Consider the following 50739-nt stretch of genomic DNA (forward strand, 5'->3'; position numbering starts at 1 on the left):
GACCGGAAAAGATGCGCCCGGTGAGCACCGACATCTCCTGCTCTTGTTCGGAGAGGAAACGCTGCGCGGCATTCACGATCGAGGCGGTGTCGTTGGCGACCTTGAAGGCGATAACCGCCCGCACCTGCAACTGAATGGCCTGTTTGGTGACGCAGCGTTCGGAGATCTCGGCCTCGAACATGGCCAGCGACAGATACCGGACCTTGCGGAAGAACGGTATGACCCAGGAACCGCGGCCGATGATCACCCGGAACGGTGCCGCATCGCTGCTCTTGGCGCCACTGACCAGCATCGCCTCGTCGGGGTCCGGGACGTGATAACCCAGCACGGAATGACTCCTCGCGTTCGTCTACTCGGATGCCGGGTCCGGGCCGAGGGGTATCCAGGGCACCACCTCGGCGATACGGCCGGAATCGACCGCGATGACCAGCACGGTGCTCCCGGCCGCAATGGCTTCGGTCGCCCGCGCGATGTAGCCTTCGGTTCCCCCTCGGACGGCGACCAGGACCTCACCCAGCATCCCGGGGCCGCGGATCGGCGAGATCAGCTTACCCGTCGACCCGATGACTTCGTCCTGCAATTTCCCCGAACCTCCAAGCTGTGCGGTGGTTTCCGCCTCCGTGAGGTTACTGGTAGAGCGTGCGGTAGGCGCCGAGCATCGCGACCAGATGGTCGACGATCTCCTCGCGCGTCGCCCGCAGCGAACCGTTCAGCCAGGCCGAGAACATCCCGGCGTTCCCGCTGGCCATGGTGACGGCCGCGAGCCGGCGCCGCACGGGATCGTCGATCCGGGCGAAGAGATGGTCCTGGATGAGCCGGGTAAAGGCGGGCATCACCGAGATGGTGGTCTGGCCGAGACCCGTGCTGGAATAGGGTTCGACCAGGAACAGGCGGGATTTGCGAGGGTCGGCGAGCACCTTGTCCACCAGTGCCTCCGACAGTGCCCGATCGCGGGAGGAATCGTCGGCCACGGCGAACGCGGTCATCGGTTCCAGGAAATCCTCGGCTGTCTGCCGGTAGAGCACATCGAGCAATTCGTCGCGGCTGGCGAAACTTTCGTAGAAGTACCGGTCGGTGAGGTTGGCCCGGCGGCACACCGCCCGCATGGTGACACCGCCCGCACCGGCCTCACCGATCAGATCGAGCGCCGCCTCGAGCAGCGCACTGCGGCGTGCCTGCCGGCGCTCCGAAAGCGTGGTGCCGCCCCAGATCCGGGGCCCGCTGTCGTCCGATCGCTGGTCTGCATGCACCCGTCCACACTAATCTGCCGCCGCATGCCTTCAGTCGGGTGGTGGCGACGCCCCAGGCCTGCGATCACCTGCGGAGCCGAGAACGGTACGCGCCCGGGGCCTTGCCCTGGATCGACTCGACCGGCTCGTCGGTATCGCGGAGCCGCCCGGCCGCCAGGTCCATGCCATTTTGCTCCACGTACGCCCCGACTCCGATCAGGAAGGGCGACTCCGGCGGACCGTGTCCGGTTTGTGGCAAATGCCCAGCAGCTATCGTGAAATGCATGGTCTTGTTCGCTGTGCTGCTGCTCGCCGCGTTCGCCGCGCTGACCGGGTCGGTGCTCTCCGGGGCCGTGACCGGGTTCGATACGGCGATACACGAGTGGATCCTGGGCTTACGGGACGAAACGCTGACCACCGTCGCGGTGGTGATCACGCACGCCGGTGGGTCGGCAGTCATGTGGATGCTGGCGCTGGTGGCCGGTGGTGGGTTGCTGTGGCGTGGCCGGCGCCGTGATGCTGCGCTCGTCGCGGGTGTGGGCGCGGCGGCCGCCGTCCTGGTTCCGGTGTCCAAGGAGCTGATCGGCCGGGCTCGCCCACCTCTCGACGACCGGCTGGTCGCCGTCGACAGCCCGGCCTTCCCGTCCGGGCACAGCGCCGGCTCGACCGCAGTGATCGGAGTGCTGGCGGTGCTGTGCTACCTGAGGTTCCGGCATCGGATCGCGGCCCGGATCACGGTGGTGCTCGCCGCGGTCTTCGCGGGCCTGGTCGGCTTGTCCCGGGTCTATCTGGGTGCGCACTGGGCGACCGATGTCCTGGCCGGCTGGTCGCTCGGTGTGCTGCTGGTGCTGCTGGGTGTGCTGATACATCGCCGGGTGGGCCGATCCGCGCGCCCCGGCGACACTGTCGCCGAGGATTCCGCCGCGTCCCGTCCGCGTGCGGAGGCGGCATCCACAGCCGGTACTGCGGCCTGAACCTCGCTACCCGCGTTCCAGTTCGAGGCCGGCCGCCCGCCATCCCGCGATCCCGCCGTCGAGGCTGTAGGCGAGATGCCCCGTCTGCTGCGCGGTGGCAGCGAACTGCCGGGAGATATCGCCGGTGGGGCAGGTGAACACCACCGGATGTGCCCGGGAGAACGGCGTGCCGTGGGTGAACAGATCGTTCAGCCGGTCGTCGGGGATATTGATCGCACCCGGTACATGCGCGATGCGGTAGGCCATTGCGCCACGGGTATCGACCACCACGGTGTGTCGTGCCCGGATCATCTCTGCGAGCTCGGCCGGGCCGAGCACCGCGGCCTCGGCGATATCGGCGGGGGCGGGCGCCCGGTGCCCGGTATCGCGGCCGAACAGCTCGGGGCGCCGCTGCCGGATATAGGACAGATACGGTTCGAGCCGATCGCATACGATGACCACGGCGACCACCGGCGACCCGCTACGAGTGGATCGTGCGAGAACATCGCGGGCGGCGGTGTAGGCCGCTCCGCTGGTGGGCCCGGCGAGCACCCCGTAGCCCGTGGCGAGTTCCAGGGTGCCCTCGATGGCGCGCCCGGATTCGACGGTGACGATCTCGTCGTAGAAGTCGGGCTGGAACAACCCGACCTCCCACATTTCCCGTTCCGAACGGATACCGGGAATGAAATCGCCGCGGTCGGACACCACGGCCACCGTCCGCAGCTCCGGATGGAACTTGCGCAGGTGGCTTCCCGCGCCCCGGCTCGAGCCGGTGGTGCCCAGACCGCCGATGAGATAGTCGACGCGGTCCATACCGGCGGCGGCGAGGTCTTCGTGGATCTCCCGGCCGGTACCGTCCTGATGTGCGGCAATGTTCTTCTCGCTCGTGTACTGCGACAGGTGGCGGAATCGCTCCGGTTCCGCCGCCATCGCATTCTCGATCGCGGAGTAGACGTCGTTGGGCGTGGTGGGGTCCGGGCATTCGGAAAGCCCGGGTAGTTCGACGATATCGGTGCCGAGTAAGCGCAGCAGATCGCGTACCTCACCGACCTTGATCCGGTTGGTCATGGCCCGCAAACCGATACCGTGCATTGCCCCGAGGACGCGTAGTGCCTTGGCGGTGTTTCCGCTGGAGGCCTCGATCAGGGTGCGGTCCTCGGCGCGTACGGTACCGAGTTCGTCGCGCAGCATGGCCCAGGCGACCCGGTCCTTCACCGACCCGAACGGATTGTGCGATTCCAGTTTCGCGTACAGGTCGACGCCGTCGAGCCCGTGGACGGCCGGGTCGAGGCGGAGCAGGGGAGTGTCACCGATCAGTTCGGTGATGTGCTGATAGATCGTCACTGGTCCTCGGGAGATAGTGATTCGCCGCCCGGTGGAAGCGGGCGGAACTCGGCGTCCGGCGTGACCCGGAAAGTATCGTCCCGCCGGTCGATCGCGACCTTGTGCGCCGGTGCGTGCATGGCGGCCGCCGCGGACGACAGATCGGAGTGGTAGGCGGCCGTATTGGGGAATACGACGAGATCGCCCGGCCGGGGATACCACGGCAGCCATATCTTGTGTGCCGTGACGAGGTCGCGCTCCAGGCAGAGTCGTCCCGCGAGATACACCCCCACCGGGTCACCGGGCGGTGCGGGCGTATGCCCTGGTAGCAACAGCGGGTCGGCCATTACTTCCTGATCTGCCGGGGTCACCGAATCCCGGCTCAGATCCAGATGGACGAGCACACTGCCGTCGGCGGCCTCCTTCACGAATTCGACCCGGGCCAGCGTGATTCCGGCGTGATCGGCGAGGGATTTCCCCGGTTCGAGCCAGATCTCCAGCAGGTTGTCGGCGGCAACCCGGCCGATTCCGTGCCCACCGTGCCGTTCGAGCGGCGCGGTCAACAGGTCGGCGAGCATAGTGTCGGCCGCGACGGTATTGGCGTATTTGTGGAACACCGGCGTACCGCGCACCGAGGTCCCGTCCACCTGATATCCGAACGTGTTGGCGTCCCAGCTCATCCGGGGACCGCGTCCGCTCAGCCCGTCGCGCAGGCGGTGCACATAGTCGTCGAACTGCTGCGCGTCGGCCGTGAAAACCTGACGTAGCCCGCCGCCGATATTCAGCACCGAAGGCGTCAGCTCCCGGGAATACGCCTGTTCGAGCAGTGCGAAACAGGTCTCCGCGGCCCGCAGCCGTTCTGCGATATCGCCGGTGTCGAGATGGAAGGCGAGCCCGCGGAAGTCGAGCCGATCACGACGGTGCGCGAGCACCTCGAAGGCCCGGCCCACCGAACCCACCGGAATACCGAACCGGCTGGGCCGGGAGCCGGGAAATCCGCTGACCCGCAGCAGCACCGGGACGGCTGCCTCCGGCCGGGCGAGGCCGGCCAGCGTTTCCAGCTCCCACTGGTTGTCGATATTGATCGTGACCCCGCTGTGCACCAGAGCCCGCAGGAACCTCTCGCCCTTCGGTCCGGTGACCTCGATCCGATCTGGAGTGAACCCGGCCTGCCGGGCAGATTCCAGCTCCCCGGCCGAGGCCACATCCACCGCCGCGCCCAGGGCCGCCGCGGTGCGCACCAGCGCGGCCGAACGATTCACCTTGTGCGCATAGCAGATCCGGTACCCGGCCCGCTCCGCGTCGAGTACCGCTGTCAAACGGGCGAGATTGCGGGCGAACACCTGCGGGAAGACCAGGTGCAGCGGAGTCCCGAACCGGCCGGTCGCACGGTCGAGTGCCGGCCGGTCTGCCAGGAAATCCCGCACCAGCGGATCCCAGCGTGCCGGTAACGCCGGTGGCGGGGCGGTATCCGCCGCGGTCCGGGTATCGGGATCCGGCGTGACCTGTCGCGCGGTCATCGCCCGGGTACCGCCGCCGCGGTATCCGGGCGCCGGTCCACGGGGTTGTATCCGCCGTCACGCAGCGCCTCGAAGGCCCGGGATCGGTTGCGCGGACTACGGAACTCGGCGATCACCCGTTTACTGTCGAGGTCGATATCCACTACCCGGATATCCATGGATTCCAATACACCGCCGATGGTTCGCACACAGTGTTTACAGGTCATATCGGGCACGTAGAAGATCCGGTCCTCGGTGGCCACGGGCATATCCTCGGGGGCGTCGGCGGCCGTCTGCGCCGCCACCGGTTCGCACCGGACGACGAGGTCGCCGAACACTTCTACGAAACGCCGGGCGACCAGCGGAAGCAGGCTGTAGTTCTCCCCGCCGGCTCGGTGGGTGACCGCCGCCAGGCATACCGGATGTTCGTCCGCCGGTAGCAGCGCGTACTGGCGTGAGATGAGGTCGAGATCGTCGTGATAGCGAGCGATTGCTTCGGCCACGGACAATCCCTCTTCTGTGGTCGCCCGGCGCATCACGCGGTGAGCGTCGGCGATGGTCGCGTCCTTCATCGCCCGCAGCGTCGCGACCGTCTGCTCCGGATAGCGGACTGTGCCGTCGGCGGTGACCCGCAGATCCACCGGAATCATCCCGCGCCGGTAGGTCGAGGCCTGGAGTTCCCAGAACCAGCGGGTCGCGACTGCGGTGAAGATCCCGGAATCGAGGAGTCCGCGCGCGAAGTCGGCCGCGGACCGGTACGGGGTCCGGCCCGCGAGCAGTGCATGCTGGGCGAGCGCCCGCCCGGCGGATTCGACGCCGACCCGGAAGATATCGATCGGCTCGTGATCGGTGGTGGTGCCCGCCAGGATATCTCGCGCCGCGGCCCCGAGCGCGGCGATACGCTCGGCCAGCGCACCCTCGGCGTCGATCTGTTCCCAGAGCACGAGCACTGCCTCCCGGGTCGCGATGGGGACCTGCGGCCCGAACCCGTCGTCGCGATAGAAGCCGGTGTTGGGTATGCCGGCGCTGTCGGTCCAGGTCATCCGGTGGGTCGCGGAGGTGACTTCGCCGGCAGTGCACGGCTGCATGAATCGCTCCAGATACAACCGCTGCGAGAAGGTGAGGTGGCTGCCCGCTTCGGGCTGCAGTTCGGTCGCGGTGTACTCGAACCTGCGTGTGGGACGCGGTGCGCCGGGACCGAAGAGCCCGGGCCGCGCGAGTCCGGACAGGATCTGCGCAGCGGTACGCCGGTGGTAGCGGGCCGTCGTTTCGGTGCTCCCGGTGGATATGCCGGTCTCGATGGTCATGAAATCTCCTCGGCCAGGGCGCGGACACGGTCGGTGAAGCGGTCGATATCGTCGGGCCCGGTGTAGATCTGGGTGCTGACCCGGACGGCGTCACCGGCGGCGCCACCCGGGACGCAGTGCGCGCCGGTGCGGACCAGGAAGCCGTACTCGGCGAGTACGAAACCCAGATCGGCCGCCGAGATGCCGTCGAGGGTGAAGGAGACGATGCCGTGGCCCGTATCGTGCCCGCCGTATGCGGGACCGGGCAGGAAATCCAGCCCGCGGACGGTACGCAGGCCGGTCAGCAATCGGTGCGTCAACGCGGTGTTGTGTGCCGCTATCGCGGGCATCCCGTACGACTCGAGGACCTCGAGGGCGGTACCGAGGGCGAGAATGCCCGGAATATTCGGGGTGCCACCCTCGAGCAGCCCGGGCATCCGCCCGGATTCGAATCCGGTGGCGGTGAGCCGTACATCCGTGGTCCCGCCGGGCAGGAACGGGCGCAGTTCCGGGTGGACCCGGCGGTGGCAGTACAGGATGCCGGCGCCGGGCGCGGCGAACATCTTGTGCGCCGCGAATACCGCGAAATCGGCGGCCAGGGCGGTCACATCGACCGGTAGATGACCGCCGCTCTGACTGCAGTCGTAGCACAGCAACACACGCTCGGGCAGTAGCGCGCGGATATCGTTCAGGGCGGTTGTACTGCCGAAGACATGGTGCAGATGGGTGACGGTGAGCAGCCGGGTCCGCGGCCCGGCCTTTGCGGCGATATCGGCCAGGTCGGCGGCCCCCGTTGCGGTCACCCGGTAGGGCACGAGTTCGATCCGCCGCCCGAATCGGGCGAGGGTGTCGCGCAGGAGATACCAGGGGTGGATGTTGGCGGCATGGTCGCGGGGGCTGTAGAGGATCTCGTCTCCGTCGCGGAGTGCAGTGAGCCCCCAGGAGAGCGCGACTGCGTTCAGGGCCGCGGTCGCGCCGCCGGTGAAAACGATCTCGTCGGGATGGGCGGCGCCGACGAACCCGGCGGTATGGGCCCGGATTGCGGCGATCTGCTGGGTGAGCGCGGTTGCCCACGGGTAGGTTCCGCGGGCGGCGTTGGCCGTCGCGGACGCGTGATACTTCCGTATGGTCTCGATGACGGCATGCGGTTTCTGTGTTGTGGCCGCACTGTCGAGATACACCTCCCGGGCCTCGGCCACAGCAGGAAAAGACTCCCGTACTTGCGGCGCGAGCAGTGCTTCGGCCGGGGAGGGGCGGACCCGAGCCGGGTGATCCCGGCCGGGCAGGGAGGATCGCATCGTCTTCGCTCCCTCCGCCGATTCGCCGGACGGCAACAACGATACCGATCACCGGCGGCCACGCCCAGTAGCTTTGAACGGCAATCATTTTGGGTGAGTGGTACCGGTGCGGCCGTCGCCTCCCCGGTTTTGTCGGGGGTGCGCGTTAGGGTGCGCGTATGCCCCTGACTCCCGAGGAACGACAGTCCTTCCTGGCCGAACCACATATCGGTGCCTTGTCGGTATCCGCCGGCCCGGACCGGGGGCCGCTGACGCTCCCGATCTGGTACCAGTACACGCCGGGCGAAGATCTGTGGGTGATCACCGGTCCGGAATCGGTGAAGATGCGCCGGATCCGCGATGCGGGCAGGTTCAGCCTGATGGTGCAACGGGTGCAGCCGACGGTCCGCTACGTGAGCGTGGAAGGGCCGGTCACCGCGGTCGAACCGATGCCGGATGCCCGGCACCGCGAAATGGTCGCGCGTTATCTTCCGCCGGATCAGGTGGAGGGCTACCTGGCCTTTGCCGAGGCCGAGCTGGGGGAGCACGTCATCGTCCGGATGCGGCCGGAGCGCTGGCTTTCCGGGGATCTCGGCTGAGGAAACTCAGTACCCGCCCTGCAGGTATCCGACGAGCTGTTCCCGTTCGGTCGTGAGTTCGGACAGTGCGCTCTTGACGACATCGCCGATACTGACGATGCCGGTGAGGCGGCCCTGGTCGACCACGGGGAGATGGCGTACCCGGTGATCGGTCATGATTCCCCGGAGCCCGTCGACCCGGTCGTCGGGGCTGCAGGTCCGGACTTCGGTGGTCATGATCCGCGTGACAGGGAATTCCAATAGCGATGCGCCGTACCGGTGCAGGCCGCGGACGACATCACGCTCGGAGACGATCCCGGCGATACGATTGCCGTCCGGGGAGACGACGGCGGCGCCGATGTTCTGTTCGGCCAGCAGTGCCAGCAACGCCCGGATATCGGTTTCGGGCCGGACGGTCGCTACGGCGCTGCCCTTGGTGTTGAGGATCTCGGCGATACGCATGGTCACCATCCACATGAGCGCGGGATTTCTACAATCCCGCGGCCGGGGGAGGAATACCAGCACGAATCGGCATCGACCGGACGCCGTCGTATCGGCTGGGAAAGAAACGGCAGTTCGACGGGGCTATTCGTCGTCCAGGCCCGCGGACAGGTAGGCCGCGGCGGCGAGCCATTGCCGGCACTGGGGCCCGTGGACATCGTGGATGCGCAGGATGGCGCGGGCCTGCCGGTAGGTGAGTACCGGCGGTTCGGCGCTACAGTCGGCTCCCGCCTCGGGGGCGAAGTGGCGCAGGGGTTCCGGATTGTGCCCCAGGGTGTGCGTACCGGGAACGCTTCCGACCGCGTTCCGGTGGGGACTTCGGAATGGCTGGATCATTCGGTTGCCCCTCACGTGCGATGGTGCGGGGGCGACACTCCGGTCCGGTGAAGCGACCGGAAGATGCTGCGTATCGCCCCTCTTGGTGGTGCGAGTCTATGTCGCCGTCGCTTACAAATGCAAGTACATCTGCAAACAACATACGAAAAAACATTCGGCCCGAGCGCCCGTCCTCGGTGTGTCATCGGCCCAGTGGCACTGCACTTCTCGCCGACTGCGGGCCGGGCCGGTTGCGGGCCGGGCTACGGTTTGCGCGCCACACCCCCGTACGCCGGAATCGGCCGGTCGTCGCCGGCAACAACCTGCCCGGGATACCACCGGGCCACCGTGGTGAATCCGGGCTCGACCAGGTCGAGCCCGTCGAAAAGCGCGCGGATCTCCGACTGTGTCCGCGGCACATACGGCTCACCGCCTATATCGGCATACTCGGCGCACAGTCGCACATAGTCGTCATCGTCATCGGTGCCGTCCCAGAGCGCGAGGTAGCTGCCGCCGGCGGTCGATTCGAGCACGGTGTGCACGATGCGGCGCATTTCCGCGGCGCTGTGGGCGTGGCCCAGAACGCCCATGAACATCACCGCCACCGGCCGGGTGAGGTTCAGGATGTGGCGGGCGTCGGCCACGACGATCTCGGGGTGGTGGTAATCGGTGTCGATATAGGTGGTGACGCCCTCGTCGCTGGTGCTGGTCAGCAGGGTGCGGGCATGGGCCAGCACAACCGGGTCGTTGTCCACGTACACGATCCGGGATTCCGGTGCCACGCTTTGCGCGACCTCGTGGGTGTTCTGCATGGTGGGCAGTCCGGTGCCGATATCGAGGAACTGGCGAATTCCCTTCTCGGCGGCCAGGTATCGCACTGTGCGCACGAGGAACTCCCGGGACTCTGTCGCCAGCGTCGTGATCCCGGGATAGACGGCGCTGCCCGCGTCCGCGGCGATCCGGTCGACCTCGTAGTAGTCGCTGCCGCCCATCCAGTAGTTCCAGATCCGGGCGGGGTGCGGGATATCGGTTCTGATGGCGCGCTGGTGCTCGTCGGACATGGCGGACTCCTCGGCGATACGGGCCGGAAGCGTGCCGGAGGATGCGCCGCGGCCGGCTCTCGGGGCTGGTGGAACCGGTGTCGGTTTGCGACAGTACAAGGCCCGCCGGTGGGCTCCGGGCAGGCGCGCGGCCCTACGGAATCGTGCGGTGCTCCCCTGCGGTGGGGCCGGATCCGGCGCCGGCGGCTGCGTCCGGCGGGGCGATGGAGCCTGCCCTGGAGGCTTGTGGGGGCGCATCGGCGAACTTCGTGCTATCGTCCTGATGTCGGTGCAGATGCAAGAACACTTGCGAGTGCATCTGTAAGGACCGGCGGTATGCGACGAGTGGTGTCAGCAACCATGAGCAAGGAGTAGGTCCTATGTCGGAAGTAACCAATCGGGTGGTCGGAGCTTGGCGCAAGAGCACCTTCAGCAATCCGAGCGGGAACTGTGTCGAGTTCGCCGAAGCGGCCGGCGACCAGGTGGCCGTGCGTAATTCGCGTTTCCCCGACGGCGGTGTGCTCTTCTATACCCGCCCGGAGATCGAGGCGTTCCTGCAGGGCGCGAAAGCTGGAGAGTTCGACGATCTGGCTGTATGAGAGGTAGCATGGGCCGTCGGCGTGGTGCGCCGCGGATTGCACTGTGGCGCACCGTGGGTTAACCCGAAAGCGGAGACGACTCCATGATCGCAGAGCCCGGGAATCGTGGCGGCAGGCAACCCGTCGAGGCGGAGCGTGGCCCCACGGTCCTACGCATCGCTCTGGGCGGCCAGCTACGGAAACTGCGTGAGAGCAAGAAAATCACCCGCGAGGCCGCGGGCGATGCCATCCGCGGCTCTCATGCCAAGATCAGCCGGCTCGAACTGGGCCGGTCGAGTTTCAAAGAACGTGATATCCGGGACCTGCTGACGCTGTACGGCATCACCGATCCCGAAGAGCGCGAGAGGTTTCTCGATCTCGCGCGTAAAGCCAACGAACCGGGATGGTGGCATCGCTACGGCGATCTGCTGCCGTCCTGGTTCGGGCAGTATCTGGGTCTGGAGCAGGCCGCGAGCAAGATCCGCACCTATGAATCGCATCTGGTCCCGGGGCTTTTGCAGACCCCGGATTATGCGCGTGCGGTGGTAACCCTCGGTTACGAGGATGCCGATACCGATCGGCGGGTGGCTTTCCGGCAGCGCCGGCAGGAGATTCTGCACCGCAACGATCCGCCGGTCGTCTGGGCGGTGATCGACGAGGCGGCTCTACATCGCCCCGTCGGCGGTCGTGACGTGCACCGGGCGCAGATGGAACATCTGCTCGACCTGACCCGCCTGCCGAATGTGACCATTCAGGTCGTTCCGTTCTCCGCCGGTGAACATCCCGCGGCCGGAAGCTCTTTCACCATTCTGCGTTTCGCCGAGCCGGATCTGCCCGATATCGTGTATCTGGAGCAGTTGACGAGCGCGCTGTATCTGGACCGGCGCGAGGATTTGGCACTGTACCTCTCGGTGATGGACCGGTTGAGTGTGCAGGCCGCGACGCCCGAGGAATCCCGGGCGATTATCGTCGAATATACGAAAGGCCTGTAATACCAGGCGAATAGCCGCCAACGGCGGGAGAGTATCCGGACCGTGCCGGTACCGGACCGCCCCGGCGCCGAGCCGCCGAGACGGTGGATTACGCGCGTCCGTCAGGCCCGGATGAATGTGGACGCCACGCGCCAGAAGGTATCCGGCTGCAGCGACCGGAAATCCCAGTCGTCGGACAGCGCATGAACCGTGGTGACGATCTGGTCGATATCGAAATCGTCACGTGTCGCTGCGCCGGTGGATTCGATTGCGTCGATGACGAACTCGACGGCGGTCTCCCGGGACGAACCGGCACGGAGACTTCCGTCGCGGACGCCGAATGTACTCATATCAATACCGTTCGCCGGATTTCCTATCGGGACAGGATCCATTCGGGTTGTGCTGCTACCGAAATGATTCGGACCCCCTGGGCTGTCCCGCAGCTGTGGCAGTAAACCACTGGCGAATGTTGTCGTCGGCTCACTCACGCGGCCTCCCCATGTTTTCCCCTGTGTAGCGGTGTGGGATGAGTCTAGGTCGGTAGTGCTTTCAAATGCAAGTACATCTGCACGATCGATTCATTGTGTCGGAACGGTTTTCGGATGATCTTGTCAGTCGGCCAGGGCGGCGACCGCAGCCTCGATCGGGGTGTCACCGGAGACCAGTTCCAAGGTACGACCGGCCGTATGCCGGGCATCGAGGAGTGCGAAGACGGTATCGGCGACATCGGCACGGGGAATATCGCCCCGGCCGATTCGCGGTGGTGCCAGGGTGACCGAACCCGTGCCGGGTTCGTCGGTGAGGCGGCCCGGACGCACAATGGTCCAATCCAGGTCGCGGCTGTGCAGATCGTCCTCGGCCTGCGTTTTCGCCTCGATATAGGCGGCCCATACGTCATCGGTGCCCGGTGCCGGCGCAAGACCGGTTCCCATGGCCGAGATCTGCACGAACCGCCGGGTGCCCACTCGTTCGGCAGCTTCGGCGAGTAGAACCGAGCCGTCCCGGTCCACAGTGTATTTGCGGGCGGCGCCACTACCCGGCCCGGCGCCGGCGGCGAACACCGCCGCGTCGGCGCCCTGCAGGGTCGCGGCGAGATCGGTCACGACCGCCTTTTCGAGATCCAGGACCACCGGTTCGGCGCCCGTGGCGTAGATCTCGGAGGCGTGCGCCGGGTTGCGGATCAGCGCGATCGCGCTGTGTCCGCGGCCGGTGAGTCGTTCGGCGAGCAGTAGAGCGATCTTGCCGTGTCCGCCGGCGATGACGATGCGCATACCGGACTCCTCTCGTATCTCAGCGTTCGGGCCCGCCGGGGTTGCAGGCGGCGCCGACAGTTTCGTCGTAGCCCACCGGCGGCCGCCAGGGTTCCAGATTCCAGGTGGGCTTATCGGGCGCGATGAGCCGCGCCCATTCCCAATGGCAGCGGAACTGATCCCACATTCCGGGGGTGTCCGCGGCCGGGTCGAGCGTGCCGATTTCCTGCCAGGCGCGTTGTGCGGCGCCGGGGAAGGTGGTGTCGCGGCCTGCTCGGGTCGGGTGGACCATGAGACGTGGACCGTCGATATTCGAGGTCCATTCCAGCCGGTCGATCAACGACATCCCGGCGTAGGGATCGACGACCGGGGTGGAAGTGCGTACGACGGTTGCCGCCGGGGATCCGGTCGGACGCACGGTCGCCGGGGCTGCGGTCGTGGTTTCGGCCGCGGCAACACCTCCCGGCTCCGGTGGATCCGGAGAGCCGCAGCCGGTGAGCATTGCTGCGCACAGGAGAGCGAACGAACCGGCCACACGGGAGGTGGGGTCGGTCGGCATGGACGCTCCTGCGGTCGGTTCCCGGCGGTGGGTCGCGCCGGTGCTTCCGAGCTTAGAGGCCGGGGCCGTAGTTGTGGGGGGAGGCCGCCGAGTGCGCCGCGGGTTTTCCGGGCCGTACGGGGGCGTGCGGGTCGAGCCGGATCAGCGCCACAGGGTGTGGCACGGTAGCCGGCGCAGTCCGGGCCTGATCTTGCTGTCCACGGTGACCGTGAGCCCCGCATGGACGGCCGCGGAGGTGAACTCCCAGGCCTCGGCATTGGTTGCCGCGTATTCCAGGACGAGGGCATTGTCGGGTGCCGGGCCGTCGAAGTAGACCGTCACCCGGCGTGTGAGGTTATCGCGACTGTTGTTGTCGCGTTCGGCCGTGGTCGGTGCTGTAGCGTCCACGATTCACGCCTCCTTCCGGGCAGCGTCCCCGTCGACGCCGTTGTGTGTAACCCTAAGTCCCGACCATGGGTGGGAACATGTTCCGGAACAGGGTCTGGGTGATTCACAGCATGTGCCGGGTCCTCTCGGGCGGGGTCACGAAGCATCTGCGACCCGGCCGGGGCCGTGACAACAGCCGATGGTGCCCGAGCTCGGGCCGGTGCCCGATATGAGTGGTATCGCAGGGGTCCACGCCGCTGCGGTGCCGCTGAACTGCCCGGCGCCCGAATGTCGTTTACTCCACGGGAGTTTCGTTTGGTCTCCCGTACCGATCCCATGCGAAACTCGAATAATGGGTGCTTCTGGGATGCGATCGGCGTTGGAGACGGCTGCCTCGACCGGGTCGGGGGTCACGGCGCGGGCCGCGGTGGACGGCGGACCCACTGTGCTGCGCATGGTGCTCGGGGGGCGGTTGCGGCGGTTGCGTGAAGCCAGTGGGCTGTCCCGGGAACAGGCCGGCGATCATATCCGCGGTTCGGATTCCAAGATCAGCCGGCTCGAGCTGGGCCGGACCAGTATCCGCGAGCGTGATCTGGTGGATCTGCTCGAGCTCTACGGGATCACCGACGCCGAGGAGCTGGCGGCGTTCCAGGAACTGGCCCGGCAGGCGAATACCTCCGGCTGGTGGCACCGCGACAACGACTGGCTGCCGAAATGGTTCGATATGTATCTGGGCCTGGAGCAGGCGGCGCAGGTGATCCGGTGTTACGAACCGCGTGCGGTGCCCGAACTGTTACAGACCCCGGAGTATGCGCGGGCCTTGCTCACGCTCGCACATCCGGGGGAGACGACCGAAGCCATCGAACGGCGGGTGGCACTGCGGATGCGCCGGCAGCACATTCTGAACCGGCCCCACCCGCCGCACCTCTGGCTGATCGTCGAGGAGGCGGCGCTGATCCGTCGGATCGGCGGGTCCCGGACCTGGTCGGCCCAGATCGATCGATTGCTGGCCGCCGCCAAACAGCCGCATGTCACCGTGCAGGTACTGGCCGATCATGTCGGCGGTCCGGCCATGACCGACGGCGCATTCACCTATCTGCGGTTCGCGGAGGCCGATCTGCCCGATATCGTGTACTTACAGCAGCTCACCGGCGCGTTGTACCTGGACAAACAGGCCGATCTGGACGCTTACCGGTCGGTCGCGAACCAGTTGTCGGTGCATGCCGCACCTCCCGAGCACACCTCCGGGCTGCTGGCGGCCCTGCGGCGCCGGCAGCCGCGGACCCTGGACCAGCCGCTGCGCCGGGAAGCCGGCCGCGGTCATTGAACCCGGCGGCGGCTCTCCCTGCCTCCGGGGGCGGGGAGGCATCGCAACGCACCGTTCTCTACGTCGTTACCCGTTTGTGACCGAACCCAATTCGCGGTCGCTCCCCTGATGAACTCTCCGGACTGATACCGGATGGGGCGCCCGCGCCCGAGTCCGTGGTTACTGTCCAGTAGTTATGGTGGGCAGTAAGGTAGCCGGTTCCGGAAGCACAGACCTGGAAGCCGAACTCGTAGCGCATTTCCGGTCTCCCGAACCGGAAATGGACGCGGCCGATATGGCCACCACCATCCGGCACTGTCTGGCCGCCGCGGCGCACGACCTCGGTGCCCGCCCCGCCGCGGCGGCGACGATCACCGCGGCGGCCGCACGCTGGGCCCGTGAAGGGGTGACCCTGGAATCGGTGCTCACGACCTGCCACGACTGCGCCCGCAGTGGTTTCGAATTCCTCGCGGCGCGAATGGCAGAAGCCGCCGCGAGCGGGCAGCCCATGGCCGACGCCGCCCGCCTTCTGGTGCGTGTCGTCGAGGTGGTGACCACCGCCGCCGCCACCGCATACCTGGACGAACACCGGATCGTGGCCCGCGAGCACCAGACTTCGGCGCAGACGATGGTGGCGGCCCTGCTCGCCGGCCACGGAGTGAGCGCGCTGGCGCGCAGGTCGGGTCTCCGCGTCGCCCCCGCCTATCAGGTGGTGGCTCTGGCGATCCCGCCGAACGCCGAGGAACGCGCAGGCGGCCCCGGCACGGTATCGGCGTCCCGCCGCAAGCTCCGCCGGGTCCAGGCGGCCCTGGGGCCACCGCTGGGTTCGCGATGCCTGCCGCTGCTGCACGCCGACGGCGGCACCGTACTGATTCCCTTGGAAGCGGCGCACGACACCGGTGCCGGCCCGATGACGGCGGGAGTGATGAGCGCCGAGGTGCTGCAGCTGGTCGCGGAAGCCGCGGAGGCCCCGCCGACCGCGACCGTGGCCGTCGGCGCCACCGAACAGATACCGGAACTGGCCGGACGCACCCATGAACTCCTGGACCGGTTGTGTGCCGGCGGCCGGCCACCGGGCCTGTACCGGATCACGGAAGGTAAGGCCGCGGAGCCGGATTCGGTGGTGGACGCGAGGCGGTTGCGCCGCCTGCCGCGCGTCACGCCCGGTATGTCCGCTCGTCCGGGCAAACCAGGGGCGGCGTGACAGGGGGGCCGGATGACAAGTGGTACCGCGAGGTGTGAGATGAGATCCCGGTTGACGGTTCTGGCCGCACTGGCAGTGATGAGTATCGCTGCCACCGCTACCCCCGCGACCGGTGTCCCGCCGGTGCAGTCGCCCGGCGCGCCACCCGGCCCCGCCGCCGCGACCGATCAGCCGGGTCCGCGGCTGTTGCGGGTCGAGGTGTTGAGCGACCGTCGGATCCGCTTGCACATCCGTTCTGTGGCCATGCGCCGGGAGGTCGCGATCGACACCTTGGTCGGTACCGGCCCGGCGCCGCGCCCGACGCTGTACCTGCTGGACGGGGTGGACGGCGGCCCCACTTCGGGCTGGTTGACCGAAGGCGGCGCCGCGGAATTCTTCGCCGACAAACCCGTCGATGTCGTGCTCACCACCGGGGGAACGGCGAGTCTGTACGCGGACTGGATTCGGGTGGACGCCGCCCTGGGCCTGAATCGGTGGGAAACCTTCCTCACCGAGGAGCTACCGCCGATCGTCGAGAAGTATCTGGGGTCCGACGGTGTCCGCGCCATCGCCGGGGTGTCCATGGGTGCGCAGGCGGCGATGATGCTGACGCAGCGGCATCCGGGTTTCTACCGGGGTGTAGCCGGGTTGAGCGGCTGCTATTCCACCGCCGATCAGCTCGGTCGCGCGGTCACGGTGATGACAGTGGCCTCCCGGGGTGGTAATCCGGAGAACTTGTTCGGGCCGCCGGCCTCGCCGGAATGGCGGGCCCACGACAGTCTGCTCGGTGCGGAGAAGTTGCGCGGTACCGAGATCTATCTGTCGGTGGCCAATGGAACGCCGAGCGGTGCGGCCTTGATGTCGATCGGGGACAGCCCGGAGATCCTGGCGGTATTGCTGGGGGGCGGTTCATTACTGGAACAGGGTGCGCGCCTGTGCACCGAACGCTTGGCCGCCCGTCTGGACGAACTCGATATTCCCGCCGTCGTCGATTTCCTGCCCGAAGGTATGCATTCCTGGCCGGATTTCGAGATCCAATTGCATCGGAGCTGGCCCACTCTCTCCCGTGCCCTGGAGATCACCGGAAGGCCATGATGAGTGGCCGGTATTTCCGGCTTGTCGAGATAATGGGAATTCGGCCCGGAATGTTCACCGCACCGGCTCTTTCACGGGCCCCATACCGCCACGAATTCCGGAATCTGACGGGGCGTGAGAGTGGCGGCGACAGGTACGCCCGCCGCCGTGAAACTGTCCGCCGCCCGGCCGATATGGTTCTCCGATGTCACCACCACCGCATCGTGTGCCCCGAGCGTGTGGATGAGTTGTGCGCTGCGCCGCGCGTTCTGCACGGTGGTGGTGGCCGCGGGCTCCTGGTGGACGCGATGCGCCGGTAATCCGTGGCGGATGAGCCAGTCGGCCATGGCGGCGGCCTCGGTGATCCCGTTGCGTGGGTTTCCGCCCGTGACGATCACCGGCGACTGCGGCGCGAGCAGGGCTTGGATGTACCCGGCCCGCAAGCGATCCACCAGTTCGGGTCGCATGGTGCCGTCGGGTAGCAGGCCGTAGCCGAGTATCACGATCGCGGTCCCGGGCCCGTGTAGACGGGTCAGTGGGCCGGTCAGCAGATCGCCGATTCCGGCCGGTAACCCGCCCGGGGGAGTAGGGGCGGCGCCGGCCGGTCCGCACAGGCCCGCCGTGATCGCGGCGGCGGTGAGGGCGGTGGTCAGACCCACCCGGAGTGAGTGGCTGCGGCGGCGCCGGTGGCGGCCACGGCGGGTATCGGGCATCGGGAACTCCGAAATGACGGGGCCGGAATCGGCCGTGTATCGGAATGGGGTGACTGTATTCTCGGCCATTCGGACGTGATCGATTCGTGATCCGGTGTGTTATTGGACAATCCACGGAACGAGGGCGCGTTTATTAGTGCGCGCAACGGCGCCCACCGGTGAGTCCCTCGGCGGTTTCCGTTGATTCGCGGCCGAATCTTCTGTGACCGGCACCAAGCCGGTTCGAACGCTTTGGTGAGCTGTCCAATTCTGCAACCGGAAACATTGGAGAACCGATCCGCCGGCCGTACTGTCGGCGCAGCTTCTCTACTGCGAAATATTTGTGCGGCAAGGGAATCGAACGACGATGTTCTCGGCAGAAAGGGTCCTGATGATTCGACCTACCTCCGGCCGGCTGCGCGCCGCGGTGCTGTGTGCCGCCACCGCACTCGTTTTCGGGTTCACCGGTGCGGGCGCGAACGCGGACCCGCCGGCGGCTTCCACGGAACAGGACCTGGCCGCCTACATCGCGGCCGGCCGGACCGCCGGGCCGGTGGCCGATTCCGGTAGCGCCAGCGGTTCGGCCTGTAACTCGGGTAGCGGAGCGGGGTCGGGTAACGGCTCCGGAGATTGTTACGGCGGTTCGGGTAGCAGTTCGGGTCTGTCGGGCGGGTACGCCTCCGATACCGTGGGCCACGGTCCCGCGCAGACGGCGTTCCTGTCGGCATTCGCGCACGGCCTGTTCAATGCCGATGTCGCGCCGCCGGGAGCCAACGACTGGAACTGCAAACCCACCGCCGAACATCCGCGGCCCGTGCTGTTGATCCACGGCACCTGGATGAACGCCTACAACGGTTTCGCGTTCATGGGGCAGCCGATCAAGGACGCGGGTTTCTGCACCTTCACCTTCAACTACGGCCGCGCAAATCTCGTCCAGGGCGGCGGGCTCGGTTCGGTGCTACCGGGCACGATGGGCACCGGCTACATTCAGGATTCGGCGAAGCAACTGGCTGTTTTCGTCGACCGGGTGCTCGACGCCACCGGCGCCGCCGAGGTGGATATCGTCGCGCATTCCCAGGGCGGCTCGATGTCGAACTGGTACACGAAGTTCGAGGGCGGTGCCGGCAAGGTCGCCAAACTGATCACCTACGGGGCGACCCACCACGGCACCACCCTGGACGGGATCGGGGCGCTGGGCCGGGCCATCAACAACTTCGGTATCGATATCCTCGGATTCATCGAGATCTTCGTGGGGCATTCCGGGATCCAGCAGACCGTGGGCTCGGATTTCGTCAATGAGCTGAACGCGGGCGGCGATACGGTGCCCGGTGTGGACTACACCGTCGTCGGTACCCGCTACGACGAGGTCACCACTCCGTTCGATCTGACCTTCCTGAAACCCGGGCCGGACGCACCCGTCCGCAATATCACCCTGCAGGACGGCTGCGAACAGGATCTGTCGGACCACCTCACCATGATGTATTCGCCGCGCGCGCTGTCCATTGCCCTGCAGGCGCTGGACCCGGTGCAGTTCCCGGCGCTGCAGTGCACCTTCAATCCGTGGCTGATCGGCGGCGGCGGCAAACTGTGATCCGCCGGTAAGACGGTGCGCACCGGCGGGCTGCCCGACTCCACAGTTCCGCTCGGTGCGCACACGACCGCCGTTTCCCGTTCGGACGGGTCCGGGTGCCTCCGGTCCTGCTACCGAACCGGTGCGGCGGCCGCGAACCCACCGATGGTGTCACCGCATATTCGCCATCGGTGGGTTCGCCGGGAGCGTGCAGTATTGCCCCCGCGGATCTGCCGGCCCCGCACCGCGTCCGGGCCGGCAGATCCGCACCTCAGGAGCGGGTCAGGAACGCGGCGGCCTGGGCGCCGATGAATACGCTCGGCGCGTGGGTGTGGCCGCGTACCAGGACCGGCATGATCGAGGCATCCGCCACCCGCAGCCCCTGTACTCCCCGCACCCGCAGTTGCGGGTCCACCACGCTCGTATCGTCCGATCCCATCCGGCAGGTACCGGCCGGATGGTAGAGCGTATGCGCGTACTGCTCGAGCGATTCCGTCCGGGTTTCCTCCGCCATCCCGTCGGTGGCGTCCGGCGGGTAGCACAGGTCGCCGAGTACCCCCTTCATGGCGTCGGTCCCGGCGATTTCGGCGCAGTGCCGCAATCCGGCCATCAGCGCGGCCCGGTCGGCGCCGTCGGGGTCGGACAGGTACTTCGGATCGATCACCGCCTTGGCGAGCGGGTCGTTCGAGGCCAGCGTGATGGCGCCGCGGCTGCGCGGCCGCAACAGCACGGTGGCCAGGATGACGCCGTGCGCGGTCGGGTCGATCAAGCCTTCGTGGTAGAACGGCGCGGGCGCGTACACGAGTTCCAGATCGGGATACTCGAGACCCGGGTCGCTGCGCACGAAACCGTAGGCCTCGCCGACGTTCGAGGTGAGCATGCCGCGGTGCCGCACCAGGTAATTGACCAGCTGCGCGGGTTTTTCGGCGCCGAACAGCGAATCGGCGGTCACCGAGTATCCGAGCCCCGCGACGAGATGGTCCTGCAGATTGGCGCCTACCTCGGGAGCATGCCGGCGGACGTCGATTCCGTGGCGCTCGAGCTCGGCCCGATCACCGATCCCGGACAGCATGAGCAACTGCGGACTGTTGATCGCCCCGCCGCACAGGATCACCTCCCGGCCGGCCCGGACCTGCTCGAGGCGCCCGGCGCGGGAGAACTCGACCCCCACGGCGCGGTCCCCGTCGAACAGCACCCGGGTCGCGGTGGCTTCCGGGAGCACGGTGAGATTGCGCCGTTTCATCGCCGGCCGCAGGTAGGCGTCCGCGGTACTCCAGCGCCGGCCCCGGTGCTGAGTGACCATGGTCTGGGTGAACCCTTGGGGTTCGGGCAGATTCGCGGTTTCGACGGGAAATCCACGTTCGGCGACGGCCCGCAGATAGGCGGCCGTGGACGGCCGCGGACTGCGCTGGTGGGAGATGTGCAGGGGGCCGCCGGTGCCGTGATCGTCCCCGGCGGGCCCTTCGACATCCTCGATGGTGCGGAACTGTTCGACCGCCTTGTCGAATCCCCAGTCCGAGCCGGCGGCCGCGGCCCATTCGTCGTAGTCGGCCCGGAAACCGCGGACCCACATCTGGGCGTTGAGCGAGGACGATCCGCCGAAAGTTTTACCGCGCGGCCAGTAGATCTGCCGGTTGCCGAGCTGCGGTTGCGGTTCGGTGAGATAGTCCCAGTCGTAGGGGCTGCGGAAGAGTTTCGAGAAGCCGGCCGGGATCCGGATGAACTTGTCCTTGTCGGCCGGTCCGGCTTCGAGCACGATCACCGACCGTCCCGGATCAGCGCTGAGCCGGTCGGCGAGCACCGCGCCCGCCGAACCCGACCCGACGATCACATAGTCCGCACTGACTTCTGTCACCTTCGCACCTTTCGACATCGTGTAGGGCAAACATACGAGAGTCGGCCCGGGTATGGGGCCGGATCGTGCCGGTGTCCCGGACACCGGCGGATGCGGTACCGGGTACCTCGGATTCGTGCTGCCGGACGTTCCCGCACGGGGTATAACCGGCCCATGAGTTACCCGGTGGACCTCGGGGTGCTACAGGCCGGTGCGATCGTCGTGATCATCGCCGGTGTGGCCCTCGTGATTTCGGCGCTGACAGCGCTGCGCGGGAAGGGGCCCCGCATACTGCTCCTCCGTGGTGGGGGCGGGCTGCTGCTCCTGGCGGCTGCGGCGCTGGTGCTGTGGACGGCGACCCTCGTGCAGACGTATCTGGGCTTGACGGGAGAGGTTCGCGCCGCCCACGTGGTGGTGACCCCGGTTGCCGATACGGAGCACCACCTCGAGGTCGAATTGACCCTGTACGACGAGGAGGGCGCGACAACCGAACGCAGCACACATCGTGTTGAAGGCGACCTGTGGGTGTTGCAGGCACAGATCGTCGAACTGGAGCCGTGGGTGAATACGCTCGGCTTCCATTCCGGCTACAAGGTGTCCCGCCTGTACGGGCAGCGCCTCGACGGTGAGGCGACCGTTCAGGACCATATCCTCCTGAACGGCGGTGATCGCGATTTCTTCCGCGAGATGACCGAGGACCGCTGGTTCACCGGACCGTTCGTACGTTCCGCCTACGGCAATGCGGTGATCGCGATGCCGGGGGAGTACGACGTCTACATTTCGCGGGATGCGATCAAAACCCGTCCTGTCGAATGACCGGTGACCCGGCACCCGCGCCGACCGCCGACCGGCACAGCCCGTTCAACTCCTCGACCACGGTATCGAGCGCGGCGGGGTCGCGTTCGGTGCGCGCAATGATCAGCGCACCTTCCAAGGCGCTGACCACCAGCACGGCGACCGACCGGGCGCGCTGCTCCGTCGCGCCGTCGCGAACGAGTTTCCCGGCGATCAGATCACGCCAGGTATCGAAGGTGGCCCCTGCGGCGGCCACCGCATCCGGTTCGTTGCCCAGGGCGGCCGCGGCGATCGGGCAGCCGACGGCGTAATCGCCGCGGTCGAGCCCGCGCGCGAGAGTTTCGGCGAGTTCACGCAGCGCGGCCGCGGTTTCCGGCGTATCCAGTACCCGGGTGAGTTCGCCGGTGACCCGCGCCCCGGCAACCCTGGTCGCCTCGGTGACCAATTGCGCCTTCCCGCCGGGGAAGTGGTGGTAGACCGATCCGCGGGGCGCGCCGCTGGCGTTCAGGACATCGGCGAACGATACCGCCGCGACTCCGCGCCGGCGGATGAGCGAGATCGCACTGTGGATCATCGCCGCCCGGGGTCCGTCCGGATCCTTACGTCGTGGCATCACACCGCTCCCTGTTGCCTCCCATTCCTATGTATGTTGTCATACTTATATTCGTCCCACCACCCGAATACCGCCACAATCCCCAGGAGGACCCCGTGACCGGGATCGATGCGCCGCCCCATCCCTTCGATACCGCGGTCGCCACCGAATACCTCGGCGGGCACCGTATCGCCGGCCGGACCTGCGCGGACTACGCGAACATGGTCGGCCCGTTCGGCGGTGTCACCGCGGCGGCACTACTACGTGCGATCGAAGGACACCCGGACCGGATGGGTGACCCCCTGGCGCTGACGGTGAACTACGCGGGCCCGATAGCCGACGGCGAATTCGAGATCAACGCCCGCCCGGTCCGCACCAACCGCACGAATCAGCACTGGCAGCTCGAGCTCTCCCAGGAGGGCGCGATCACCACTACCGCGACCGCGGTGTTCGGTATCCGCCGCGATACCTGGTCGGATCTGGAACTGGCCATGCCGTCGGTACCGGGCCCCGACCAGGCCGAACCCCAGGAGTTTCCGGAATTCATCGCCTGGGGCCGCAACTATGATCTACGTTTCGTCACCGGCGCCGTTCCCGAACCCGCCCCGTCCGAAGCGCAGCCGGGAAACCCGGATTCGGTGAGCACCCTCTGGTTGCGCGATCGACCGGCCCGCCCGCTCGATTTCGCCTCACTGACGGCGATGTCGGATGCGTTCTACCCGAGGGTCTTCCTGCGCCGCGGCCAGTATCTCCCCGCCGGAACGATCTCCCTCACCGTCTACTACCACGCAACCGCCGCCGAACTGGCCGCCCAGGGCACCGAACACCTGCTGGGCAGCGCCCGGGCCCATCGTTTCGCGCACGGCCATTTCGATCAGAACGCCCACCTCTGGGGTCACGACGGCATGCTGCTGGCGACCAGCCACCAGCTGGTCTACTTCAAGGGCTGAACTCCGTGTTGCGGGCTGAACGCTCCCGTTCAGCCCGCCGCGGGATCGGTGACGGGAGTGATCGGCAACCGCAACGCGCCCGGCGCCGATTCCGGTACCACCGGTGCTTTCGGTGCCACCGGCGCAATCCGGCGATACCCGTCGCCCGGCGCCGGCCGGGTGTCCTGCTCGCCCTTGTTCGGCCAGTACGCGGCGGCCCGCTCGGCCTGTGCGGTAATGGTCAGTGACGGGTTCACCCCGAGGTTCGCCGAAACCGCCGCACCGTCGACCACACTCAGTGTCGGATACCCGAAAACCCGGTGGTAGGCATCTATCACCCCGGCCTCCCGGTCCGCGCCGATAGCGGCGCCGCCGAGGAAATGCGCGGTGAGCGGGATATTGAACACCTCGCCCCAGGTTCCGCCCGCGGTTCCGCCGATCTGTTCGGCCACCCGCCGGGTCGCCTCGTTACCGGCGGGAATCCACGTGGGGTTCGGTTGCCCGTGCCCTTGCCGGCTGGTCAGTTTCCGCCCGAACAGACCGCGCTTGGTGTAGGTGGTGATGGAGTTGTCCAGATGTTGCATCACCAGCGAGATGATGGTGCGTTCACTCCAGTTGCGGACGCTGAGGAAACTGATCAGCAGCAGCGGGTGCCGCAGCGCGGTCCCCAGGAACCGCAGCCACCGCGGGATACGGCCGCCGCCGTCGACCATCAGTGTCTGCAACAGCCCCATCGCATTCGAACCCTTCCCGTAGCGCACGGGTTCGATATGGGTGTCGGGGGTCGGATGGATCGACGAGGTGATCGCGACGCCCCGGGTGAAATCCTGGCCGGGTGCGAGCTTCTTGGTGGCGGCGCCGACGATGGATTCGGAGTTGGTGCGGGTGAGCAGGCCGAGCCGGTCGGAGATTTCGGGCAGGATCCGGCGGTCACGCATATCGTGCAGCAGCCGCTGGGTGCCCAGGGTGCCGGCGGCGACCACGACCTGCCGCGCGGTGTAAGTGGTGCGCTGTTTACGAATCCACGCGCCGGTGCGTTCCGCGGCGACGACCCAGCTCCCGTCGGCCTGCGGCCGCAATTCGGTGACCGTGGTCATCGGCACGACCTGCGCCCCCGCCTGTTCGGCGAGATACAGATAGTTCTTGACCAGAGTGTTCTTCGCGCCGTACTTGCAGCCGACCATGCAGTCGCCGCATTCGATACAGCCCGTGCGGGCCGGGCCTACGCCACCGAAGTAGGGGTCGTCGACTGTTTCGCCCGGTTCGCCGAAGAATACCCCGACCGGTGTCTGGACGAAGGTGTCACCGACGCCCATATCCTCGGCGACCTGACGGAAGACCTCGTCCGCCGGGGTCATATGCGGATTCTGCACCACGCCCAGCATGCGTTTCGCCTGCTCGTAATACGGCGTGAGCTCGGCGCGCCAGTCGGTGATATCGCGCCACTGCGCGTCCTGGAAGAACGGCTCCGGCGGAACATAGAGCGTGTTGGCGTAGTTCAGGGAGCCGCCACCGACTCCGGCGCCGCCGAGGATGAGTACATTGCGCAGCGGATGGATGCGCTGGATTCCGTAGCAGCCCAGTTTCGGTGCCCACAGGAATTTGCGCAGGTCCCAGCTGGTCTTCGGCAGCTCGTCGTCGGGATAGCGGCGGCCCGCCTCGAGTACGCCGACGGTGTAGCCCTTTTCCACCAGTCGCAGCGCGGTGACACTGCCACCGAAGCCGGACCCGACGACGAGTACATCGAAATCCGTGGTCGCCTCGGACATGGACTACTCCTTGCTTCGGAAAGGTCAGCAGTGACTGGCGGTAACATTAACACAATGGTCAGGGAGCGCTGATCACTTTTGTTGACACCGCTCTCCGAAATGATCAGGCTGGTGCAGGTGACCACCCCACGTGCCCGGGCTCGCGCCCAGACCATGTCGGATATCTTGCGCATCGCGCGCGAACATCTTGCCACCGGCGGCGCCTCGGCCCTGTCCTTGCGCGCCGTGGCCCGCGATCTCGGAGTGGTCTCCTCGGCGGTATACCGCTACGTCCGCAGCCGCGACGAACTGCTGACCCTGCTCGTGGTCGACGGCTACGACGCCCTCGGCGACGCCGTCGACGCCGCGCTCGCCGATACCGGCGACGACCCCGTCGAACGCCTGCGGATCACTGCGCGCGCCGTCCGCGCCTGGGCACTGGCCGAACCGGCGTGGTACGGGCTGCTGTTCGGCACCCCGGTTCCCGGCTACACCGCACCGGCCGACCGCACGATCATCCCCGGAACGCGGGTGATCCTCACCTTGGTGCGGATCATCGCGGACGCCCACGCCCGGCAGCTGCTGACCCGCCCGGCCGTGGACCCGCCCGTCTCGACCGCCCTGGCCCGCGATTTCACCCGGATCCGTGACGAGTTCGGCATGGAACTACCCGACTGGGCACTAGCCCGCGCGCTCACTGTCTGGTGCACTCTGTTCGGGGCGGTGAGTTTCGACGTGTTCGATATGTACGGCGGCGATACCTTCACCGACCGGGGACAGGTGTTCGACCTCCATATCGCGGCTCTGGAATCACTGCTCGGCGCCTGAACCGCCTACCCCTCCTGAAGTGTCTAGGTCTTCTCGGCGGCGCCGGCATCCTCGGCCGGCACCGGCTCTTCGGATACTTCGGTCCCCTCACCGGACCGGGCCACCTTCACATCGACCTGTTCGCTGATATAGCGGATGACCACCGCCACCACGGCAACCACCGGAACCGCCAGGAATGCCCCGGTAATCCCGTACAGGGTGCCGCCCCCGGTAACGGCCAGCAGAACGACGACCGCATGCAATTTCATGGTCCGGCTCTGCAGTACCGGTTGCAGCACATTGCCCTCGAGCTGCTGCACCGCGATGATGATCACCAGCACGATCAACGCCGTGGTGAATCCGTTGCCCACCAGCGCCACCAGCACCGCGAGCGCGCCCGCGACGAACGCACCCACCATCGGGATGAATCCGCCGAGGAAGGTCAGCGCGGTCAGCACACCCCACAGCGGCACCCCGAGGATCACCAGGCCGAGGCCGATGAAGAAGGCGTCGATAAAGCTGACCACTGCCTGTGTACGGATGAACCCACCGAGTACCTGCCATACCCGCACCAGCACTTCCTCGAAATGCTGCCCGCTGCGACCGCCGAGGAACTTGTGCAGCCACGGCAGGAGTTTGGGCCCGTCCTTGATGAAGAAGAACGAGAGAATCAGTACGAGGAAGATGGTGACCAGCACCGAGGTCGCGGTGCTGACCCCGGTGAACACTCCGGAGGCGATCTGTTCGGCACTGGACTGCACCCGCTCGACGACCGCGTCGACCGCCGAATCCAGCTGTTCGTCGCGGATGTTCAGCGGCGGCCCCTGCAGCCAATCCCGGACGGTGTTGATACCGCCGGTGGCCTTGTCGGAGAGTTCGGGCATCTGATCGACCACCGACGGCACGATCAGTGCGATCCCGCCCGCGAGCACCCCGATGAACCCCACCAGAGTCACCGATGCCGCGGCCGCCGGCGGTAGACCGACCCGCATCAGCAGTCCGGTCGGCGGCCACAGCACGGTGGCGATCACGATCGCCAGCAGCACCGGTAACAGCACCACCCACAGTTTCGACGCGAGGAACCCGAGCACCCAGGCCCCGGCCGCGATCGCCACGATGCACAACGCCCATTTCGCCAGCCACAGCACCCCGGAACCGATCACGTCCCCCCGGTCCAGCCGGGTGCCGGCGGACGTGCCGGTGCTGTCGTCGCGGATTTCTTTCTCCCCGTTCACTCGGCCAGTCTCGCACGACCGGCCGGTCCGGGCAGTACACCACCTCCGCGGCGCGGTGGACTCCGGGTCAGCGCGGCACGGTCACCTGATCGGCGCAACTGGACACCCCGTCCACGATCGAGCAGACCGCCGGAGCCCGGGTCGGCCGGTAGTCGCCGGGCACACCGCCCTGCCGGGTGACCGCGGTGTAGGCGGCGACCGCGTCGGTGGGGCGGCGGGTGAGTGCCGGATCGCCGAGGACATCGACGGTATAGAGCCCGAACCGCGGGGTATAGGAACCCCACTCGTAGTTGTCGGTGAGGCTCCAGTAGTTGTACCCCATCAAGTTCATCCCGTCGGCGGCCGCACGTTGCAGCCAGTAGACGGTGTCGCGGAGTAGGTCCGCCCGGGTGTAACCGTCGGCGCGGGGCCTGCCGTTCTCGGTCGGCATACCGTTCTCCACAATGTAGAGCGGTTTACCGGGGAACCGTCGCGCGTAATGGTCGAGCGCGTAGTAGATGCCCTCGGCCTGCAGCGACAGCGTCCACAGTTTCCCGGGATCCGGGAACTGGGTGAGCACGCTGTGCGGTGAGAACCCGTAGTAGTAGTCGATCCCGATGTAGTCGAGCCGCCCGCCGATCCGGTCCACGAACGCACCGTTGATCACGTCGTCGGCGGCCGGGATGTAGGCGACATTGCTGCTGACCATCGCCCCCGGTTGCACACGGTGGATATGGTCGTAGGCGGCGTCGTGCGCGAGGGCCATCCGTTCCTGCATCACCGGGATATCACCGACGCCGATTCCGCCGTACCGCACCTCGTTCATGAGATAGGCCGCGGGTTCGTTGAAGGTGATCCACAGTGGGTCGGTCGCCGCATACCGGTCGACGACGGTCCGGGCGTTGGCCAGCCAGTCGTCGACCATGCCCGCGCGCCGCCAGCCGCCGCGCTCGGCCTGCCAGCCCGGATACACCCAGTGATCGAGGGTGAGCATCGGCCGCATACCCGCCGCGCGAATGGCGCCGACGACCTCGTCGTAGAACGAGAACCCGGCTTCGTCCCATTGGCCCGGCCGCGGTTGTACCCGGGCCCATTCGATCCCGATCCGGTACACCCGCACACCCAATTGCGCTGCCAGCGCGATATCGGAACGGAACCGCGAGTAGAAATCGACGGAATCGTGGTAAGGGTCTTCGGTTTTCCCGGCAGCGATATAGCGTGTCCAGTTGCTGTCCGGTGCATGCCCCTCGGACTGGAACCCCGACGATGCGACGCCCCACAGGAATTCGGACCCCAGCGGGGCGACCTCCAGTGAGGGAGCGGGGCGCGCGGCCACCGGTCCCGTACCCAGTGTGAGTGCTCCGGCGGCCAGTGCCCCGGTGGTCAGAAAACGGCGACGGTTCCACGGCCCCATCGAATCGGCCTCCTCTTCTGCATCCCGCCGGTTGCCGGCCCCGACGCAACAGCCTAACGGTCGGCGCCGACCAGAATCCGGTGTTCCGTGAACAGGTCCAGTCAGTGACATAGTTGGATACGCAGATATGCGCATCCAACTATGTCACCGGTTGATCGACCGGTCCGTTCATTCGACAACACTCATATCCAACACAGACAATGAGGCAGGGGAGTGGTCCGTCCTCATGAAACTCGAACTCACGCATCGGGAAATATGGTGCGTAGCGCGGGTTGCCATCGCGCGGTGTACTCCGGAAAGCAGCGCCCCAGTAGTTCCCGCATGATCGCCGGAGCCGTGGACGCGCCCGGCGAAGCCCCGAGCAGGCCGGCGATCGTGCCGTCCGCGCCGGCGACGAGCTCCGTACCGAACGTCAGAATCCCGACCTTGCGCCGATCCGGTACGACGAGCTGGGCACGCTGCCCGGCCTGTATCGGATACCAGTCCGCGGGGTCCGCCTCGGGATAGAAGCGCCGCAGCTGCGCGAACTTCCGGCGCCGAGTGGCGACCAGCTGTCCGGCGAGGTACCGGACCAGCCCCGTGTTCTGGAGGCCCGCGGCGACCAGTACGGGAAGATTCGCCCAGCGCAGTGTCGCGAATAGCTCGGTCGGGCGGCCGTGTTTGAGCAGCCGGGTACTGAACGTGGCGTAGGGCCCGAACAGCAGCGCTTCCCGACCTTCGACGAACCGTTTGTCCAAATGCGGCACCGACATCGGGGGAGCGCCGAAGGCTGCCCGGCCGTACACCTTGGCGTCGTGACGGCCGACGACGTCGGGGCGGTCGGTGCGCAGGAACTGGGCGCCGAACGGGAAAACGGCATAGCCGCGAACTTCCGGGATACGGGCCTTTTGTAGTAGCCGGAGGGTTTGCCCGCCGGCGCCGACGAAGACGAACCGCGCTCGTATCACCCGACGCGCGCCGGTATTCCGGTCGCGCACCACGAGCCGCCAGATTCCGTCGGCGTCCCGCCGCAAACCGGTTACCTGGTGGCCGAGCAGCACCTGTGCCCCGTTGCCGGTCGTCACCTCGGTGAGTGCCGTGGTCAAGGCGCCGAAATCGATATCGGTGCCGGCTCGATGTCGCGTAGCGGCCAGAGGTTCGCCTCGTTTACGCCCGGCCGTGATCAGTGGCGCCCATTCGGCGATGGTGGTGGGGTCCTCGCTGTACTCCATGCCGGAGAACAGCGGCAGTGACCGCAGTGTTTCGTAACGTTGCCGCAGATAGGCGATATCGCGTTCACCGAAGGCGACGGTCATATGCGGGGCTGGGTTGAGGAACGAGGCCGGACGGGGCAGGGAGCCATCGTCCAGCAGTGCCTCCCAGAATTGCCGCGAGAGATGGAACAGCCGGGCGATACCCGCGGGTTTCTCCGGGTCGTCGGGATCGGGCATATAGTTCGGTTCGCACAGTCCCGAATGGCCGGTGCCGGCATTGTTCCAGGGGCCGGAACTCTCCCCGGCGAGCTCATCGAGGCGTTCGATCAGCACAGTCGACCAATCCGGTTCGAGTTTCGCCAGGATCGCGCCGAGTGTGGCGGACATGATGCCGCCACCGATCAATGCCACGTCGAGCACATCTGTCGTTGTTTGCGCCGTTTCCGGGGTGCCGCCTGATCTGCGGAGTTTCATGATTTTGCCTCCTGTAGGGCTGGTGCAGATATCGTCGCGCCACCGAAAGTGATCCGTCTACGCCCAGTAATGCGCGAATATAATCCAAATATGGATGAATCGATGTCACCGCAGGTGGAGGAGCTGGTTCCGTTGCTGGCCGCGTTCACCACCGCCGCGAACGAGGGCCATATCACCCGGGCCGCACAGCGGTTGGGTGTTCCGCAGTCCTCTTTGAGCCGGCGTCTGAAAGCGGTGGAGCGGTCGGTCGGTGTGCCGCTTTTCCAGCCGGCGGGTCGCGGTATCGCACTCACCACCGCGGGTCGCGAACTGTTCGCCCGCACCCGGGATCTGGCCGGCGTCCTGGACGATGCGGTCGCGGTGGTGCGCAGTCACGCCGACCCCGACAGCGGCCTGGTCCGCTTCGGATTCCCGCTCACCCTCGGTCCGGTGAGCATCCCGTCGCTGCTGGCTGATTTCCACAGCAGCGCGCCACGAATTCGGCTGCATCTCGTCCAAGCCCACGGTGAGGCCTTGGCAGAGATGGTCCGCGACGGCAGGCTGGACCTCGCGGTGATGATCCCCGCTCCCGCGGACCTGCCTGCGATCCCCCTGGGTCACCAGCGCATCCACCTCTATGTTGCGCGCGATCACCGGCTGGCGGGGCAGGAGACCGCCGAACTCTCCGACCTCGCCGGAGAGTCGTTCATTGCGAACCCGCCTACTTACCACTTGCGGCATCTGCTCGATTCGCACTGCGCCGCAGTAGGGTTCACCCCGAAAGTGGTCTTCGAGATCACCGAATTCGACACCCTGCGCGCGCTCGTCGCCCGGAATCTCGGTATCGCGTTACTTCCCGAAGCCGAAACGCCGCATCCAGACCTGCACCGAATCGCGTTGAGCACCCCGGTCGAGCGAAGTATCGGCCTGGTTTCCGGAAACCACCGCCCCACCCCGGCTGTGGCTCGTCTCCGCGAGTTCGTTGCCCGCCACGCGTCCGCTGGTGAACGTCGAAATCGAACTCTCTGTCGCCAACATGGACTGGGAAGACTTCAGTGAGGGGGTCGATCCCGATGGCGTGCTCCGCGCCACCGCCGCGGATTAGCCGAGCGAGAAGCCGCCGATCTTCTGCTCGAGCAGTTCGGCCAGTCGCAGTGGTGTGCGGTCCTCGAACATCGGCCCGATGAGCTGCACTCCCACCGGCAGCCCCGCGGCGGACCGTCCCGCGGGTATCGCGGTGGCGGGCAATCCGGGCATGGTGGCTACACCGGCCCAGACGAGCTGGTCGAAGTACGGGTACGCGACGCCGTCGATATCGAGGTGCCGGTCCTCCAGACCTCCGTTGTGGTTGTGCGGGAACGCGGGAGTGGGCGTGATGGGGCACACCACGGCATCGAATTCGGTGAACAGCTGCCGCCAGGCGTGGCGGTGGAGTTCGCGACGGTTGTTCGCCTCGACCCAGTCGCGGTGGCGCAACACCATGCCGCGTAGTCGCGCAGCATCGAGGCTCCGGTCGTCCGCGGCGAGGGCGGCGGCGTGGGTTTGTAGCTGTTCGTACAGGTCGGTGGGAAGGCTTGCGGCGGCGTTCGACATCATGAGCAGCATGTAGAGCGTCGCCGCTTCGGCTGGATCGGGCAGCAGCGGACTGTGCCGTTCGACGCGGGCACCCTCGTCGACGAGCGCGTCGGCGACCCGGTTCACGCCCGCCCGCACCGCCGATCCGGTGGGAATGAGCGGATGGTCCTCGACGATCAGGACCCGGAAGTCCGATAGCCGCTCGTGCCGCGCGGGTGGTAGTGCGACGTCGTAGGCGTGGCCGTGGGTCAGCGGGTCCGGTCCGGCCATCACATCGAGTAGCAGGGTGAGGTCGCGGGCGGTGCGCGCCATCGGGCCGGCGACAGCGAGGTCGAGGTCGATCGGTACGGCCGGTGCGGGCGGCGCGACCATGCCGCGGGTCGGTGCCAGACCGAGTGTGGGTTTGTGCGCGTAGATACCGCAGAAATGTGCGGGGGTGCGTAGCGACCCGGCGAGGTCGGAGCCGATGGACAGCGCGCCGAATCCGGCCGCGAGGGCCGCGGCCGAACCGCCGGACGACCCACCCGATGTGCGGCCGTGATCCCACGGGTTGTTGGTGGTGCCGTAGATCTCGTTGTAGCTCTGGATATCTCGCAGCATCAACGGCACATTGGTTTTTCCGAGCAGCACCGCGCCGGCTGCTTTCAGCCGCGATACCTGTACGGCGTCCTCGGCAGGGAGATAGTCGCGCTGCGCCGGGATGCCCCAGGTTGTGGGAAGTCCGGCGATGTCGTAGCTCTCCTTGACCGTCACCGGGATACCGAGCAGCGGCCGGTCCTCGCCGCGGGCGCGTGCCTGGTCGGCGTCGCGTGCGGCGGCCCGTGCACGTTCGAAGTCCGGTACGCAGATCGCGTTGATCGCCTTGTCATCGCGCTCGATACGCGCGATCGCTTCGTCGGTCAGTTCCACCGATGTCACTACACCGGCACGTAAGGCGGCCGCGAGTTCTTCGGCCGACTGCAAGTTCCACTCCATGAATCGGACGCTATTTGCCCGCCCCGGAGGCCATAAAATGTCGCTTCACACAACGGGAAGTCGACCGGTCGAGCTGCATTGGTGAAGTAACGCACTCGCCGTGCCGCCCGGCTCCAGGTCATAGCTCCGGTGATGGGCCAACTGCGTCAGTGCCGGGCATGAATGCGCGCTTCGCACAACAGGACAGATGTCTCAATTCTGCCCATGTTCTTCCCCGGATATGACGACGCGCTGCGGGACGCCATGATGACCGGCGGGGTAGGGGAGTGACCGGAGTACGGCAGAAAGGGGCAATGACGCCCTGTAGTGGCTGGTCACAGGCATCGGTCGCGGGGGCCGTGCAGATCGTTTAGGGTTCGGACGGCGGCGTAGACCAGAGGATTGCTCCCGGGGAGTCGTGTGGCGTCGATCGACCGGACCGCGTATCCGCGGTTCAAGCGGGTGGTGTCAGGTCGGGAGCTGGCCGATTCGTTCGCGCCCCTGCTGACCGAGGTGGAGTGGGCCAGGTCGCGTACGACATCAGAGTTGCATGCGCTGGCTCTGCTGGTGTGGCTGAAGTCTTTTCAGCGACTGGGGTACTTCCCGAAGCTGGCTGATGTACCGGAAGTTGTTGTCGCCCATGTCTGTGCAGCGGCTGACCTGGGTTCGGGTGTTGTTGCGGTGGAACATAATTCGCCGCGTACCGCGAAGTGGCATCGTCAGCTGATTCGTGAGTACCTCGGTGTGGTCTACGAGCCGGCGCGGGTGCGGGCGGTCGCGGAAGCAGCGATCCGGACGGCGGCACAGACGAAGGACAATCCGGCGGATCTGATCAACGTTGCGTTGGAGGAGCTGGTGCGCTCCTCGTGCGAACTGCCCGGCTACACGACCCTGGACGCGATGACCAAGACGATCCGCACCGAGGTCAATATCAGTTTCCACACGGCGGTGGCCCAGCGGATCAGCCCACCGGATCGGGCCCGGCTGGCGCGGTTGCTGCTGGTGGATCCGGTGACTCGGCGCAGCGAGTTCGACCGTCTGAAGGATCCGGCGAGGCAGGCGAGCCTGGGCAAGTTCCGTCAGCGTCTGGAACACCTGGCCGCTCTCGACGCGCTCGGCGCGACCGAGCAGTGGCTCGAGGGGATTCCCTCGGGCAAGATCGGGCACTTCGCCGGGGAGGCGAAGGTGACCGATGTCGCCGATTTCCGCAAGTACGGTGAGGACAAACGGCTGACGTTGCTGGTCAGCCTGATCCATACGTTGCGGACTGCGGCCCGCGACGAGGTGTGCGACATGTTCTGCAAGCGGATCTCCGCGATCCACAAGAACGGTCGCGAGCTGCTCGACAAGCTGCGTGAGCAGCATCGTGAGGAATCCGAGCGGCTGCTGGGCGTGTTCGGCGATGTCCTGGGTGCCGCTCGTGACGCTGTCGCGCCGAACGACCTTGAGGCCGAGGGCGAGCCGGTCTCGGCGCCACGTGCTGGAGCTGTTGGCGGGGTGAATGATTCAGAGGTATTCGGCCGGGCCGGGCAGTTGATGCTGAAGGTGCTCGAAGCTGGCGGTGGTCTCGAGCAGCTGGCGGCGGCGCATGAGGCGGTGTCGGCTCATCACGGCAACAACTATCTGCCGCTGCTGGAGCGGTTCTATCGTTCGCACCGTAAAGCACTGTTCACGTTGGTCGATTCGATCCAGCTGGAGGCGGTGACCACCGAGCGCAGTGTGCTGGACGCGGTGGAGTTCGTGCGCGCGATCCGTGACCGGCGCAGCGACTGGATCGGTGAGATCGCGATCGTCGAACGTGACGGCGGTGAGAAACTGACGGTCCGGGTGGATGTGGACGCTTTCGCCAGCGAGGCGTGGCGGAAAGTGGTGCGTGACAAGCACAAGCCGGGGATGTTGTCGCGGCGGCATCTGGAGGTGTGCGTGTTCTCGCACCTGGCCGCCGAGCTGCGCTCGGGCGATATCGCGGTCGCTGGGTCCGATTCGTATGCCAACCTGAACGACCAGCTGATGAGCTGGGAGGAGTGCGAGCCGCTGGCCGAGCAGTTCTGCGCCCAAGCGGGTATCCCGGTCGACGCCGCCGAGCTGGTGACGTTCTACAAACGCAAGCTGACCGGTACTGCGGCGCGGGTCGACGCCGGCTATCCGTCGAACACCGATCTGGTGCTCGACGGCGGCCGCCCGGTCCTCAAGCGCCGCAAGGGCGACGAGCGGCGCTCGGAAGCGCTGGTGCTGGAGGCGGCGATCCATGAACGTCTGCCGCATCGCAGCCTGCTCGACGTGCTCACCCGCGTCGCGTACTTGACTGACTGGTGGCGGCACTTCGGGCCGGCGTCGGGGTCGGACCCGAAGATCCGTGACGCGATGGGCCGGTATGTGATCACGGCCTTCACCTACGGCGGGAACTTGACCGCGACCGAGGTGGCCCGGCACATGAAACATGTGTCCGCGCACGAGATCTACACCGCCGGCAACAAGCACGCCGACGCCGGAAAGATCCACAAAGCCTCCGCCGAGGTGATCAACGCGTTCGCGAAACTCGATGTGGCCGGGGTGTGGGGTGACGGGCAGGTGGTGGCCACCGACGGCTCCCAGATCGACACCTGGGAGAACAACCTGCTCGCGGAGTCCCACATCCGCTACGGCGGGTTCGGTGGGTTGGCGATGCGCCACATCTCCAACACCTACGTCGCCCTGTTCACCCACTTCATCCCCTGCGGGGTGTGGGAGGCGATCTACATCATCGAGGGTCTGCTGCAGAACACCTCCGACATCCAGCCCGATGTCGTACACGCCGACACTCAAGGCCAGTCGCTGCCGGTCTTCGGCCTGGCCACGCTGATGGGATTCGAGCTGCTGCCCCGCATCCGGCACTGGCACGACCTGATCTTCTACCGGCCCGAGCCAGGTGCACGATATCAGCACATCGACTCCCTGTTCGGTGACCACGCGATCGACTGGGACCTCATCGAACGGCACTGGCCGGATCTGCTCCGGACAGGCATTTCGATCCGGGAGGGCCGATTGTCGTCGGTGACGCTGCTGCGTCGGCTGGGGAATCATTCGCGCAAGAACCGGCTGTACAAGGCGTTCCGGGAACTGGGGCGCGTCGTCAGGACGATCACGCTGCTGCGGTTTCTGTCGGAACCGGAGATGCGGGAGCAGATCACGGCGGTCACCAACCGGGTCGAGGCGTTCCACGGGTTTTCCGGGTGGCTGATGATCGGCGGCCGACTGATCGGACACAACGACCCCGAGCATCAGGAGAAGGTGGTGAAGTTCAACGAGCTGGTCGCCAACTGTGCCATCTACTCCACCGCCCTGGATATCACCGACGCCGCCAACGCCCTTGCCGCGCAAGGGCACCCGGTCGACCCCGACGATCTGGCCACCATCGCTCCCTATATCACGCGTACGATCCGTCGGTTCGGTGACTGGGTGCTCAACCTCACCCCGCCGGAATCGGTGCCCGTGACGCGGCTGGACCTCGAACCGCGAGCATTGTTCCCGCCCGGACCGACGTAGCGGCCGGTATGTGGCCGGGGTGGGACCAGAATTAGGGGTGCCGGTAAGGATCGTGTCACCAGGTACATGAGCGGTGCCGCGTTCGATGCGGTGCTGGTCAGGACTCCGTGTCCTCGCCGGCCGCGGTGTTCAGCCGGTCTCGGTAGATCCGCAGTGCCTTCCGGTCGGCGCTCGACGCGTTCTCCCTGGCCGCCGCCTGGGCGGCGGCCGGCAGCACCCGGTGCGCCGCCGGCGGCGCGGTGACGTGCAGGCTGTAGCCCTGCCCGCGCCGGACCTGTCGGCCGCGCTGGAACGCGAGGCGTTCAATGTCGCCGAGTTCGGTGACGCGGCTCGTCAGGTGGCGCGCGATGGTTCCGGGAATCTCGATCCGGATCGGTTGCTGTGGTTGCCTTTCCGCGCCGGTGGGGTCGGGGTGGTTGTCACGGCCGGGCATCAGGTCTGCGACCGCGGTGCGGATCGCGACCCAGCTCACCCGGTGCCGGCGGGCCAAGGCGGCGATGCTGACACCGTCGCGGTAGTCGTCGCGGACCTGATCGGTGGCGCCGAGCGCCGCGACCCGGGGGCGGCGCCCAGATTTCGCGCCGCCGGCCCAGGCGGCGGCCAGGCCCTCGCGGGTGAGTTCGTTCTGCAGGTCGCGCTGGAACTGGCCGACCGAGACCAGCACGTTGACCAGCATGGTGGTCGTGGCATCGGTGGCAGCCAGGTCGGTGATCCCCGACAGTGCGCCGGACAGGACCCGCAGCTTTACAGTGTGCCGACGGCACCACTCGCGCACGGCGAGGATGTCGGCGAGGTCGCGGCACAGCCGGTACAGCTCCGACACCGTCAGCCGGTCCCCGGCACGCGCGTACCTGGCCAGTTCCTGGAAGCCCTCGCGTTCGAGTGCGGGGATCTTCGACGAGGTCGCCGGATCGGAGAACATCCGCACCCCGTCGGCACCGACGACGAGACCTTCCTCGGCAAGAAGGTGGGTCTGGCGGGTGGTGGACTGCTCGTCGGTGGAGACACGGGCGTAGACGAGTTCGGCCATCGCGGAGCCTCTTCCGATCGGGCGCTGGGTTCCATTCACCCTATCTTCTGTCGTCAAACCCTGTCGTTAATCGTGATCGGATCGCATTGGATCGGGAGGGCCGTTTCCGCAGGACCCCAACGGGCTGTAGCCGTACTCCGAGGCCTGTCGCCAAAGGGTCCTTTGGCGACGTCACTGGATTGCGCCTGGGGCCGGTCTTGTTGATGACAGTCATGCTGGTGGGTGCCCATGGCGGTGAGCGGGAGCTCTTGTAATCCGTATGAAACTTGGGCATCCACGGAGCGGGCTTTACTTCCATAAGGCCGCCACGTCGTCGTTGCCCTACCGTGTCAAAGTTCGCGGTCACGTGGGTGACCTGGGTGTGTCGAGCTTGCGGGCGGGCTGTTTCGATTCGGTGGTTCAGAGCTTGTTGGCGAGCACGTCGAGGTTGCTGATTTCGGGCGGCGAAGCGAAGAGTTCGTCGGCGCGTTCGGCGAGGGCCTTGCCGACCGGCCCGTTGAGATGAGTTTCGCGGGCAGTCTGGTCCGGGAATGCGTCGATGATGCCGAACGTCGAGGGGCCGAACTGTACCGCAAACCAGGGCTTCGTGCCGGGCTCCTGCTCGACGAGTGGCAGCGCCGATCGGAGGAATTCTTCGACCGCGTTTTCCTTGCCGGGCTTGGCTTCGAGCCGGACAAGCAGTGCCTTGGTGGCCATGTCGGGTCTCCTGTTCGAGGTGGTGGACAAGGTCCAGCATCACACCATCGACCGATGGAGGGAAGGGCCCTACCCTGCCCGCAAATCAATAAACCGATCTCGACCCTAGCCATCGTGGAACCGAAAGAGGAGACTTTGACATAGAGGGAATGCGACGCCTGGAGTGCGCCCGCTGTGTTGGCCCGCCGTGAGACATATTGGTGGGCAGTTTTGGTGTGATCGGAACTTGCGTTGCGCTGCCGCGTCGTCGGCCCTCAGCAGAACTTTTCGTTCGGTCGGTCGCTCACGTACTTTCTGCGGCAACCCGGCCGGGCGTCAACCGGAAACGCCGCAGGGTCAGGGAGTGTCGAGATGAAAGCGCTTGTGTACGACGGGCCCCGCGAGGTTCATGTGAAGGATGTGCCCGATGCGAGGATCGAGCAGCCGACCGATGTGCTGGTGAAGATCACCAGCACCAACATTTGCGGGTCGGATCTACACATGTATGAGGGCCGCACCGATCTGGAGCCCGGGATGGTCCTCGGTCACGAAAATTTGGGGATCGTCGCGGATGTGGGCAATGCCGTGGTCAAGGTCTCACCAGGGGATCGGGTGTGCCTGCCGTTCAATATCGGCTGCGGGTTCTGCCGCAACTGCGAGGAAGGGTTGACCGCGTTCTGCCTGACGGTGCACCCGGATCCGAAGATGGCCGGCGCAGCATTCGGTTTCGCCGGGATGGGACCATTCTGGGGCGGACAGGCGGAGTATCTGCGGGTGCCGTTCGGCGACTTCAACTGTCTGCGGCTGCCCGAGGATGCCCAGGACAAGGAAACCGACTACGTGATGCTGTCGGACATCTTTCCCACCGGATGGCACTGCACCCGCCTGGCCGACATGCAGCCCGGCGATTCGATGGTGGTCTACGGGGCCGGGCCGGTCGGCCTGATGGCGGCATACTCGGCGATGATCCAGGGCGCCAGCAAGGTGATGATCGTGGATCGGCATCCAGACCGGCTGCGCCTGGCCGAACAGATCGGCGTCATACCCATCGACGACTCGAAGGACGACCCGGTCGAGCAGGTGCTGGAGCAGACCGATGGGAAAGGCGCCGACAAGGGTTGTGAGTGTGTCGGCTATCAGGCCCACGACCCGCAGGGAAATGAGGATTCGTCGATGACGATGAACCGGCTGGTCGATTCGGTGCGCTTCACCGGGCACATCGGCGTGGTCGGCATCTTCCTGCCGCAGGACCAAAACGGCCCCGACGAACTCGAACGCAACGGCAAGATCGCCTTCGACATGGGCAAGTTCTGGTTCAAGGGGCAGAAGGTCGGGACCGGACAGGCCAATGTCAAGCACTACAATCGGCAGCTGCGCGACCTGATCCATCAGGGCAGGGCCAAGCCGTCCTGGATCGTCTCTCACGAGCTGCCGCTGGCCGAGGCCGAGTCGAGCTACCAGCATTTCGATGCCCGCGACGACGGTTGGACCAAAGTCGTACTGCATCCGTGAGGCGGCCCGGATCGAGAGGAGCGCAACGATGGCAACCGCACTGCAGGGCAAGCGGATCGCGATACTGGCTGCTGACGGGGTCGAAAGAGTCGAACTCGAGCAACCCCGCGACGCGGTGCAACAAGCCGGTGGGCACACGGAGCTGCTGTCGCCGGAGACCGGCGAGATCCAGGCACGCAACAATGACCTCGACGCGGCCGGAACATTCACCGTAGACCGGGTCGTGTCCGATGCTGAGGTCGACGACTACGACGCCTTGCTGCTGCCGGGCGGCACGGTGAACCCGGACAAGCTGCGAATCGAGGAGGCGGCGGTGTCGTTCGTGCGTGACTTCGTCGGCTCGGGAAAGCCGGTCGGGGTAATCTGCCACGGTCCCTGGACCCTCGTCGAGGCCGGTGTGGCCAAAGGCCGAACGCTCACCTCATACCCGAGTCTGCGGACCGACCTGCGCAACGCCGGGGCCGACGTCGTCGACGAAGAGGTTGTGATCGACGGGAACCTGATCTCGAGCCGCTCGCCCGACGACCTCCCCGCGTTCTGTCAGGCCGTCGTCGAGCAGTTCGCGAAGCCCGGGGCGGGTGCGTCATGACAGTGAACAAGACCTCGGTGTCCCTCGACGATGCGCAGCGGGTGATCGCCGCCGGACAGGCCAAAGCCGCCGAGATCGAGTCGCCGTCGAACATTGCGGTGGTCGATGCCGGCGGCAACCTCGTGGCCCACGTGCGGATGGACGGCGCCTGGATCGGCAGCATCGACATCTCGATCAACAAGGCGTTCACCGCGCGGGCGCTGGACATCTCGACCGAGGACCTCGCGGCCGACGCGGGTCCGGGCGAGCAGTTCTACGGGATACACGTCTCCAACGGCGGGCGCATCATGATCTTCGCCGGTGGTGTGCCGCTGCGGCAAAACGGCCAGGTCGTCGGGGCGGTCGGCGTCAGCGGCGGCACCGGGGACCAAGACAAAACCGTCGCCGAGTCGGCCGCAACGGCGATGTGAGCCGTGAACTACGTCGACAGGGCGCTGAGTCCAGCTGGCGACGTCGCGGATAACCCTGTAAGCAGCGACGCGCCACACACGAGTACCTATCGGCATTCCTTACCTCCGTCCTGCCCCACGGCCCCCTTCCGCGGCATCAACGACACCGACCCGCAGCGACCGCACCGGCGCCCGCAACCCCTTCCCGGGAGTTGCCCTCTCGGTCTGAAGGCCGGCGCCGCCCCGGCCCACCACGTACGACGCCCTCTTGCATCGAACCAGCCAGGCCGTGACACCGACCCCGGAACCTACCGCCGACCAGACGTAGGCCCCTGCTGGAGGCTCTCAGAATCAGTCGAGACGTATCCCAAGGGCCTCCAGACCGACCTCCAAGTCGGACTTACCCATCAGCTTCTCGATCGTCTGACCGGCCAGCGTGGCGCACATAACCAAAACCTCCTCGGTGAGACGGTCCAGCTCGTCGAGCGCGGCCACATACGCTGCCAGCGCTACCTTCTCCTGCTCCGACGCGACCTCAGCGGCCCACCGGCCGGCCTGGGTTGCGGAACAGCACCTGCTGATCACGTTGGTCCTCGTACATACGTTGCGCATGGTTCACCGTGGCGTCGTCGAGCCGGTACGGCTGCTCGATCGCCGGTGCGAACAGCTCGATCTGCCCGACCGTGATCGAGATTCCTTCCCGCACAACATCGGTGAAGAACCCGATCTTCTCTGGCGAGTACCAGTTCTGCTCGCCGAGTTCGCTCACCCCGCTGAGGCTAGCCGTCCGGGTGCCCCTACCGCTGCGCGAAGTCCGTTACCAGGCAAGTCAGAGGCCCATTGCCCCCTTCTGCCGTACTCCGGTCACACCTCGGGTAGGGGAGTGGAGCCCGCAGCGCGGGCAAGTGGACAGCCTCCAGCTGACGCGCAGACATGAGACACCGTAGGACCGGCTTTCCGGAACGACGACGACCGATGGAGCCCTCGAACCGAATGCAGACGAGATTTATATAGAGCGCTACGTGGATATGCGCATCTATACATGAAAAGTCCCTCCTCTTCACTCACCAGAAACCATCAGCTCACTCCCTGACAAGGAGGGAGGGGACTTCTACCTCACTCGGAGACAGTGCCGGTAGCGGTCATCTCGGCAACTCGTTCGACGATGTTCGGGTACCGCATCGTATGCGCACCACCGTTGAGGTCGATCGCTGCGCCCGTCATCCAGCCGGCGTCGCCGGAGGTGAGGAATGTGATGGTGCGGGCGACGTCTTCCGGCGTACCGGCGCGGCCCAGCGGTGTGTTCTCGATGTATTCGTCGACAAGTCCGGGCACGAGTGTCGCACCGTAGGTGAGAGGTGTGTGGACGAACCCGGGGTTGACCGCGTTCACGCGGATGCCGCGGGGTGCGAGTTCCATGGCGGCGACCTCGGTGAGCATGAGAACTCCGGCCTTGGCCGAGCAGTATGCGCCCATCCCCACACCCGGCTGCCGGCCGTTGAGCGAGGCGACGAGCGCGATGGATCCGCCGTCTCGCACGGTGTGAGCGGCATTTTTTACGGTGAGGAAGGCGCCGGTGAGGCAGACGTCGACGGTGGCTTTCCAGTCGGCGAGGGAGAGATCGGCGATCGTTCCGGGGTGGGAGATTCCGGCGCAGTCGACGACGGTGCCGATCGGTCCGTGGTCGGCGGCAACCGTCTCGAAGAGGGCGCGCATTGCTTGTTCGTCGGTCACCTCGACCTGATGTCCGGTCGTGTTTCCGCCGAGTTCGGTGGCCCGGGTGCCGGCGGCGGCGCCGTCGAGGTCGGCGATGATGACGGTGTCGCCGCGGGCAGCGAGGAGTTGGGCGGTGGCCCAGCCGATTCCGGAGGCGCCGCCGATGATGATCGCGTTCTGTCCGGGTGTGCTCATGGCGGTTCCTCCGTGACGATAGCGGGACGGGTGTGACCGACCCGCCGGTTCGGACATATATCTATACAGCTGTCTAGCAGCTCGTCCCGGGTTTGGCTAGCATGCAGCCATGTCCACGGGTGAACTTCGCACAGTGCGCGTTGGTGACTTCGAATTCGAGGTGCGGGTCCACCCGGGTGAGCCGGTGCACGGCGCGGACGTACTGCTGCTGCACGGGTTTCCGCAGAGTGCGGCGTCCTGGGACTTCGTCTCGGAACGGCTGAGCGCCCGCGGAGTCCGTTCCTATGCGCCGGAACAGCGCGGTTATTCGCCGGGAGCCCGCCCCGCGGATATTGCGTCCTACCGTCTTTCCGAGCTCCGCACCGATATCGTCGGCCTCTGCGATGCGCTGGGCCTGCAGCGAGTTCACCTGGTCGGCCACGATTGGGGCGCGATCGTGGGCTGGGATGTGGCGGCCCGGTATCCGGAGCGGGTGGTTTCACTGACTGCGGTGTCGGTGCCGCACCCGGCGGCGTTCGCCCGGGCGATCGAGAACGATCCTGTGCAAGCCGAGAAATCCGGGTACATGGCCTTTTTCCAGCAACCGGACGCACCCGAAGAACTGCTGCTGGCGAATGATTGCGCGGGTCTGCGTGCGGGTTACGGGGATGCGGTGCCGATGGTGCAGGCGGCGCAGCATATTGCGCGGCTCCGGGAACCGGGGGCGATGACGGCGGCTGTGAACTGGTACCGCGCGGCGGGTGATTCGTGGAGTTCGGTTCCTGCGGTGAGCGTCCCGACGACTTTCGTGTGGAGTGATGCCGATCTGGCTGTGGCGCGGTCCGGTGTGGACGCGACGGTTGAGTATGTCGACGGGGAGTACCGCTTGGAGGTGCTGGAGGGAGTGGGTCACTGGATCCCCGAGGAGGCGCCCGATCCGCTCTCCGGGATAATTCTGGCCCGTATCCTCGGCTATATGCCCGGCCGGTAGCCGTCGACCGAGACACGCGGCAATTATCAAAAGCGCAATTGTGAGCTACGTCGGTTACCTGTATCGGAATCCACTGCTGATTCAGCGGGCCGAATCACGGTTGCGGGGCCCGGTGATTCCACCGGGCCCCGCGAAGGCATACAGGGCTACTGCCCTGCGGTTGCCCGGTGTGACTACGCCTGCCGTACCTGCTGGCGCATCTGGTGCATCTGCAGTTCCCACTGCATTGCGCGATCCTGGGCGCGGGTGGACTGTTCCTCGGCCTGCTGGGCGAGGTAGGCGGCCTGGTCGGCCTGGTCCTGCGCCGACTGACAGCGCTGGTTGGCCTGGTTGGCGTCGGCCTGGGCCTGTTGGGCCTGGCTCTGCGACCGGTCGGCTTCGCTCTGCGCCTGCTGCGCTTGGTTCTGTGCCTGCTGAGCCTGCTGGCGGGCCTGCTGGGCCTGCTGCGCGGCCTGGTTGGCCTGGCTCTGTGCGATCTGGGATTGGTGCTGTACCTGCCGGGCCTGCTGTTGGACCTGGCGGGCGAGGTTCTGCGCCTGCTGGGCGTACTGCCGCGCGCTCTGCGCTTCCTGCCGGATTTCGTCCAGGCCCATGCGCAGCATTTCCAGGGTCTGGACTTGCTGACCGTTGCCGTTGCTGGTGCTGGTGCGTGCGGCCGCGGTACTGGTGTCTTGCGCCATCTGAGCATCCTTCCAAAGGGGGGTTTTGAAACGGACTGACTCGTGGAGCGCTCAATATCCTCGCACAGCACCGCCCGGTGACAACCCTGCGATTTCCCGCGGAACACACTGGATATCCGCTGGTGGCGCGCCCGCTCGCGGTTATCGGACGTGACGGTGGCACCACGGCGGCGGATATGCGCACCCCCGTCGCGGGGCGATGCCCGATCGAGATGACACCGTCATGATCTGCGCGTACTTCAGCGCCGGATGAGGCCGAGGTCGGTGGCCGCGGCGACGGCGGCGGTACGGGAGTCGACGCCGAGTTTGGTGTAGATGCGGGCGAGATGGGATTTGACGGTGCCTTCGGTGAGGTGGAGGTGGTTGCCGATGGCTTGGTTGGACAGGCCGTCGGCAACGAGGGTCAGCACCTCGGTTTCGCGGCGGGTGAGGGCGGTGCCGGGCGTGCGGAGGCGGTTCATCAGCCGGTCGGCGACGGTGGGTGCCAACGTGGTCCGGCCGGCTGCCGCGGTGCGGACGGCGGCGGCGAGGTCCTCGGGTGGGGCGTCTTTGAGGAGGTACCCGGTGGCGCCGGCTTCGATAGCGGGCAGGGTGTCGGCGTCGGAGTCATAGGTGGTGACGATCAGGACGCGGGGTGCGCCGGGGCGGGCGGTGATCCGGGCGGTGGCTTCGGCGCCGCCCATACCTTTGCCGAACTGCAGGTCCATGAGGACGACGTCGATATCGCCTGCGGCCGCCCGGTCGACGGCGTCCTCCGCGGTAGCAGCTTCGGCGACGACGAGCAGGCCTGGTTCGGTGTCGAGTACGGCGCGCAGCCCGGCTCGGACTACGGGGTGGTCGTCGGCGAGAAGGAGTCGGATGGTCACGGGCGGCCCTCGGGTTCGGTCGGTGGGGTGCGGGGTATTCGGGCGGCCAGTGCGGTGCCGTGGCCGGGTGCGGATTCGAGGGTGAGGCAGCCGCCGAGGGCGTGCACGCGGGCACGCATGGCTGCCAGCCCGAATCCACCGTGTTCGGGTTCGGGTGCAGGGAGGTGGGTGGGGTCGAAACCGCGGCCGTTGTCGGTGATGTCGAGGGTTAGGTGATCGTCGTGGTAGCCGAGGGTGATTTCGGCAGTGGTGGCGTCGGCGTGGCGGACGGTGTTTGCGAGCGCGGATTGGGCGATGCGCAGTAGTGCGACCTCGTCGGAGGTGGCCAATGGGCCCGGGTCGCCGGTGCGATGGAATTGCACGTCCAGGCCATGGCGGGTGCCGGTGGTGGTGCAGAGTCGTTCCAGTGCGTCGGCCAGCGTGGTGTTTTCCAGTGCGGGCGGGGTGAGGGCAGCGACGAAGCGGCGGGCCTCGGCGAGGTTGTCCTGGGCGGCCCGGCGAGCTTGGTCGACGTGGCGGGTGGCTGTGTCGGGCCGGTCGGGTAAGGCGCGTTCGGCGGCGTGCAGCAGCAGCTGGATGCTGGACAGTCCTTGGGCGAGGGTGTCGTGGATTTCGCGGGCGAGGCGTTCGCGTTCGGCGAGCATGCCGGCGGTGCGCTGGGCTCGGTCGAGGTCGGCGCGGGTAGCGGTGAGTTCGTCGATGAGACGTCTGCGTTGTTCGCTTTCCCGGTACACGGTTTGGTAGCCGCGGACCACAGCGACGGCGACGGCGGCGCCGAGTGCGGGGCCGATCGCCATGGCGGGGGCGAAGGAATGCTGGTGGGCGGCGAATCCGGTAATGGCCGTGGCGGCGGTGGCGGCGACGGCGATATGTCCGGCGCGGCGGGGCAGCAGGTGGAGCTGGAGGAAGTACAGCGGGAACGCGACCCAGACGGCGTCCGGGGACAGGACCAGCAGTACGAGCCATACGGCGCCCACGGCAGCGAGCCACCAGGTGGCGGCGGGGCGGGAGCGGTGGATGCGGGGCAGGAGTGGTCCGGCGGCGTAGACGAGTGCGCAGATCGTTGCGGTGGAGGTGATCGCCGCGGCGTGGGCTTGGTGCTGGGTGATCGCGCGTACCGCGGCGAGCGTGAGCAGGCCGAGGACCAGCAGGTGCAGGCACCAGGCGAGGGCCCGGGTGGTGGGGGTCGGGTCGGGTGCGGTGGTGTTCACGGTGCTTACCAGGTTACGGAGGCCGGTCTTGCGGTGGCCTCTGTCGAAAGTGGGAATTCGGGTGGTGTCTTCCGGTTGGGGAAGTGCTGTCCGGCGCGGGATGTGCGGGGCAGGCGGGATGGCGAGGGTGGAGTCGTACCGTTTTCCACCGTCGGAGAGGACTGGCCGGGGTCGTGTTTGTTGCCTGGAGAGATCTGAAGTTCGCCAAGGGGCGTTTCGCTCTGATGGGGACTGTGATCGTGCTGATCACGCTGCTTGTCGGGTTGTTGTCCGGTCTCACGGCCGGTCTGGGCCGGCAGAACATTTCGGCGATTACGTCGCTACCGGCGGATCTGATTGTTTTTTCGGCCCCGGGTGCGGGTCAGGAGGTGTCGTATACCGGTTCTTCGGTCACTGCTCGGCAGTGGCAGGAGTGGGCGCAGGCCCCCGGTGTAGCGGACGCGGAACCGCTGGGCATCACCACCACTCGGGTAGCGACCGATACAGGCAGTGCTGGTGTGTCTGTGTTCGGTGTGCGTCCCGGGTCCCGCCTTGCTCCGGACAGCGGCAGTATCGATGACGGATCGGTGGTGTTGTCCACGCCGGCGGCGTCGGATCTGGGGGTGGGCTCCGGCGATTTCGTCACGGTGGCCGGTCAGCGGCTGCGAGTGGCTGCCGTGCAGGGTGATGCCTATTTCAGTCATACCCCGGTGGTGTGGGCGGGCCTGGATTTCTGGCGGGAGATCGCGCCGCCCTCAGGGTCGGGTGAGGAGCCGGCGGCTTCGGTTGTTGCCGTGCAGACTACGTCCGGGACGGATGTGGCGGCCGTCGATCAGAGGGCCGGGACGAGGACTGTCGGTGTCGGCGATTCGTTGTCGGCGATCGGTTCCTATGCCTCGGAAAACGGCTCTTTGCAGTTGATGCGCGGGTTCCTGTTCGTGATCTCGGCTCTCGTCGTCGGGGCGTTCTTCACGGTGTGGACGGTGCAGCGCAGCGGCGATATCGCGGTGCTGAAAGCACTCGGTGCCACCACGGCCGGGCTTCTGGTGGATGCGCTCGCTCAAGCTGTGCTGCTGCTGGTGGGTGGCACGGTGCTCGGTACGGCTCTTGCTGCCGCGCTGGGTGTGTTCATTGCGGGCTCCGCCGTCCCGTTCCATCTCACTGCGGCCACCGTCCTTGTTCCGGCGGTGGTGATGGTTCTGGTGGGTGCTGTAGGCGCCGCTGTTTCCGTCCGCCGTATCACTTCTGTCGACCCGTTGACTGCTTTGGGGAGCGCCCGATGAGCTTGAATCTGATCGATATCACTCTTACCTATCCGGATGGCGACCGTCGTCTGACGGCCTTGGACAGGGTCGATTTGGAAGTTCCGCGGGGAAATGTGACTGCGGTGGTCGGTCCTTCCGGTTCCGGTAAGTCGAGTCTGCTCGCTGTCGCGGCTACCTTGATCACTCCCGATGCCGGGACTGTGGTCATCGACGGTACGCCGACGACCGGTCTGCGCCGCAGCGCGCTGACCGATCTGCGGCGCAGCAGGATCGGGATCGTCTTCCAGCAGCCGAATCTCATTGCCTCGCTGACCGCTGTCGAGCAGTTGCAGGTGATGGCCCATATCGATGGCCGTACACCGGGTGCGGTGCGCGGCCGGGCGATGGAGTTGCTGGATGCAGTCGGTTTGGCGGGTGTGGCGGGGCGTCGTCCGCACCAGCTGTCGGGTGGTCAGCGGCAGCGTGTCGGTATCGCGCGGGCATTGATGAACGAGCCGAAGGTGTTGCTGGTCGATGAGCCCACCAGTGCCCTCGATCACGAACGCGGGGTCGCGGTCCTCGATCTGCTCGCCCGTCTCACTCGTCAGCGGTCCAGTGCCACAGTCCTGGTCACTCACGATCGCGCCCATCTCGCTGTCGCCGACCAGGTCGCGGAAGTGCGCGACGGCCGGCTGCATCTGTCGGCGGCCGCGCTCCGGTAGTGAGAGTTCAGGGGCTGCGTCCCTATGGCGTGTTCGTCCACGGAGATATGTCGAGAAGCGTGAGCATGGTGGGTAGCAGGTCGCTGTTCAGTGGCTCCGGGTTGCCGCTGTCGATCGCGAGAAACTTCAGACCCGCCTGGTGGCAGACGGCATCCGGCGTCGAGGTGGCTGCGGTGAGCGAGTCGTTGTGGCGGTCAGATCCGGGAGGATTTGTAGGGCGGATTCGGAGGGTGAGCTCGGTTCGGCGTTGAACACGGCCACACGTTGTCCCTCGTCGTTCGGGAGGGTCATGAACTCGGTCATGAGTAGTACGCCCGGCCGCACCAGCTCGGGCTTTACTTGGACGGGCTGAGCGCGTCATGAAAGGCTGGACAGAACCTGGAATGCCGAGGTCAGGCTGTCTCTGCGAGCAACCCAGCCCGACCCCTTCCATACCGTCGACGGGGCCGACGGACGTCGGTCTCGGTCCGGTTCTGTGTGGTCACGCCCTTCGCTCCTCGTATCTCGCCCGTGCGCATCGACGCCGGAGATAGGCACCGCGCATCCGGTGGCGGTGCCTGCGGGCTCGCCTTCGCGCACCTACAGGCACCGGTCCATCGCGTTCGAGGCTGTCGTTGTCGTGTCCGGTGATGACGGGCCGGGTGCTGTTATTCGCGGGAGAGCATGGCGACGGCTTCGCGTTCGAGGTCGACGAAGGGTTCACCGCTGACGTCGATCGCGACCCGGTCGAGGGTCCCGCCGGTGAAGGGCCAGGGGACTTCACCGGGGTAGTCGTCGGTGACAGCTTCGGCGCTGTCACGGCCGACGTTGAGACCTTCCCCGCCGAGACTGAACTTGCCGGGCTGGGTGCGGATCCGGCCTTCGCCGACCTTGCGGTCGCCGTAGTAGAGACTGAGTAGTCCGCGCGCGGTCCCGGGCGAGTCCTCGCCGTCCCTGTCGAAGGAGGCGGCCAGGATCAGGTTCTGCCCGGTCGGCAGGTCCTCGTTTGCGCTGATCTTCTGTTCCTCGCTGCCCAGGAAGTTGTAGACGTAGTGCAGCCGGTTGTCCCTGATGTAAAGCGCATGCCCACCGAACCGGCCGCCGTGGGAGAACAGCACACCGGAGGCGCCGGGGCCGGGCAGGTCGACGACCGCGCCGATCGAGTAGGAGCGGTTGCGGATATTGACCGCGACCGATTCGGGCACCTCGGCGCCGCCGGGGCGATAGATGTACCGGTTGCGCGGCGGTGCGAGCTGGGGGCGGACGGTGGTGAGGATTTCGACGCCGGATCGATCGTCGAGCGGGTATGCCTGGTTGACTCCCGCTTCGTAGAACCACAAACCGATCAGTTCGGCGAGTCTGCCCGGTTCCTCGGTAGCCAGGTCGTACATCTCGGCACGGTCCACCTCTGTGTGGTAGAGCTCCCATGTGTCGTCGGGGAAATGGCCCCAGCCGCTGAGGGTCGGGTGGGTGGTGACCGCTTTCCAGCCGTCGTGCCAGATCCCACGGCCACCGAGCATGGAGTAGAACTGCGTGTGCTTGGCGGTCGGGATATTGGGGGCGTCGAAGCTGTAGCGCATGCTCACCCCTTGCAGCGGTATCTGGGCGTGGCCCTTGACCATGTCGGGGAGCTCGACTCCGAGGCAGTCCAGCAGTGTGGGGACCAGGTCGACCGCGTGGTGGTATTGGTCGCGGGTCTCGCCGTGCGCGTTGATCCCGGCGGGCCAGGAGATGATGCACGGGTCGCAGGTGCCGCCGTTGAACGAGTACCGCTTCCACATCTTGAACGGGGCGTTGAACGCCATCGCCCACCCGTTCGGGTAGTGGTTGTAGGTTCTCGGACTGCCCAGTTCATCCAGTTTCGCCATGTTCTCGGCCAGATCGTCGGGTACGCCGTTGGCGACTTTGTTCTCGTTGACCGAACCGTCCGAACCGCCCTCACCGCTGGCCCCGTTGTCGGAGACCACCACGATGATCGTGTTGTCGAGTTCCTCGATCCGCTGCAGATAGTCGAGCAGACGCCCGATCTGATCGTCGCAGTGCGACAGGAATCCCGCATACACCTCGGCCATGCGAGAGAACAGTTTCTTCTCGTCCTCGGAAAGCGTGTCCCAGGGACGGGTGAAATCCAGCGGCGGGAATGGTTCACCCTCGGGACCGCTGCGGTTCTCGGGAGTACCGATCGGGTTGAGCGGCGGCAATTCGGTGTTCTGCGGAACCAGACCCATCTGTTTCTGCCGATCGAGGATTTCCGCGCGCATCGCCTCGTAGCCGGCGTCGAACCTTCCACGATAGTGTTCGATCCATTCCTGCGGCGCGTGATGGGGTGCGTGCGCGCAGCCCGGCGCGTAGTACAGGAAGACCGGACGATCCGGCGCAATGGCCTTGACGTCATCGAT

The 50739-nt window shown here is 66.6% G+C and carries 51 protein-coding genes; 20 read left to right on the top strand and 31 right to left on the bottom strand.

All coding sequences use genetic code 11. The annotated features are described in order from the left end of the window. From ON22_RS11955 to ON22_RS11965, 3 genes are all read right to left on the bottom strand, one after another. Nucleotides 1–328, bottom strand: a 328-nt coding sequence (locus ON22_RS11955) for an SPFH domain-containing protein (RefSeq protein ID WP_043740069.1), incomplete at its 3' end; no start/stop codon positions are given. Nucleotides 329–349: 21 nt separating this feature from the next. Beyond that, nucleotides 350–580, bottom strand: coding sequence for an NfeD C-terminal domain-containing protein (locus tag ON22_RS11960; RefSeq protein ID WP_033242852.1), 231 nt, complete (start codon nucleotides 578–580; stop codon nucleotides 350–352). Between the two features lie 46 nt (nucleotides 581–626). Continuing rightward, nucleotides 627–1250 (bottom strand): TetR/AcrR family transcriptional regulator, encoded by a 624-nt coding sequence (locus ON22_RS11965; RefSeq protein WP_051157529.1) that lies wholly within the window; start codon nucleotides 1248–1250, stop codon nucleotides 627–629. A gap of 263 nt (nucleotides 1251–1513) precedes the next feature. On the opposite strand from ON22_RS11965, the gene ON22_RS11970 reads away from it, so the two are divergent. Continuing rightward, entirely contained in the window at nucleotides 1514–2203 is a 690-nt protein-coding gene (locus ON22_RS11970) for a phosphatase PAP2 family protein (RefSeq protein ID WP_051157530.1), read from the top strand. A 6-nt stretch (nucleotides 2204–2209) separates the two neighbouring features. Here the strand turns inward: ON22_RS11970 and ON22_RS11975 are convergent, their stop codons facing one another. From ON22_RS11975 to ON22_RS11990, 4 genes are read right to left on the bottom strand one after another with little or no spacing between them, the layout of a single operon-like run. Continuing rightward, nucleotides 2210–3526 (bottom strand): pyridoxal-phosphate dependent enzyme, encoded by a 1317-nt coding sequence (locus ON22_RS11975; RefSeq protein WP_086007715.1) that lies wholly within the window; start codon nucleotides 3524–3526, stop codon nucleotides 2210–2212. Beyond that, a complete protein-coding gene (locus ON22_RS11980) occupies nucleotides 3523–5025 on the bottom strand; it encodes a type III PLP-dependent enzyme domain-containing protein (protein ID WP_051157531.1) in 1503 nt (500 codons plus the stop codon). Before ON22_RS11980 ends, ON22_RS11975 begins: the two co-directional genes overlap by 4 nt. After that, nucleotides 5022–6311: a heavy-metal-associated domain-containing protein gene (locus tag ON22_RS11985; RefSeq protein WP_051157532.1), complete on the bottom strand. Its 1290-nt coding sequence runs from the start codon at nucleotides 6309–6311 to the stop codon at nucleotides 5022–5024. Before ON22_RS11985 ends, ON22_RS11980 begins: the two co-directional genes overlap by 4 nt. Further along, a complete protein-coding gene (locus ON22_RS11990) occupies nucleotides 6308–7588 on the bottom strand; it encodes an aminotransferase class V-fold PLP-dependent enzyme (protein WP_081595518.1) in 1281 nt (426 codons plus the stop codon). The genes ON22_RS11985 and ON22_RS11990 overlap by 4 nt, the downstream gene beginning before the upstream one ends. Nucleotides 7589–7746: 158 nt before the next feature. On the opposite strand from ON22_RS11990, the gene ON22_RS11995 reads away from it, so the two are divergent. Next, complete coding sequence (locus tag ON22_RS11995) at nucleotides 7747–8166, top strand: pyridoxamine 5'-phosphate oxidase family protein (RefSeq protein WP_033242854.1); 420 nt, start codon at nucleotides 7747–7749, stop codon at nucleotides 8164–8166. A 6-nt stretch (nucleotides 8167–8172) separates the two neighbouring features. On the opposite strand, the gene ON22_RS12000 is transcribed toward ON22_RS11995, so the two are convergent. The 3 genes from ON22_RS12000 to ON22_RS12010 all read right to left on the bottom strand — a co-directional run bounded on the left by ON22_RS12000 (nucleotide 8173) and on the right by ON22_RS12010 (nucleotide 10022). Continuing rightward, nucleotides 8173–8607, bottom strand: a complete 435-nt coding sequence (locus ON22_RS12000) for a CBS domain-containing protein (RefSeq protein ID WP_033243109.1) — start codon at nucleotides 8605–8607, stop codon at nucleotides 8173–8175. A 123-nt stretch (nucleotides 8608–8730) separates the two neighbouring features. After that, a complete protein-coding gene (locus ON22_RS12005; protein ID WP_033242855.1) occupies nucleotides 8731–8982 on the bottom strand; it encodes a hypothetical protein in 252 nt (83 codons plus the stop codon). A 242-nt stretch (nucleotides 8983–9224) separates the two neighbouring features. Further along, nucleotides 9225–10022: an SAM-dependent methyltransferase gene (locus tag ON22_RS12010; RefSeq protein ID WP_033242856.1), complete on the bottom strand. Its 798-nt coding sequence runs from the start codon at nucleotides 10020–10022 to the stop codon at nucleotides 9225–9227. Nucleotides 10023–10381: 359 nt separating this feature from the next. Between ON22_RS12010 and ON22_RS12015 the strand changes: the two genes are divergently transcribed. Further along, nucleotides 10382–10600, top strand: coding sequence for a DUF397 domain-containing protein (locus ON22_RS12015; protein ID WP_051157533.1), 219 nt, complete (start codon nucleotides 10382–10384; stop codon nucleotides 10598–10600). 83 nt (nucleotides 10601–10683) lie between these two features. Next, on the top strand, nucleotides 10684–11571 hold the full coding sequence (locus ON22_RS12020; RefSeq protein WP_033242858.1) for a Sco1979 family transcriptional regulator: 888 nt from the start codon (nucleotides 10684–10686) through the stop codon (nucleotides 11569–11571). Nucleotides 11572–11672: 101 nt separating this feature from the next. Here ON22_RS12020 and ON22_RS12025 read toward each other — a convergent pair whose 3' ends face one another. From ON22_RS12025 to ON22_RS12040, 4 genes are all read right to left on the bottom strand, one after another. Further along, nucleotides 11673–11900, bottom strand: a complete 228-nt coding sequence (locus ON22_RS12025) for a hypothetical protein (RefSeq protein ID WP_033243110.1) — start codon at nucleotides 11898–11900, stop codon at nucleotides 11673–11675. A 261-nt stretch (nucleotides 11901–12161) separates the two neighbouring features. Continuing rightward, nucleotides 12162–12821 (bottom strand): NAD(P)H-binding protein, encoded by a 660-nt coding sequence (locus tag ON22_RS12030; RefSeq protein ID WP_033242859.1) that lies wholly within the window; start codon nucleotides 12819–12821, stop codon nucleotides 12162–12164. 19 nt (nucleotides 12822–12840) lie between these two features. Then, nucleotides 12841–13359 carry a DUF2599 domain-containing protein gene (locus ON22_RS12035; RefSeq protein WP_051157534.1) on the bottom strand — a complete coding sequence of 173 codons (519 nt, stop codon included), beginning with the start codon at nucleotides 13357–13359 and terminating at the stop codon, nucleotides 12841–12843. Nucleotides 13360–13500: 141 nt separating this feature from the next. Then, nucleotides 13501–13746, bottom strand: coding sequence for a hypothetical protein (locus ON22_RS12040; RefSeq protein WP_033242860.1), 246 nt, complete (start codon nucleotides 13744–13746; stop codon nucleotides 13501–13503). A 331-nt stretch (nucleotides 13747–14077) separates the two neighbouring features. Between ON22_RS12040 and ON22_RS12045 the strand changes: the two genes are divergently transcribed. From ON22_RS12045 to ON22_RS12055, 3 genes are all read left to right on the top strand, one after another. Next, complete coding sequence (locus tag ON22_RS12045) at nucleotides 14078–15052, top strand: Sco1979 family transcriptional regulator (protein ID WP_506329731.1); 975 nt, start codon at nucleotides 14078–14080, stop codon at nucleotides 15050–15052. Nucleotides 15053–15227: 175 nt separating this feature from the next. After that, nucleotides 15228–16235, top strand: coding sequence for an RsbRD N-terminal domain-containing protein (locus ON22_RS34585; RefSeq protein WP_051157536.1), 1008 nt, complete (start codon nucleotides 15228–15230; stop codon nucleotides 16233–16235). Nucleotides 16236–16274: 39 nt separating this feature from the next. Then, nucleotides 16275–17309: an alpha/beta hydrolase gene (locus tag ON22_RS12055; RefSeq protein ID WP_033242861.1), complete on the top strand. Its 1035-nt coding sequence runs from the start codon at nucleotides 16275–16277 to the stop codon at nucleotides 17307–17309. Nucleotides 17310–17380: 71 nt separating this feature from the next. Here ON22_RS12055 and ON22_RS12060 read toward each other — a convergent pair whose 3' ends face one another. Then, nucleotides 17381–18001 carry a YdcF family protein gene (locus ON22_RS12060; protein ID WP_051157540.1) on the bottom strand — a complete coding sequence of 207 codons (621 nt, stop codon included), beginning with the start codon at nucleotides 17999–18001 and terminating at the stop codon, nucleotides 17381–17383. A 370-nt stretch (nucleotides 18002–18371) separates the two neighbouring features. Here ON22_RS12060 and ON22_RS12065 point away from each other — a divergent pair, with 370 nt between their 5' ends. Further along, the gene (locus tag ON22_RS12065; protein WP_033242862.1) at nucleotides 18372–19571 is read left to right on the top strand and encodes an esterase/lipase family protein; all 1200 of its coding nucleotides are present in this window, start codon (nucleotides 18372–18374) and stop codon (nucleotides 19569–19571) included. Between the two features lie 250 nt (nucleotides 19572–19821). On the opposite strand, the gene ON22_RS12070 is transcribed toward ON22_RS12065, so the two are convergent. Beyond that, nucleotides 19822–21405: a GMC family oxidoreductase gene (locus ON22_RS12070; protein WP_425339825.1), complete on the bottom strand. Its 1584-nt coding sequence runs from the start codon at nucleotides 21403–21405 to the stop codon at nucleotides 19822–19824. 153 nt (nucleotides 21406–21558) lie between these two features. On the opposite strand from ON22_RS12070, the gene ON22_RS12075 reads away from it, so the two are divergent. Further along, complete coding sequence (locus ON22_RS12075) at nucleotides 21559–22200, top strand: hypothetical protein (RefSeq protein ID WP_033242864.1); 642 nt, start codon at nucleotides 21559–21561, stop codon at nucleotides 22198–22200. On the opposite strand, the gene ON22_RS12080 is transcribed toward ON22_RS12075, so the two are convergent. Continuing rightward, nucleotides 22178–22792, bottom strand: a complete 615-nt coding sequence (locus ON22_RS12080; RefSeq protein ID WP_033242865.1) for a TetR/AcrR family transcriptional regulator — start codon at nucleotides 22790–22792, stop codon at nucleotides 22178–22180. The genes ON22_RS12075 and ON22_RS12080 overlap by 23 nt on opposite strands. Nucleotides 22793–22887: 95 nt before the next feature. On the opposite strand from ON22_RS12080, the gene ON22_RS12085 reads away from it, so the two are divergent. Continuing rightward, on the top strand, nucleotides 22888–23721 hold the full coding sequence (locus ON22_RS12085) for an acyl-CoA thioesterase (RefSeq protein WP_033242866.1): 834 nt from the start codon (nucleotides 22888–22890) through the stop codon (nucleotides 23719–23721). 29 nt (nucleotides 23722–23750) lie between these two features. On the opposite strand, the gene ON22_RS12090 is transcribed toward ON22_RS12085, so the two are convergent. Then, nucleotides 23751–25469, bottom strand: coding sequence for a GMC family oxidoreductase N-terminal domain-containing protein (locus ON22_RS12090; protein WP_033242867.1), 1719 nt, complete (start codon nucleotides 25467–25469; stop codon nucleotides 23751–23753). Nucleotides 25470–25568: 99 nt separating this feature from the next. Between ON22_RS12090 and ON22_RS12095 the strand changes: the two genes are divergently transcribed. Next, nucleotides 25569–26276, top strand: coding sequence for a TetR/AcrR family transcriptional regulator (locus ON22_RS12095; RefSeq protein WP_033242868.1), 708 nt, complete (start codon nucleotides 25569–25571; stop codon nucleotides 26274–26276). 23 nt (nucleotides 26277–26299) lie between these two features. Here ON22_RS12095 and ON22_RS12100 read toward each other — a convergent pair whose 3' ends face one another. The 3 genes from ON22_RS12100 to mqo all read right to left on the bottom strand — a co-directional run bounded on the left by ON22_RS12100 (nucleotide 26300) and on the right by mqo (nucleotide 30550). Further along, a complete protein-coding gene (locus tag ON22_RS12100; protein ID WP_081595520.1) occupies nucleotides 26300–27490 on the bottom strand; it encodes an AI-2E family transporter in 1191 nt (396 codons plus the stop codon). Nucleotides 27491–27557: 67 nt separating this feature from the next. Next, complete coding sequence (locus ON22_RS12105; protein WP_033242869.1) at nucleotides 27558–28883, bottom strand: family 1 glycosylhydrolase; 1326 nt, start codon at nucleotides 28881–28883, stop codon at nucleotides 27558–27560. A gap of 239 nt (nucleotides 28884–29122) precedes the next feature. After that, nucleotides 29123–30550, bottom strand: a complete 1428-nt coding sequence (gene mqo, locus ON22_RS12110; RefSeq protein WP_051157537.1) for a malate dehydrogenase (quinone) — start codon at nucleotides 30548–30550, stop codon at nucleotides 29123–29125. A gap of 90 nt (nucleotides 30551–30640) precedes the next feature. On the opposite strand from mqo, the gene ON22_RS12115 reads away from it, so the two are divergent. Both ON22_RS12115 and ON22_RS38510 read left to right on the top strand, forming a co-directional pair. Beyond that, nucleotides 30641–31588, top strand: a complete 948-nt coding sequence (locus tag ON22_RS12115; protein WP_051157541.1) for a LysR substrate-binding domain-containing protein — start codon at nucleotides 30641–30643, stop codon at nucleotides 31586–31588. Then, the gene (locus ON22_RS38510) at nucleotides 31566–31634 is read left to right on the top strand and encodes a hypothetical protein (RefSeq protein ID WP_373280856.1); all 69 of its coding nucleotides are present in this window, start codon (nucleotides 31566–31568) and stop codon (nucleotides 31632–31634) included. The genes ON22_RS12115 and ON22_RS38510 overlap by 23 nt, the downstream gene beginning before the upstream one ends. On the opposite strand, the gene ON22_RS12120 is transcribed toward ON22_RS38510, so the two are convergent. Next, entirely contained in the window at nucleotides 31631–33079 is a 1449-nt protein-coding gene (locus ON22_RS12120) for an amidase (protein WP_033242871.1), read from the bottom strand. The two genes, ON22_RS38510 and ON22_RS12120, sit on opposite strands and share 4 nt — an antisense overlap. A gap of 399 nt (nucleotides 33080–33478) precedes the next feature. Here ON22_RS12120 and ON22_RS12125 point away from each other — a divergent pair, with 399 nt between their 5' ends. Further along, a complete protein-coding gene (locus ON22_RS12125; RefSeq protein WP_033242872.1) occupies nucleotides 33479–36583 on the top strand; it encodes a Tn3 family transposase in 3105 nt (1034 codons plus the stop codon). Nucleotides 36584–36680: 97 nt separating this feature from the next. Here ON22_RS12125 and ON22_RS35250 read toward each other — a convergent pair whose 3' ends face one another. Both ON22_RS35250 and ON22_RS12135 read right to left on the bottom strand, forming a co-directional pair. Further along, nucleotides 36681–37613, bottom strand: a complete 933-nt coding sequence (locus ON22_RS35250) for a recombinase family protein (RefSeq protein ID WP_033242873.1) — start codon at nucleotides 37611–37613, stop codon at nucleotides 36681–36683. A 399-nt stretch (nucleotides 37614–38012) separates the two neighbouring features. Next, nucleotides 38013–38309: a putative quinol monooxygenase gene (locus ON22_RS12135; protein ID WP_033242874.1), complete on the bottom strand. Its 297-nt coding sequence runs from the start codon at nucleotides 38307–38309 to the stop codon at nucleotides 38013–38015. Nucleotides 38310–38699: 390 nt separating this feature from the next. On the opposite strand from ON22_RS12135, the gene ON22_RS12140 reads away from it, so the two are divergent. From ON22_RS12140 to ON22_RS12150, 3 genes are read left to right on the top strand one after another with little or no spacing between them, the layout of a single operon-like run. Continuing rightward, nucleotides 38700–39800: a glutathione-independent formaldehyde dehydrogenase gene (locus tag ON22_RS12140; RefSeq protein ID WP_342446993.1), complete on the top strand. Its 1101-nt coding sequence runs from the start codon at nucleotides 38700–38702 to the stop codon at nucleotides 39798–39800. 28 nt (nucleotides 39801–39828) lie between these two features. Further along, nucleotides 39829–40389, top strand: coding sequence for a type 1 glutamine amidotransferase domain-containing protein (locus ON22_RS12145; RefSeq protein WP_033242876.1), 561 nt, complete (start codon nucleotides 39829–39831; stop codon nucleotides 40387–40389). Beyond that, nucleotides 40386–40799, top strand: a complete 414-nt coding sequence (locus tag ON22_RS12150) for a GlcG/HbpS family heme-binding protein (protein ID WP_033242877.1) — start codon at nucleotides 40386–40388, stop codon at nucleotides 40797–40799. Before ON22_RS12145 ends, ON22_RS12150 begins: the two co-directional genes overlap by 4 nt. Nucleotides 40800–41129: 330 nt before the next feature. Here the strand turns inward: ON22_RS12150 and ON22_RS37230 are convergent, their stop codons facing one another. From ON22_RS37230 to ON22_RS12160, 3 genes are all read right to left on the bottom strand, one after another. Beyond that, on the bottom strand, nucleotides 41130–41363 hold the full coding sequence (locus ON22_RS37230; RefSeq protein WP_169332462.1) for a hypothetical protein: 234 nt from the start codon (nucleotides 41361–41363) through the stop codon (nucleotides 41130–41132). Then, the gene (locus ON22_RS12155; protein WP_033242878.1) at nucleotides 41314–41547 is read right to left on the bottom strand and encodes a hypothetical protein; all 234 of its coding nucleotides are present in this window, start codon (nucleotides 41545–41547) and stop codon (nucleotides 41314–41316) included. The genes ON22_RS37230 and ON22_RS12155 overlap by 50 nt, the downstream gene beginning before the upstream one ends. 347 nt (nucleotides 41548–41894) lie before the next feature. Beyond that, the gene (locus ON22_RS12160; protein WP_174375578.1) at nucleotides 41895–42689 is read right to left on the bottom strand and encodes an SDR family NAD(P)-dependent oxidoreductase; all 795 of its coding nucleotides are present in this window, start codon (nucleotides 42687–42689) and stop codon (nucleotides 41895–41897) included. A gap of 109 nt (nucleotides 42690–42798) precedes the next feature. Between ON22_RS12160 and ON22_RS12165 the strand changes: the two genes are divergently transcribed. Further along, on the top strand, nucleotides 42799–43659 hold the full coding sequence (locus ON22_RS12165) for an alpha/beta fold hydrolase (protein WP_051157538.1): 861 nt from the start codon (nucleotides 42799–42801) through the stop codon (nucleotides 43657–43659). 173 nt (nucleotides 43660–43832) lie between these two features. Here the strand turns inward: ON22_RS12165 and ON22_RS36320 are convergent, their stop codons facing one another. The 3 genes from ON22_RS36320 to ON22_RS12180 form a co-directional block, all read right to left on the bottom strand. Then, entirely contained in the window at nucleotides 43833–44339 is a 507-nt protein-coding gene (locus ON22_RS36320; RefSeq protein ID WP_033242880.1) for a hypothetical protein, read from the bottom strand. 239 nt (nucleotides 44340–44578) lie between these two features. Next, nucleotides 44579–45205 carry a response regulator gene (locus ON22_RS12175; protein ID WP_033242881.1) on the bottom strand — a complete coding sequence of 209 codons (627 nt, stop codon included), beginning with the start codon at nucleotides 45203–45205 and terminating at the stop codon, nucleotides 44579–44581. After that, the gene (locus tag ON22_RS12180) at nucleotides 45202–46416 is read right to left on the bottom strand and encodes a sensor histidine kinase (RefSeq protein ID WP_033242882.1); all 1215 of its coding nucleotides are present in this window, start codon (nucleotides 46414–46416) and stop codon (nucleotides 45202–45204) included. The genes ON22_RS12175 and ON22_RS12180 overlap by 4 nt, the downstream gene beginning before the upstream one ends. Before the next feature lie 173 nt (nucleotides 46417–46589). Here ON22_RS12180 and ON22_RS12185 point away from each other — a divergent pair, with 173 nt between their 5' ends. Together ON22_RS12185 and ON22_RS12190 are read left to right on the top strand one after the other, a co-directional pair. Continuing rightward, a complete protein-coding gene (locus tag ON22_RS12185; protein WP_033242883.1) occupies nucleotides 46590–47678 on the top strand; it encodes an ABC transporter permease in 1089 nt (362 codons plus the stop codon). Continuing rightward, nucleotides 47675–48361 (top strand): ABC transporter ATP-binding protein, encoded by a 687-nt coding sequence (locus ON22_RS12190; RefSeq protein WP_033242884.1) that lies wholly within the window; start codon nucleotides 47675–47677, stop codon nucleotides 48359–48361. The genes ON22_RS12185 and ON22_RS12190 overlap by 4 nt, the downstream gene beginning before the upstream one ends. A gap of 647 nt (nucleotides 48362–49008) precedes the next feature. Here the strand turns inward: ON22_RS12190 and ON22_RS12195 are convergent. Then, a partial coding sequence (locus ON22_RS12195) for a sulfatase-like hydrolase/transferase (RefSeq protein ID WP_043740074.1) occupies nucleotides 49009–50739 on the bottom strand: 1731 nt, incomplete at its 5' end.

The sequence above is a fragment of the Nocardia carnea NBRC 14403 genome, assembly GCF_000308515.1.
In the GTDB taxonomy this organism is placed as follows: Bacteria; Actinomycetota; Actinomycetes; order Mycobacteriales; family Mycobacteriaceae; genus Nocardia; species Nocardia carnea.

Excerpts from the sequence above, each read along its gene's own strand:
- ON22_RS11970 (WP_051157530.1), top strand. The coding sequence starts at position 1,514 with ATGGTCTTGTTCGCTGTGCTGCTGCTCGCCGCGTTCGCCGCGCTGACC.
- ON22_RS11980 (WP_051157531.1), bottom strand. The coding sequence starts at position 5,025 with ATGACCGCGCGACAGGTCACGCCGGATCCCGATACCCGGACCGCGGCG.
- ON22_RS11985 (WP_051157532.1), bottom strand. The coding sequence starts at position 6,311 with ATGACCATCGAGACCGGCATATCCACCGGGAGCACCGAAACGACGGCC.
- ON22_RS11990 (WP_081595518.1), bottom strand. The coding sequence starts at position 7,588 with ATGCGATCCTCCCTGCCCGGCCGGGATCACCCGGCTCGGGTCCGCCCC.
- ON22_RS11995 (WP_033242854.1), top strand. The coding sequence starts at position 7,747 with ATGCCCCTGACTCCCGAGGAACGACAGTCCTTCCTGGCCGAACCACAT.
- ON22_RS12000 (WP_033243109.1), bottom strand. The coding sequence starts at position 8,607 with ATGCGTATCGCCGAGATCCTCAACACCAAGGGCAGCGCCGTAGCGACC.
- ON22_RS12005 (WP_033242855.1), bottom strand. The coding sequence starts at position 8,982 with ATGATCCAGCCATTCCGAAGTCCCCACCGGAACGCGGTCGGAAGCGTT.
- ON22_RS12010 (WP_033242856.1), bottom strand. The coding sequence starts at position 10,022 with ATGTCCGACGAGCACCAGCGCGCCATCAGAACCGATATCCCGCACCCC.
- ON22_RS12015 (WP_051157533.1), top strand. The coding sequence starts at position 10,382 with ATGTCGGAAGTAACCAATCGGGTGGTCGGAGCTTGGCGCAAGAGCACC.
- ON22_RS12020 (WP_033242858.1), top strand. The coding sequence starts at position 10,684 with ATGATCGCAGAGCCCGGGAATCGTGGCGGCAGGCAACCCGTCGAGGCG.
- ON22_RS12025 (WP_033243110.1), bottom strand. The coding sequence starts at position 11,900 with ATGAGTACATTCGGCGTCCGCGACGGAAGTCTCCGTGCCGGTTCGTCC.
- ON22_RS12030 (WP_033242859.1), bottom strand. The coding sequence starts at position 12,821 with ATGCGCATCGTCATCGCCGGCGGACACGGCAAGATCGCTCTACTGCTC.
- ON22_RS12035 (WP_051157534.1), bottom strand. The coding sequence starts at position 13,359 with ATGCCGACCGACCCCACCTCCCGTGTGGCCGGTTCGTTCGCTCTCCTG.
- ON22_RS12045 (WP_506329731.1), top strand. The coding sequence starts at position 14,078 with ATGGGTGCTTCTGGGATGCGATCGGCGTTGGAGACGGCTGCCTCGACC.
- ON22_RS34585 (WP_051157536.1), top strand. The coding sequence starts at position 15,228 with ATGGTGGGCAGTAAGGTAGCCGGTTCCGGAAGCACAGACCTGGAAGCC.
- ON22_RS12055 (WP_033242861.1), top strand. The coding sequence starts at position 16,275 with ATGAGATCCCGGTTGACGGTTCTGGCCGCACTGGCAGTGATGAGTATC.
- ON22_RS12060 (WP_051157540.1), bottom strand. The coding sequence starts at position 18,001 with ATGCCCGATACCCGCCGTGGCCGCCACCGGCGCCGCCGCAGCCACTCA.
- ON22_RS12065 (WP_033242862.1), top strand. The coding sequence starts at position 18,372 with ATGATTCGACCTACCTCCGGCCGGCTGCGCGCCGCGGTGCTGTGTGCC.
- ON22_RS12075 (WP_033242864.1), top strand. The coding sequence starts at position 21,559 with ATGAGTTACCCGGTGGACCTCGGGGTGCTACAGGCCGGTGCGATCGTC.
- ON22_RS12080 (WP_033242865.1), bottom strand. The coding sequence starts at position 22,792 with ATGCCACGACGTAAGGATCCGGACGGACCCCGGGCGGCGATGATCCAC.
- ON22_RS12090 (WP_033242867.1), bottom strand. The coding sequence starts at position 25,469 with ATGTCCGAGGCGACCACGGATTTCGATGTACTCGTCGTCGGGTCCGGC.
- ON22_RS12095 (WP_033242868.1), top strand. The coding sequence starts at position 25,569 with ATGATCAGGCTGGTGCAGGTGACCACCCCACGTGCCCGGGCTCGCGCC.
- ON22_RS12105 (WP_033242869.1), bottom strand. The coding sequence starts at position 28,883 with ATGGGGCCGTGGAACCGTCGCCGTTTTCTGACCACCGGGGCACTGGCC.
- mqo (WP_051157537.1), bottom strand. The coding sequence starts at position 30,550 with ATGAAACTCCGCAGATCAGGCGGCACCCCGGAAACGGCGCAAACAACG.
- ON22_RS12115 (WP_051157541.1), top strand. The coding sequence starts at position 30,641 with ATGGATGAATCGATGTCACCGCAGGTGGAGGAGCTGGTTCCGTTGCTG.
- ON22_RS12120 (WP_033242871.1), bottom strand. The coding sequence starts at position 33,079 with ATGGAGTGGAACTTGCAGTCGGCCGAAGAACTCGCGGCCGCCTTACGT.
- ON22_RS35250 (WP_033242873.1), bottom strand. The coding sequence starts at position 37,613 with ATGGCCGAACTCGTCTACGCCCGTGTCTCCACCGACGAGCAGTCCACC.
- ON22_RS12135 (WP_033242874.1), bottom strand. The coding sequence starts at position 38,309 with ATGGCCACCAAGGCACTGCTTGTCCGGCTCGAAGCCAAGCCCGGCAAG.
- ON22_RS12145 (WP_033242876.1), top strand. The coding sequence starts at position 39,829 with ATGGCAACCGCACTGCAGGGCAAGCGGATCGCGATACTGGCTGCTGAC.
- ON22_RS12150 (WP_033242877.1), top strand. The coding sequence starts at position 40,386 with ATGACAGTGAACAAGACCTCGGTGTCCCTCGACGATGCGCAGCGGGTG.
- ON22_RS12160 (WP_174375578.1), bottom strand. The coding sequence starts at position 42,689 with ATGAGCACACCCGGACAGAACGCGATCATCATCGGCGGCGCCTCCGGA.
- ON22_RS12165 (WP_051157538.1), top strand. The coding sequence starts at position 42,799 with ATGTCCACGGGTGAACTTCGCACAGTGCGCGTTGGTGACTTCGAATTC.
- ON22_RS36320 (WP_033242880.1), bottom strand. The coding sequence starts at position 44,339 with ATGGCGCAAGACACCAGTACCGCGGCCGCACGCACCAGCACCAGCAAC.
- ON22_RS12190 (WP_033242884.1), top strand. The coding sequence starts at position 47,675 with ATGAGCTTGAATCTGATCGATATCACTCTTACCTATCCGGATGGCGAC.